Below are 40,754 nucleotides of genomic sequence, written 5' to 3'. Positions count from 1 at the left end.
CTGGCGCGGACGACTGGCGCGGACGACTGGCGCGGACGACTGGCGCGGACGACTGGCGCGGACGACTGGCGCGGACGACTGGCGCGGACGACTGGCGCGGACGACTGGCGCAGACGACTGGCGCGGACGACTGGCGCGGACGACAAAAAGACCTTTCATGCCGCTTAGCGGCCGAAAGGTCTTTTTGCATTCGCGCTCACGCATCCGGCTCAGGACTGGATCTTCTCTTCCCGGCCGATTTTGGCAAAGCCCCGGCTGCGCGAGACGATCCAGATCTGCCCGAGCAGCGCCACCGCAATCAGCGCACCGGCCGCAATCGGCAGCTGGCCGGGCGCCAGACCCGCGAGCAGCACCGCTCCGCCAAGCGCAGAGCCTACCGCGCTGCCGAGATAATTCGCGGAGCTGTTCAGCGCAACGGCCGCCGGCCCGTGTTCGGGCTGAAGGACAAGCAGCACATGCTGCTGCGGAGCCTGGGAAGCCCAGCCGGTCGCCCCCCACACGACAAATGCCACGAAAGCGGCGAGCGTGTAATGAATCCCGACCGGAAGGACGAAAACAGCCAGCGTCATCAGCGCCAGAATCACGGTCATCAGCAGCCCGGGACGTCCCGATCGGTCAATGAGCGTCCCGATGGAAAAGCTGCCGATGACGCCGCCGATCCCCCACGCCCACAAGTACGGAGTGATAGCCTGGATGCCGCCCAGATCTTCCAGGACGGATGCCACGTACGTATACAGCCCGAGACTGGCGACGCTCGTAATAAACGTGATTCCGACAGTCGCTGCAACGCGCCCGTTCGTCATCATGGCAAGACGCTGACGCAGGGACGGCGGAGCCGCAGCCGGAAAGTTCGGAAACCAAGCGGTAATGCCGATTATCGCGATGACGCCGAGAGCCGTAACGGCCCAGAGCGTTCCCCGCCAGCCGATCTGCTCGGCAATGAGCAGCCCTACGGGGACCCCGATGACTGTCCCCATGCTCATTCCGCCCAGCGTCATGCCGAGGGCTCTCCCCCGTTTCTCGCTGGACACGAGGGCCGCCGCCGCTGCCGCCGCCAGCGGCGAATACAGGCCCGCCCCGATTCCGGCAATAGCGCGGGAGATCAGCAGCAGCGTATAGGTCGGCGCAAGAGCCGTGCCCGCATTGGCCAGCGTGAACACGACGAGCGCCAGCAGGAGTATACGCCTTACCGGCTTGCCGGCCAGTATCGTGGCGAATATCGGCGCCGCAAGTGCGTAGCAGAGCGTAAACACGCTCACGGCTTGACCGGACTGCGATGCGCTGATAGTAAAGTCCGATCCGATTGCGGGAAGCAGACCCGCCACCACGTAGGCGTCAAAGCCCAATGCGAACATGCCGATGGTAAGCAGTAAAACCTTTTGCATGGAAATCTCCCTCGCTTATCTTGTTCGATGGTAGACCCGGAAGCTCAGCCGAGGCGTTCCCAGTTCGTTTCATCATTGAAAAACTCCCGTTCGGAGCCGACGACATACTGTACAGGGCCGATGGTCCTCGCGTCCGCGTCGATCGTATTAAGCAGCTTCTGAAGCTTCAGGGAGCTTGGCAAATCCGCGAAAGGCCGGGAAGGCTCCGCGCCTGAAGCGGCAAATCCCGCAGCGTCGCCGACGAGCCGGATTAACTTATGGATCGTGTTCAGCTCTGGACGGCCTTCGTCGATTTCCGTCTTGAGATCCACGATTACGCGTTCTCCGGTATTCGTTTTTTCCCAAATCCGTAAATAATCGATGTCCCAGACCGGCGTGTCAAAAATCATCGTCGCGAAAATCAGCTTGTTCGCCGGCGAGGCGAAGACGAGATCAACCTCCCGCTTGCGGAGAATATTGACGAAGCTGCTGTAACCCGTCACGACGGCTCCCGCCAGATTGGCGGTTATCGCCACACTGTCCAGCACGGCCGTTCCGGAAATGGAGAAATCAGAGCGGATGCCTTGCAGATCCTTCAGCTCCAGCTTCGCATGTTCGCCGCTCACCCACTGCACGAGATCGAGCGGGTGAATAATTTCGCTGATCACCCCGCTTGTCGGCCTGTGGTCGTTGATCCGGTCCTTTCCCCAGTAAAAATTGGCGCGTACGAGACGCAAGTTATGATCCTCCACATACCGCTTCAGCGTGATAGAAGCATCCGAGTACCGCTCCACAAGGTCCAGAGCGAATCCCGACGTATCCTTCAAACTGACCTCCACCTGTTCGAGATCGTCCTGAGGGTGCACCAGAGGTTTCTCGCAAATAACGAACCCGCGGTAGCCCGTGAGCTGTTTAATCACGTCGATATGATATTCGTCGTTTACACTTACGACTACTATGGCAGGCTCGAATTCCTTAAGTGCCGTCTCAATGTCGGAAAAATACCGATAGCCGTTCGATTTCGGGCTGCGGTTCACATAAGCGATCTCAACGGGTTCATTCCCCGTCACCGCCGGTTCCAGATTGGAAAAGGCCTGCGAGAAGCGGGTTCCCGCATAGCCCAGTCCGATAATTAATACGTTCATGCGTGTCCTCCCGGGAATCATCAAAATTCTTTAATCAGAAGATCCTCCCCCGATTCCGTAAAACCCAGACTCTCATACAGCCGTTTGGCGGCGGGAGTCGTCTGGAGCGTAACCTTTCCCACTTCATGGGCACGGAACCAGGATAAAACATAATTCATCATCCCTTCGCCCAGTCCCCGGCGCCGCTTGTCCGGATGAACGACCACGGTCTGAATCCAGCCGACTTTACCGTTCAGGCAGCCTTTCATCGGTGCCCTGTCGTCGATAATGCCGATGGCGCAGGCGCAAATTCCTTCTTCGTCGTCCAGGCTCGCCGCCGCCACGAGTATGCGGTCGTTTCCCTTCAGGTTGGCTGCGAGCCAACCCCGGTACTCTGTCTGCCAGGCAAGGTTTTCTTCGGCGGAGCGGGAAACATAATGCCCCTCGCCCCGGCTGAGCAAAATTTTACGGAGCTCCACAAGCTCTCCTATATCTTCGTACGAAGCCCTTCTTATCCGCAGGGTCAGACTCGTGTTCATGCTGATTCACTCCCGTTCCATCTGTTGGCAGGCTGACGGAACCGACCTTATCAACCGGAAGATCGGGTCAGGCTTGCAAAGCGAGCGTTTTGATATCGAAATATTCGAACACTTCGGTTAACGCGTTAACCAGTTCGTAGATGTGCTCTTCCGTATGATTGGGGGTGACATTCACCCGGAACCGTTCCGTACCGACCGGCACCGTCGGCGAGTTGATCGGCTGCAGATAAACATGATGCTTCTCCAGCAGTCTGCGCGCCGCCAGTTTGCACTTCTTCGCTTCCCCGATCAGAACGGGAAGAATGTGCGTCTCGCTGGATTCCATCACCGGAATGCCGGCCTCGGCCAGCGCTTCGCGCAGCAGGGCCGTCTTGGCGTGAAGTGTGCTGCGCTCCGTATCCGAGCGTTTCAAATGCTCCACACTGGCGTAGCAGGCCGCCACAACGGCCGGAGGCAGGGAAGTTGTGAAAATAAAGCCCGAGGCAAAGGAGCGCACACTGTCGATCAGCGCTGCCGAAGCCGTTATGTAGCCTCCGATAATCCCGATGCCCTTGGCCATCGTTCCCTGGATAAAGTCAATCGAGTCGGCAACACCGAGCTGGGCCGCAATTCCCGCACCGCGCGGTCCGTACATCCCGATGGCATGTACCTCGTCGAGGAACGTAAGCGCCTTGTATTTTTTGGCAAGCCGGGCGATTTCACGGATCGGCGCGATATCCCCGTCCATCGAATACACCGATTCGAACACGATGATTTTGGCCCGGTCGCTCGGCTGGGCGGCCAGCAGCTCTTCCAGGTGCTGCACGTCGTTATGCCGGAAAACGGCTTTTTCCGTTTTGGAGCTGACAATTCCGTTAATGATGGAAGCATGATTCAAGGCGTCCGAGAAAATGATACTGTCCGGAAAAATGCGGGCCAGGCACTGGAGCGTGGCGTCGTTGGAGCCGTATCCCGTCGGGAACACGAGAGCCGCTTCTTTGCCGTGCCATTCCGCCAGCGAAGCTTCCAGTTCCGCGTAATAGTGGTGGGAACCTCCGATATTTCTGGAACCGCCAGAGCCGGCTCCGTACAATTCAATCGCTTTGTGCATCGCTTCGATAACAACGGGATGTTGAGACATACCGAGATAATCATTGCTGCACCATACGACCACCGGGTGATCTCCCTGGTTATCGACTAGGGCCATCGGATATTTCGTCCGCAGCCGGTTGATGGTGACAAACTCGCGGTATTGACCGCTTTCCTTTAATTGGTTCACTTTGCTTTCAGCAATTTCCGTGTACATCTTTCATCCCTCCAGTTACATGAATTTGTATGTTTTTATCTAATGTGGATCTCCTATCCAATTAATAGTATAGGTTAACTCGGATATAACAATCAAGAGGTTTTTTGTAAATTTGTACAATTCTGTCAATTATATTTTTATAGCAAACCGCTTATTCAGAAATAAATACGAAGGCCTTATTTATACAAAGGTCAATTCCTCTGCTTCTTCATTCTTAACAGCCGTCCCGGTCTTCCAGGCTCGTTCACTTTTAAACCCCACGGGTAAACCCGCCGGTGGAATGAGAAAACAAAAAAACACCCCCGGAAGGTGTTTTTTGTTTGAGCGATTTGACGGGGTGAGCGGGAACGGACAGGAGGTCCTCCCTAAGGGCGGGTGAATTCCGTCAGAAGAAAGTCATATAAATTCTTTCCCGCTCGTTTAAGCGGCAAATCAGCCGATCTGCAAATCAGTCCGCACGTCATGCTGACCCCGCTGCCATGCATGGGAAGCGCATGCGTGCCTTCCCCCGGTACGGGATCGAGCACCATCCGGGGGACGAGCGCCGCGCCGAGACCTTCGGCCACATAATATTTCAGCGCAGACATGCTGCCGATCTCCATCGTATCCGGCGGAAAGCACCCCTCTTCTCTGAGCGCGGCCTCCAGCTTCCTGCGGTAAGGACACGTTTGAGCCGTAATAAGCAGCCGGGTTTCGCGAAGCTGGGCCAGTGTTACCGATTCCGCCCGGGCAAGCGTATGACCTTCAGGCACGAGCAGGAGAAACTCTTCCGTAAAGAGAGGCTCGAAATTGAGCTGGGCGGCCGAATCCGGGAATGAGCATAAACCGAAGTCCAGCTCGCCTTTAAGGATTTTGTCCGTCAAAACAGATGTTCCGGCTATCTCAACGGAGACCCTGATGTTCGGGTAGCGGTCGGTAAACCGGCGAATCAGTCCGGGAAACTGGTGACTGGCTGTAGGCTCCGTAACGCCAACCCTCACATGGCCCGCCTCGCCCGCTGCAAGATCACCCAGGTTTTTTTGCAGCTGCTCCATGCTTTTCAGGATCGGAATGCTTTGTTCATAAAAGAGGCGGCCCGCCTCGGTTAACGCAATTTTTTTGCCGCGCTCGAACAGCAGCACCCCAAGATCGCTTTCCAGCTTCTGAATCTGGGTGGTGACGGTAGACGGCGAATAAGCCAGTTCTTCGGCGGCCCGGGCGAAGCTTCCGCGTTCCACGATTTTTTCGAAGGACTTTAGCGTTTTGAAATCCAAATGGTGTTACTCCCCCTTCTCTTGATTCAACTATTTTGAACGATTCATTCAAAACATTCAAGTATATAAAATCATTCTTTTCTTATAAACTGGGTACAGAAAACCTGATTTTATCCCATGAAGGAGTGAGCGTACATGAACGTGCAAAACAAAGTCGCCTGGGTAACGGGCGGGGGTACCGGCATCGGCAGGGCCACCAGTCTTGAACTGGCCAGACGCGGCGCCATCGTAGCCATCAGCTATTCGCAATCCAGAGAGGATGCGGAATCCACCGTGCGGAAGATTACCGAAGAAGGGGGGCGGGCCGCCGCTTTTAAAGCCGATGTGACCCGGGAAAGCGAAGTCACTGAACTTGCGGAACACATTACCGCCAGGTTCGGGAGCATAGACCTGCTTGTCAACAATGCCAGTGTCACCCGGCATATCCCAATGAAGGATCTGGATTCGGCCACGGAGGAAGTTTGGGACGAGCTGTACGCGGTCAATGTCAAAGGCATGTTTACCTGCGCCAAAGCCGCCGCTCCCCGGATGACAAAAAACAAAAGCGGCGCCATCGTCAATGTCGGCAGCATAGCCGGACTTACGGGGCTCGGCTCCTCCATCCCTTACGCCGTATCGAAAGCTGCCGTACACGGGCTGACTAAGTCTTTGGCCCAGGCGCTTGCGCCGGAGATCCGGGTGAACTGCGTCGCGCCCGGCGCGGTAGCCACCCGCTGGTGGAAGGGCCGTGAAGAAACGATGAACGCTCTCATCGGCAAGCTTCCGCTCCAGCGAATTTCGACGCCCGAAGATATCGCCCAGGTTATCTGCTCCCTACTGGAGCAGGAGGCGGTTACCGGGCAGATTTTGACGGCCGATGCCGGGCAGACCTTGTAGCAGCTTTCTAAGAAAGCCGCGAGCCGGCCGCCCGGGGTTCCGTTGTGGCAGCATACGGTGCAGGCCCAGCCTCCCGGTTCACATGGCAATGCCGATGCAGGCCGCCCGCAGCCACTGCTTCAGCCCTCGCGGCTGGGGCTTTCTTAGTGTAAGCAGCGCGCTAGGTGCTTTTATCGAGATGCTTGCGCCTGCGGAGCAGTCGGCTGCGGGTGACTGAGCCTCTGCGGAAATCGGTTAAGAGCGCGAATTGGCATAAAAAAGAGCCGCTTAAAAGCGGCTCCATACTTGCTAGTGCGGCAGGTACCGGTCTAATTTCCGGTCAGACCTCCGCCAAACTTTCTTATCCGATCCTAATCAGCCTTTCGTCCGTTTACTGCCTGATTAGTATCCGATCATTAGCCATTTACTTCCGGATTGCGATCAAGCTTCTGGCAGACTCACATCGGCTTCCGACTGTTCGAATGTGCGCGTAAGACTCCTCACACACTCGCCGGCGTTACACGCCGAACTGCGCTTTGTGCAGGCCGCTGTATATGCCTCCGGCGGCGACAAGCTCCCTGTGAGTGCCTTCCTCGGCTACTCCCTGCTCGGTTACGACGATGATGCGGTCGGCGTTCTTGATCGTGGCGAGCCTGTGAGCGATTACAAGAGTCGTCCGCCCTTTCGACAGCTCGGTCAGCGATTGCTGAATCGCCAGCTCCGTGGCCGTATCCAGCGCCGAAGTCGCTTCGTCGAGGATAAGAATCGGCGGGTTTTTCAGGAAGATCCTCGCGATCGCCAGACGCTGTTTCTGCCCTCCGGACAGCTTGACGCCTCTTTCGCCGATCATCGTTTCCATCCCGTCCGGCTGCTTCAGGATAAATTCCTCCAGCTGGGCCTGCCGGGCCGCTTCCCAAATTTCTTCCTCGCTCGCTCTCAGCTTGCCGTAGGCGATGTTTTGCCGGATGGTGCCCTCGAACAAATACACATCCTGCTGTACAATTCCGATTTGGTTCCGCAGCGATTCCAGCGTCATATCCCTGAGATCTATTCCGTCGATGCGGATAGCGCCGCTTTTGCAGTCGTAGAAACGGGGAAGCAGGCTGCAGATCGTCGTTTTTCCCGCACCGGACGGCCCTACAAAGGCAATTGTTTCCCCGGCGCGAATGGTCAGGCTCAACTTGTCCAGAATGTTCTTCTGATCGTCGTACCCGAACGTAACCGAATCGAAGACAATGTCGCCTTTGAGCTTATCTACGCTCACCGCGTCCTTGCGGTCCGCCACATCGGGTGCCGTATCGATGATCGAAATGTATCTTTTGAACCCGGCAATGCCTTTCGGATAGCTTTCCAGCACGGCGTTGATTTTCTCGATCGGTCGGAAAAACACGTTGGACAGAAGCAGGAACGCGACAAACTGGCCGTACGTCAATTCGCCCTGGATAACGAAATAAGTGCCGCACAGCATAACGAAAAGCGAAACGAAGCGCATCATCATGTAGCTGATCGACATGCTTTTCGCCATCAGCTTATACGCAAGAAGTTTTGTGTGGCGGTACTGCTGATTGGTTCCTTGGAACAAATTCTTTTCATATTCTTCGTTCGCAAACGCCTGGACAACGCGGATTCCGCTAATATTGTTTTCGACCCGGCTGTTAAATTCGGCCACATTGCCGAACAGCCTTTCGTACGTGCGGGTCATTTTTTTGGTAAAATAGATGGCGAACCAGGCAAGCAGAGGAATGACAATAAACGTAAGCAGCGCCAGCTTCGTATGAATCGAAAGCATGAGCAGGAAAGCTCCGACCAATGTCATTATGGCAATGAAAACATCTTCCGGTCCATGGTGGGCAATCTCCCCGATTTCGTTCAAATCGTTTGTAATGCGGGTCATGAGGTGACCGGTCTTATTGTTGTCGAAGAACCGGAACGAGAGCTTCTGGATATGATCGAACAGCTTCTTTCGCATATCCGTTTCGATATTTACCCCTAGCATGTGACCCCAGTAAGTGACGACGTAATTCAGGACCATGTTCAGTAAGTAAATCGCCAGAAGAGCTATGCAAGCCCAGGTGATCAGAGACCAGTCCCCGCTCGGAAGAAGTTTGTCCAGAAACAAGTTCACCGCAAGCGGAAAGCCAAGCTCAAGCAGCCCCGCGATCACGGCACAGCCGAAATCCAGAATAAACAGTCCTCTGTAAGGACGATAATAAGCAAAAAAACGTTTAAGCAATCCTATCCCTCTTTCTTTCTCTATCATTTAACCGCGATGCACACACCTATCTAATATTGTAGTCCAAACCTGCCGAACAACAAAGCTAAAATTCGCGTTTAACCGAACCTTCCTGCGTACCTTGCCGGTTTCTATGAATAAATTTTCTATATCTACAAAAATAAGGGGTTGTCAAAATTTAGCATAGATTGTATGATACGGGTATAATTCTACCGAATTAACAACTATGTCCTCTCTTTCCGGGCAGTTTTGTAAGCGCTTAAACAAAGTTGATTCGCACCTCGATAACTTCCTTGCCAACCTGCTGACCGATCCGGAATGCCGCTCAACTCTGCTTACTCCGCCTTTTTACATCTCGCAAGAATATTTCCCGGTCCGCCACCTACGTATATAAGCTCCCTGGAGTTTATATAAATCCACCTGCTTTAAGGAGGGATAGCCGCAAGCGTTGCCCCGCGAATCTTCCGTTCTGCACATTGCGCAAGCTCAGAAAGGAGATGATCCAGGACTACCGCTGCCAGGATAATGATTTTTTGCCGTTCTCTTAGCATTCCCCATTAAAAGGAGGCCAATGTTATGTCAACTATTCGTATGTCCCGCTCTGTCACGACCCGGATTCTGTTCGCCGCCGGATTGTCTCTGATCCTTGCTTTCTGCATGCTTTTACTCGCTCAAAAAGCGTCCGCCCACGGCTATGTCGAATCACCCGGCAGCCGGGCTTACCTTTGTAAGCAGGGAACCAACAAAGACTGCGGAGCTGTCGTTTATGAGCCTCAAAGCCTCGAGTATGCGAAAGGCTTCCCGGCTGCGGGTCCTGCCGACGGTAAAATCGGGAGCGGGGGCGGAACTTTCCCGAAATTGGACGAGCAGTCCGCAACCCGCTGGAGCAAAGTGAACATCTCCTCCGGCACGAATACGTTCACTTGGAAGCTGACGGCCGCCCATGCGACGACAAGCTGGAAATATTACATTACTAAAGCCAACTGGGATCCGAATTCCGCTCTGACCAGAAACTCTTTCGATCTGACGCCGTTCTGCTCCGTGAACTATGGTGGCAAACAGCCGCCGTTCTCTTACTCCGATACTTGTAACGTTCCGGCCAGAACAGGTTATCAGGTCATCTTGGCTGTCTGGGAAATCGCCGATACAGCGAATGCTTTCTACAACGTGATCGACGTTAATTTCGGCGGCAGCAATCCTACCGATACAGTCGCTCCGACAGCACCGTCCGGCGCAGCCGCGTCTAACGTGACGACTACGGGCGCTACCCTGACTTGGGGTGCTTCGACGGATAACGTCGGAGTAACCGGGTATAAGGTTTATAACGGTTCCACGCTCGTTACGACAACAAGCGGATCCGCTACGACTTACAATGTAACCGGCCTCACTCCGAATACGGCTTACACCTTTACAGTGAAAGCCGTTGATGCGGCCGGCAATACTTCTCCGGCCAGCAATTCGGTGACGTTCACGACGGGATCGGCTCCTGCCGATAACCAGGCGCCAACGGCTCCTGCCGGTCTGACTGCCGGAACGGCTGCATCCTCTTCGGTCGCGCTGAGCTGGAATGCCGCAACCGATAACGTAGGCGTGACAGGATACCGGGTCTACAAGGGTACGGCGCTTGCGGGCACGGTTTCCGGCTCGACGCTTTCGTACACCGTTTCCGGCTTGACGCCAAGCACCGCTTACACGTTTACTGTACGGGCGATTGACGCCGCAGGCAACGAGTCCGCTAACAGCAATGCGGTTTCGGTAACGACAGCTTCCGGCCCGGCGGTTGCCGCCTGGGCGGCCAATACGGCTTACACAACAGGCAATCTCGTGACGTACAACGGCTCGACTTACGAGTGCCGTCAGCCGCACACTTCGATCGCAGGCTGGGAGCCTACCAACGTTCCGGCTCTGTGGCAGCTGAAGTAAGAGGCCCGACAAAAAAACCGATTTCCGGATATTTACCGGAAATCGGTTTTTTGCTTGTCAATTCGCGCGTTCCGGCATCTCAGGCAGACGGCAGTGCCCGCCCTCCGTTTTTTTTCTGCGGCAAATACCTTACCGGGCGGAACTGCCGCCGCATACCTGCCTGACGGCCGTGCGTGAGGATTCACGAACCCGCGAAGCGACTGTCCGTTTAGCTTGCATCTGCTCCCGAGACTGAACTCGCATTAGCTCCCGGTGCCGCATGTACACGCGTATCCTTTTCGCCTGTCCCCTCACTTTGCAAAAAATCCAGAAACCGCTTGAACGCTTCCGTTTTAAACAAATCCTTCCGGTAAATAAACACGACGTTGATTTCCCGGAATTCTTCGGGAATGGGATGCAGATAAACCTCCCGGGCCTGAACGATTCTGCTGATCGACGAACGGGGAAGCAGCGAGACGCCAAGACCGGCCGAGACGCCCCCGATGATGGCTTCCAGGGTACCGAACTCGATCATGTGGCGGGCTTCGACGCCTTCCTTAACCAGCAGCCGTTCGACTCTGTCGCGATGAGAGCAGCCGGATCCGAAAAACAAAAGAGGTTTCTTCAGCAGCTCGGCAAGATCCGTTTCTTTCGGCTCCGAAATCAACACGAGTTCTTCCTCGAAAGCGGGCTGACAGACAAGCTCTTCCTGAGAAACCGGGCCGTACACGAATGCTCCATCCAGCTCGTAATCTTTGATTTTCCGGATAAGCTGGTGTGAATCGGATGTGATCAGCGAAAGCTCGACCTCCGGATACAGACTGTGATAACGGGTCAGAAGCTGCGGCAAGTGGATGGCGGCCGTCGTTTCGAGAGAGCCCAGCCGGAGCGGGCCTTTCGGAATATCCGTCGCTTGGGCGGATTTCACGGCTTCTTCCAGCAGAACCACAATTTTATCGGCATATGCCAGCAAATTTTGTCCGGCGGCCGTCAGCTTCATCCCTTTGCTAGACCGGTAGAACAGCTGCGTTCCAAGTTCCGTTTCCAGCAGTTGAATCCGGTTGGTCACATTGGATTGGACATAATTCAGGCTATGCGCCGCCTTGGTGATGCTTCCCTCCCGGGCCACCGTACGGAATATTTTCAAATCACCGCTCTCCATCTGGACCTCCCTGACACTCCATTAGTGAAATTGATACCTTTGTTCATTTCTAATGATTTTACTTGATACCTCGCCCTGTGTAAAATTCAACGTGTCAGAACGTCGTTGTTCCAACAAGATTTTATACCGGAGGGATTTGTTATGAAAGCTGTTCTGCATAGAGAAAAAAGCGGGATCGACGGATTGGTCTATTCCGCAGCGATAGACAGGCGTCCCGGATACGGGGAAGTTAAAGTTAAGCTGATCGCAGCGGGTCTGAATCACCGCGATCTGTTCGTGATAAATGACCGGAATGCCGGAGATAAGCCGTTAATACCCGGCTCGGACGGAGCCGGAATGGTGACGGAAATCGGAGAAGGCGTTTCCTCTGACCTTCTGAACCGGGAAGTCATCCTGAATCCGACTTTAAACTGGGAAAAAGCGGATTCCCTGCCGGACGATCTTCAAATTCTCGGAAGTCCCTCCGACGGGACTTTTGCCGATTTCATCATCGTGCCTGCAGAAAATGCCGTCGCTAAACCCGCCCACCTCACATGGGAGGAAGCCGCTGTTCTCGGATTGTCCGCGCTGACCGCTTACCGGGCGTTATTCACCCGCGGAGGTCTTAAGGCAGGGCAGCACGTCGTCATTCCCGGTGTCGGCGGAGGTGTCGCCACGATCGCCCTCCAGATGGCCAAGGCGGCCGGGGCCCGGGTCAGTGTCTCGTCCCGAAGCGAACACAAGCTGGAGCTGGCCCGTCGGCTCGGAGCCGATTGCTGCTTTGAAAGCGGTGGAAGCTGGAAAGACCGCTTCGAAGGAGCGAAGGCGGATTTGGTGCTGGACAGTATTGGTCCCGCTACCTTCCCCAACTATTTCGACCTCCTCAAACCCGACGGGCGCATCGTCAGTTTCGGAGCCAGCTCGGGGGACACCGTCGAACTTCCGCTGCGCGCCCTCTTTTTTCCCCAGCTTAGCGTGATCGGAACGTCCATGGGCAGCTCGGAAGAATTCCATGCGATGCTCGAATTTGTGGCGAAGCACAACCTGAAACCTGTCGTCCATAAAGTGTTTCCGATGCGCGATGCGGTACAGGCTTTTGCCTACATGAAGGAGGGCAAACAGTTCGGCAATCTGACCCTGATGAACGACGTGGAAGCGTGAGTAAATTCAAATTGTGCAGAAAAGATCCGCTGAAAAAGCGGTTCTTTTTTTTGTGCTTTTCTCCTCTATCATTGGTTCTGCGAACTTGATATTTTCGCATGAAAACTATATTGTTAACCTGTTATTATAAATTTAGGTTAACAATTAAAACGGAAGGATGCGGTTTGATTGCTTACAAACTACGAACAATTGGCCGAACTGAACAAAGCCCACCTCTGGCACCCTTTTACACAGATGAAAGATTACAACGCTGCCGCCCCCGTCATCATCGAACGCGGAGATGGCGTCCGGCTTTTTGACACGGAGGGAAAAGCTTATTATGACGGTTTTTCATCCGTCTGGCTCAACGTACACGGCCACTGTGTTCCGGAACTGAATCAAGCGATTGTCCGGCAGCTTGAACTCGTTGCACACTCCACACTGCTCGGACTAAGCAATATTCCCGCCATCGAGCTGGCCGCCAAATTGTCGGAAATCGCCCCTGCCGGGCTCCGGAAAGTCTTTTTCTCGGATTCGGGCGCGACCGGGGTGGAGATTGCCCTGAAAATGGCTTATCAATACGCGCGCAACAAAGGCTTGGACAGCAAACGAACGTTTATCACGATGAAAGAAGCTTATCACGGAGATACGATCGGCGCGATTAGTGTAGGGGCCATTCCGCTTTATCACGAAGTTTTCCGGCCGCTGCTTTTTCAGGCTCATACGGTACCTTACCCGGATTCTTACCGGCACCCGGGCGGCGCATCGGGCGCGATGTCCGAAACGCTGGAAACACTGCGGCTTCTGCTCGAATCACGCGCCGACGAAATAGCCGGGCTCATAGTCGAGCCGGTCGTGCAGGGCGCAAGCGGCATTATCGTCATGCCCGAGGGATGCCTTCGCGAAATCGCCCGGCTGTGCCGCAAGCATGGCGTACTGCTGATCGCCGATGAGGTGGCGACCGGATTCGGGCGCACAGGCGCCATGTTTGCCTGCGATCTCGAAGACGTGGCACCGGATCTCCTGGTGGTGGGCAAAGGCTTGACGGGAGGCTATCTTCCGGTAGCGGCTACGCTTGCGACCGACGAAGTGTACGAAGCCTTTTACGCGGATTACGAGGAGCAGAAAACGTTTTTCCACGGTCACTCCTATACGGGAAATCCGCTGGGCTGCGCAGTTGCCCTGGAAAATCTCCGCTTGATGGAAGAGCGCCGTGTGGTGGAGGGCGTTGCCGCCAAGGCCGAATTTGTGTCCGCCAAGTTCTCCCCCCTGAAAGCATGCCCCCACGTGGGCGATATCCGGCAGCAGGGTCTTCTCGTCGGAATTGAACTGGTCCGCGACAAAAAGACCAAGGAGCCATACGCCTGGGAAGAACGGATCGGCGTTCACGTATGTGCGCGAGCCCGGGAACTGGGTCTGCTGACACGGCCGCTCGGCAATGTGATCGTCTTCATCCCTCCTCTGGCGAGCACGCGTGACGAACTTGGGGCCATGACGGACATTATCGCCGCTTCTATCCGTGACGTTACGGAACAGGGGTGGCGGCCATGAGCGGAATCCGGGGGATTTTCGTGACCGGGACGGATACCGGAACCGGCAAGACGGTCGTCACGGCCGCCCTGGCCGCCGCTCTGCGCTCGGAAGGCTGGAACGTCGGCGTCTGGAAGCCGGTACAGTCCGGCGAACCCATCGGCAGCGGACTAAGCGACGCCGAAAAACTTGCGGCGGGAAGCGGCGTTCCCGATCCGCCGGAAGAAGTGGCCTCCTTTACGTTCCGTGCCCCGCTTACGCCTTTACTCGCCGCCAAGGCGGAAGGCGTTCATCTGACGATGGACATGCTTTATGAGGCCGGGCAGTCCTTGTGTTCACGCTACGATGCCATGCTCGTCGAAGGAGCGGGCGGTGCCGCCGTCCCCTTGACGGAAGACGCCCTGCTGGCGGAATGGATCGCTTGCCTCCGCATGCCGGTGCTGATCGTAGCCCGCGCGGGACTCGGCACGATCAATCACACCCTCCTTACGGTCTCGTTCCTGAGGCAGCACGGGATTGACATTCTGGGTGTCGTGCTCAATGAAGGCACCTGCGCTACGGAAGTCCCCGACGCAACGAACGTACAAAACACGCCTGTCGGACAAGATCCGAGCATCGCCGGCAATGCCGCTTTAATCGAATCATTCGGCGGCGTAAAGGTTCTAGGCCATTTTCCGAGCATCGGGGATGCGCCGGGGCCGCTTCTTCTTGCGGAAACCGTACATACGACACTGGATCTGGCTCCCCTCCGGTCCTTCTTATCGGAGCGGCTGCAGCATCCTCCGGAACTCTCCGTAAAAACTCCCGAGGTACAGATATGACCGTAAGGAACTGGATGGAAAATGAACTGCAGATGTTGGCGGACGCGTCACTGGAGCGGACGCTGAAGGACACCGAAGTAGCCAGCTCGCTTCCCGGTCATTTGATACGCGGAGGGCAGACCCTTCTTGATCTGACTTCCAATGACTATCTGGGCCTGAGCCGTCATCCCGCCATCACGGAAGCGATGCAAAATGCACTGCAAGCGGATTGCGGATCGGGATCGGCGGCTTCGCGCCTTCTTTCAGGCAACCGGCCTCCATACCGCGAACTGGAAGCCGGGCTTGCCGCCTGGCAGCAGAAGGAAGCCTCCCTCGTATTCGCTAACGGCTATATGGCCAATGTCGGTGCGATCCGTGCCCTGGTTGGCCGGGGGGATACCGTGTTTTCCGACCGGCTCAATCACGCCAGCATAACGGACGGCATTGTTCTTAGCCGGGCCGATCATCTCCGCTATCGGCACAACGATATGGAGCATCTGGAACACTTGCTCAAAAAATCCGGTAAAGCAAGGCGCAGGCTGATTGTAACGGATTCCATTTTCTCCATGGATGGAGATACGGCGCCCCTGCACGAGCTGGTTGAGCTGAAACATCGTTACGACGCGAAGCTAATGGTCGACGAGGCTCACGCCGAAGGCGTATACGGGCCAAATGGCGAAGGACTTTGCCACGCCATGAACGTTCACCGGGAAACCGACGTCATCATGGGAACGTTCAGCAAAGCATTCGGCGTGTACGGAGCGCATATTACCGGCAGCCGGGCACTGATCCGCTGGCTGGTCAATAAGGCGCGTCCCCTCGTCTATTCGACCGCTCTGCCGCCGTCCGTTGTAGCCGGGATATACCGGGCACTCGGAATCGTACAGACCGCACACGTCCGGCGGAATCATCTCCGTGAAGTGTCCGCCCGGTTCCGCCAAAGGCTTGCGCAAGCCGGTCTGAGAGTCCTGCCGGGAGATTCGCCGATCGTTCCCGTGATTGCCGGAAGCAGCGAGCACACGCTTCGTTTGTCCGAGGCGCTTGAACGGCACGGTATCGCCGCCCCCGCCATACGCCCTCCGACCGTTCCGGCCGGCAGCGCCCGGATCCGTTTCTCACTCTCTGCGGCGCATACCGATGCCCTGTTAACCAAGGCAGCCGAATGTATCGCAAGTGCGGCAGCGGAAGCGGGGATTCTCACATGAAGCGTGAGCCTTATCAAGCGCCAAGCCGAGGCATTCCCCCGTCGATGGAGCAAAGCTCGGAGCCCGGCGATGAACTTAGCGATGAGCTTAGCGATGATAACGCGGGTCACTTCGTTGAGCATGGCACAGAGTATGACGGTGGGCATTTTACAGCGTATAGCGAAAAACATGCTGCGGAGCATGGAGCAGATCCCGGCGTTGAGCATTTGGAAATTCATCATAGAACAAAGCACTTCGTAGAGCTTGGCGCAGAACAGCACGAAAAACACTTCCCAGAATTCGACATAGAGCATGGCGTAAAACAGGGCAAAGATTATGAACGTTCCCACGTTTATTCGAGAAAACTCGGTTCGATCCTGTGGCTGAGCGGCTGGAGTATGCCCGCCGCCGTCTTCCATGATGTTCAGCGAGAGCTTCCGGGATTCCGGCATTTCTGTGCGGATTACGGCTCGGTTGAATCCCCCCGGGCTATCGCGGATTCGGTCCGTCGCCTCGCTCTGTCTCTCCGGGCTTGCGAATCGCATGGCGAACCGCATGAGAGAGCGTTTCCGGCTCCTCTGCTGATCGCGGGCTGGTCACTGGGCGGACTGCTCGCCCTGCGGCTTGCTTCCGAAGGATTAGCAGACGGGGTGGTCTTGTTAGGGGCTACCGCCTGCTTTGTGCGTCAGCCCGCCGAGCATCAGTTGGGCTGGCCTTCCGCTTCCGTGCAGGCCATGATTCCGGCGCTCCGTCAAGATGCGGGCCGGGTACTTCGGCAGTTCCGCAGGCTGATGTTCACGAAAGAGGAACGGCGGGACGGAATTGACGATAGTCTTCCCGAAGCGAGCGGTTGGAGCATGCCCGGGCTTATCGCAGGCCTTGAGCTCCTCGCTGCCGAGGATGCGCGGAGCGTACTGCCGGACATTCACTGCCCGGTCCTGCTGGTTCACGGCACGCACGATAAGGTATGCCCTTACGGCGCGGCATTGGAAATACAAGCGGGCATTCCGCAGGCCGTGCTCGTGGAAGCCGCCGGATGCGGCCATGTTCCCTTTCTGCAAAAAGAACGGCAAACCGCCGAAACGATAAGGAGCTGGTGGAATGACTCATCTCAGCGGCAAAATCCGGCGCCAGTTTGACCGCAGCGCAGCCGGGCTCTACGACCAAAATGCCGCGGTTCAGCGCTTTATGGCCGCGCAGCTTGCCCGGTTGATCCGGAACGAGCCGAAGGACACGCCGGACAGCCGGTTTGCCCGTATTCCCGCCGGCAATCTGCCGGTGCTGGAAATCGGCTGCGGCACCGGCCTGCTCACGGAGCGTCTGGCGGCTTTGCTTCCGCAAGACGGCGAACTGACCGCGGCCGATCTCTCGCCCGCCATGCTGGAAGCGGCGAAAAGCCGACTGTATGCCCGCAGCGGGCGGGATCGCCGGGCCGACGCTACCCCGGATGCCGCGGCGCCTGAGCCACCTTCGCCCGGCTTCGCGGAATACGCGCCGGACACGGTCCGGTTCCTTCAGGCCGATATCGAAGAGTGGGCCGCCGGTGCCCCCTCTTCTTCTTACGGGCTGATCGCTTCCAGCGCCTGCTTCCAGTGGTTCACCCGGCCCGCGCAGACGCTTTTTCATCTCCGCAGGCTCTTGAAGACTGACGGCAAGCTGATGTTTGCCACCTTCGGCCCGGCTACGTTTACCGAGCTGCACCTCTCTTTCGATAAAGCATACCGGGCTATGGATGTCCTGCCGCAGCGGCACGGTTTATCTTTTCATGGCACGGACGAGTGGACGGAAATGCTGCGTCAGGCAGGCTTCGCCGATATTCGGACGATGCGCTTCGTGCGGACCGAGTATTTTCCCTCCGTCAAACTCTTCTTAAATAGTGTGAAATCTCTCGGCGCAAGCACGACAAACGCCTCGCAGCTCCCGGGTCTGAGCCCCAGACGCCTTTTCAGCGGCATGTTTAACCATTACGAAAAAGATTACGGTACCCGGGGACGTATTCCGGTCACTTACGAGCTGCTGCTGATCCGCGCGATTTAAACCGGTTTAAGCCTTCGTTGTTCATTTTCTTTTTCTCTCGATAATTTAGAAATAAATGATTGAGACATGATGGTAAATGATGTATATTTTAGATAGAAAATGCTAGTTCGTTTCCCTATGGAGCTTACTTTAGTAAGTCTCCTCCTTCGTTAATGTAAGCGTTTTAAATCCCCGGCATTCGAATCCGGTATAAGCTCTCACGAGTTTATATAACTACACTCCCGAAAGGAGGCCGATTGGCAGCCTTGCTCCACAGCCGTCCGCAATTCAGGCTTCAACCGAAAGGAGGTTATTGACGAATTTATTCGTGATCGTGCGCCGTGCCCCTTCGTTCCGGATCGTGTTTTAGTCGATGAACATGAGTTCTAACCCATACCCATTCAAGGAGGCTCTTTTATGACCACTATCTCGCTGCGCAGTCCTGTACTCGCCAAATGTCTGATCGCAAGCGGATTAGCTCTGGTTTTGGCGTTCTGCCTGCTGCTTTTTACCGAAAAAGCGTCGGCCCACGGATACATCGAATCACCGGGAAGCCGTGGTTATCTGTGCGCGACCGGCAAGAATAAAAACTGCGGTGCCATCATATACGAGCCGCAAAGTCTCGAAGCCTACAAGGGATTTCCCGCAGCCGGGCCGGCGGACGGCAAAATCGCCAGCGCCAGCGGCCTGTTTCCGGAACTGGATCAGCAATCGGCCACACGCTGGACCAAAGTGAACATGTCTTCGGGTACGAACACGTTCAAATGGACCATCGAAGCGAACCATGCGACAACCAGCTGGAAATACTACATCACCAAGCAGAACTGGGACCCGAACGCGCCGCTGAGCCGCGCTTCCTTCGATCTGCAGCCTTTCTGCTCCGTCAACTTTAAAGGAAAACAACCGGGATTCACGTACACGGACACCTGTAACGTGCCAAGCAGAACGGGTTACCAGGTCATTCTGGCCGTTTGGGAAATCGCGGATACGGAGAATGCCTTCTACAACGTAATCGATGCCAATTTCGGCGGCAGTGGCCCGGCCGATACAACGGCACCGACTGCACCGTCGAACGCATCGGCTTCGAACATAACGGCAACCGGCGCTGCGATCAGCTGGAGCGCGGCATCGGATAACGTCGGTGTGACCGCCTACAAGATCTATAACGGCTCCACGCTCGTCGGCACGACTGCGAACGGAACGACTCTAAGCTACAACGCAGCCGGATTGACGGTGAATACGTCCTATACGTTTACGGTCCGCGCCACGGACGCGGCGGGCAATGACTCGGCTCCCAGCAATGCCGTGACATTCAAAACAACGGCCGCCGCAGCCGACACGACAGCGCCTTCCGCTCCGTCCGGTCTGCAAGTCGTCGGCTCTCCGACCTCTTCGTCGGTTTCGCTTAAATGGAACGCCTCCACCGATAATGTCGGTGTAACCGGCTACCGTGTTTACCAAGGATCGGCACTGGCAAAATCCGTCTCCGGCACAACACTGGATACCGTGGTGAGCGGATTAAGCGCAAGCACCGCTTACACATACACGGTTCGCGCCATCGATGCCGCCGGCAACGAATCGGAGAGCAGCAATGCCGTCAGCGCAACGACCGCCGCTCCTTCGGCAGCCGCTCCATGGGCGCCGAATACCGCCTATACGGCGGGCACGCTCGTGACGTATAACGGAAGCACATACGAGTGCCGCCAATCGCACACTTCCCTGGTCGGCTGGGAGCCTGCCAACGTCCCGACCCTGTGGTTAAAAAAATAAGTTCCGGCACGCGTGCCCCTGCTCGCCTCCCCTTTTGACCGAAAAAGAGCGGCCCTCCCGTTTTCCGACGGAAGGCAGCCGCTCTTTTTCTATGACGTAAACCGATTCAGGTCTATGTACGTTACGTCTCGGATGAAGCGCAGAGCGGCAGTGTCAATCGGGGTTGCACAGGGGATTCGAACAGAGAATTATCCCCCCCAAAAAAGTACGGCCATTCCCGTCAATCTCGTCAATCCCACCACGCCTGTCAAGTAAAATTTTGCGTCAGTTTGTTCCAATACGTGGATGGATGAAGAGCAGGATATTTAAAAAAGCTTTCCGGCCCGGAAATTTTCTCCGATACGCTTAGATCATAGTCGATCATTTTTTTCACTTTATCCGCAAACGCTTTGCCTTTGACCAGCACCCCCAGCTCGAAATCATGGCAGGCGCTCCGTTCATTGATATTGTATGAGCCGTGAAACACGCAGTCGGACCGCTTGTCGTAGGTGATTTTCCAATGAGAAAATCTCTCCGTATGACTGTAGTCATAGAACGCGACGCCTTTGAGAAAAGGCTCGTACATGTTGCTGCGCACCGCCGAGCCGTTGGTCGGATGGTCGTTCACACGCAGGGGGTTGCATATAGCGATGCATCTCGACCTCTGCTCATCCAGGCTTTTCAGCTCGTCCCAGAAGGCCTGGTCGATCAAATACGGATTCACGATCACCGTCTCGTCCCCGGCATACGTGAGCAGGGACAAATAATACTGCTGGATCACATTCACCGGATTCCCGGGAAAGCTCGCGTAAAGCGTGCATTCTTCATCACCGAAGCGCATATCCGTCTCCGGCTTGTAAAAGGGTTCTTCGGGATCGAAAACATCGCCGCCAAGCACCGTCCATTGAAAGGAAAAGATCCGGTTCAGCGTTACCGCCGCGGCTCCCCGTATTCGAAAACATCCGTCGTGCCACTCTTCTTCCCGGGCAGGTACGCCGAGCCTCGGACCCGCGTTCCCTTCCGCATGAGTTTGTCCGGGATCGGACAATACCGGCGTATGGAATAAATATTGATCCCCTACATTCACGGAGCCTACGATGGAGCTGACCCCGTCGACTATCATAAACTTGCGGTGATTCACTACGTTGACGCCCATCGTCATCTGCTCCTGGACATAATCCTGGAGAAAAAGGCAGCTTTCGGGCACCCCTTGGGAAGCCAGCTCCGCTCTCTTGGCGGGCCATTCTTCTTTGCCATAGCACGTTTTGAACGTATTGATAACCTGCCCTCCGGCGTCTCTGAGCTTTTCGATTACTTCATCCAGATCCCCGACGGCGAGATTCTTGTTATAGCCCAGGGCGGTAACCCCAAAGTCGGCCATCAGGCGGACTTTGACGCCCCGCTTCAGCGCGTCCAGCAGCGCCCCGGCGATTTTTTTCCCCGATACGTCGTTAAAAAACAGCATGACGGAAAAGTGGATATACCGCTCCGCTTTCCCGATTTCATCCAACAGGACCTCCAGGCAGTCCGGACCGTTCACGTATGCGTCGACCCGGTTCCCGGACGTGGTCTGCGGCAGCAGGGCGTTCAGCTTGGTCAGGTCCATAGGCTGCACATAAGAAGCCAGTTTTTCGATTACGTCCTGCCCGACGCCGGGGATGGACAGAAGCTGCTCGTATGTCGTGAAAATGCCCCCGATTTCCTGCCGGTAACGGGCAGCGGCCTCGAAAGGGATGTTCGCGGAAGCGAAGTCCATCACCTGCTGAGCCCCGTCGATCACCTTATTCACCGGCCCCCGGGAAAGCAGGTAGTTCATAAAATTTTTAACCCCCTCTTGCACCGCTGTCGCGTCCTCGCAGGAAGTTTGTTGCGATTCTTTATTCGGCATTTCCATAGTCAACCCTTCTCTCCGTTAGATGCGGCCATTTCTACTATACTTTTAAACAAAAAAAAGAGCGGTCACCCGCTCTTTTTCATCCAAAATAAGGAGAAAGCTCTCCACGTAATGATTCGATACCGTTTCTCAGCGCGTTTCCCTGTGAAGCGTATAGCGCTTAAGGCGGGGACAGTATTTGCGCAGTTCCAGCCGGTCCGGCCGGTTTTTCTTGTTTTTCGTCGTTATGTAGTTACGGTCGCCCGTTTCCGTGCACGCCAGCGTAACGGTCACTCTCATGCCCATTCACCTCCTCGTTTTCATTGACTTTATTTCGTTTAAAAGGAGGCTTCGTCCAGCTCTCCGACCACATTCGGCAGCTCATCCGTAAACCGGTTCCAGTCATTCCGCATTTCTTCTTCGGTCAGCAGGCAGGCGTCCAGGGAACGGACGATTCCCGGTTGATCCAAATCAAGTCCGATAAACACTACTTTGTTCATGCGGTCGCCGTAAACCGGGTCCCAGTGCGGAATGGAATCCTCTTCTTCCGCAAGGATCGCCTGCTGTTCCGCCTCGGGAAGCGCGGCAACCCAGTAGCCCGCCGGTCCGAACCGGATCGAAGGCCCCGCCTGGCTGAGATTCTGGGCAAACTTGTCCCGGGTAGCAAGCCATACGATTCCTTTGGCCCTCACGATTTCCGCCGGCCAATCCTCCATCCAGCTTTTCAGCCTCCGGGGCTCGAAAGGCAGGTTGCGCTCGTACACGAAAGAAGAAATTCCGTACTCGTCGGTTTCGGGGGTATGCTCCTCCTTCTCCATTTCCCGTATCCACCCGGCGGAAGTGCTGGCCTCCTCGAAATTGAACAGATTTGTGTTCAAAATTTCGGCGGGGGCCACTTCACCCATAACTGCTCGGATGAATTTCGCCCTCGGCTGAAGAGAGCGGAGAACGCGTTCCAGCTCCTGAAGTTCCTCCGGACTGATCCTGTCGCACTTGTTAAGCACAAGCACATCGCAAAATTCGATCTGGTCGATCAGCAGATCGACCACGTCCCGATTGTCCTCTTCGCTGACCGCCTGGTTACGGTCCAGCAGCGTTTCTCCGGATGCGTAGTCATGCCAGAACCGGAAGGCGTCCACCACCGTAACCATGCAGTCCAGGCGGCAGTACCGGGTCAGGTCGATGCCCTGATGCTCGTCGATATAGGTAAAAGTCTGGGCCACCGGCAGCGGTTCTCCTACCCCCGTCGATTCGATCAGAATGTAATCAAACCGGTTTTCTTGCGCCAGCCGCTCCACTTCTTTCAGCAGATCGTCGCGCAGAGTGCAGCAGATGCAACCGTTGGACATCTCGACCAGACTTTCATTCGTCCGGGATATCCCCCCGCCATCGCGGATCAGATCCGCATCGAAGTTCACTTCGCTCAAATCGTTCACGATAACGGCTACCTTTAAGCCGTCACGGTTGTTCAGCACATGATTCAGCAAAGTCGTTTTCCCGGCACCCAGATAGCCGCTTAATACCGTCACGGGTATTTTGTTATCCATTCCATCGCACTCCTTTATTCGTAATTATTACGATTTTTTTAAAAAAAGCCTCTCAGCGCTGTTAAAAGCGGAAATTGGCTGGGAAACATAGCCGACCCGCAGCTTTCTTCCTCCTTCGTTCACGGGAGTGAGATAACGGCTTCCTGTCCAGGGCTTGAGAAGACCGAGCAAAAGCTTCAGCAGCGTCGATTTCTCAGCGCCGTTCGGTCCGGTCACAGCGACAAATTCGCCGGACCTGATCTCAAGGGTTGCTCCTTCCAGACAAGGCGCGTCGTGATAACCGAACTCCGCCTCGTTTAATGCGGCGATTAGCATGTCCGCCTCCTTTCCGCCCCGTTATACAAGGGCAAACTGCATTTATATCACCTTAATAGTAATCGTTACGATTACATATAACGAAAAATATATCGCCTTTCGATTCATCTGTCAACGTCTAATTTTGAAAATCAATGAAAACTGCCCCTGCCTCAACCGAAACTCGAACACGCCCGGAAACGCACTTTTGCGGCCGCATATAGACTTGCAAGACCGGTTCCGCACAAAAAAAGCCAAACCTTCTGCAAAGGTTTGGCTCGTTTGCCCGGTCCGCCGTGTATCCGGACAGGCTTATCTAGGAACGGCTGAAGGATAAAAAGCTTCCGGCAGCCGGCCAGTCTTTTTTACCTAAGAATATGTATGTTCCTGCAATTGCTTGTACGTCTCGGGCGAGCACACGACAAATAGTTTCGCGTCCGCCGGAATCGGGTCGTTCAGCCGTGTATTGATGCTCAAATCCTGACGGTCGGCGAGCAGCGTCGCCCCTTTCTTAAGCAGGTCCTGAAAGGCGTCGTGATAGGTCTCCCAGGCGGGATTGACCGGCACTTCGTAAATTTCTCCCCCGTACTGCCTGCTGATCAGCTGCATGTACAGCTCCACGCTGCCTTCGTTGAGCGCCGAGCGGACGGCCAGCATGGAAACCGCATCATGTGAAAGAATGAAATCGTTTACTTTTACATGCCGGAAGTTCTGGATATGCTTCTCCGACATAATTTCCGCGGTCGTATAGACATCCGGGGCGAGTCTTTCGATGCTGGCCGCGATAAGCAGCGTTTTGCCGTCCACCAGGGACGAATCGCTGCTCGTTTCATCCGCGAAAACAATGGCCGATCTGGCTTTATCCAGCCCCGCCCGGATTAACGTCTTGTCCAGAGTGGGATCGCCGCTTACGTAATGGACCTTTTTGTGGTCGTACGGAATTTTCTCGTTTTCGTCGATAATGACGATTTCCAGTTCGGGGTCTGTTGCGATAAGTTCTTCTACGGCGGAATAAGCCTTCTTGTTCCAGGTGATCACGACGATGTGACCGCGGCCATGATAGTTCACTTTTCCGGTTTCCCTCCTTATTTTCAAGGTCGCAAAGGCATCAATGATTTTTCCGATTACGAGACTCAGAAGTCCGATTCCGAACAGATACAGAAAGATCGTGAACAGCTTGCCCACAGCCGTTTTCATAAAATAATCGCCGTACCCGACAGTCGCCATCGTCGTCATGACCCAGTACAGGCTGTTGAACCAGGTCTCGAACGTGTCCGGCTCCAGCCAGTAAGCGAGCACCGAGGCGAGCAGTACAAACATCAGGGCAAAAACAGCCAGCAGCCCATTGCTCAAACGTAACATCCGATGGGCATAACGCAGAAAAAAATGCAAACCTCGACACCTCCATGTGTTTATTTTACGGAAAATAACGGAAATTGTCTTCATTTGCCGAGAAGAAAAAGCTGGCTGCCAAAGGATAGGACTCCGCACAACAGAAAACCGGGATACCCGGATTTCCGCCCATTCAGGCGGGTGGGGGTTGAAACCGGCGCTGACCTGGTATATACTAAGCAAATCATTGATATCGGAATCACGCCCGTGAAGAGAATCCAACTCGGAGGCGTTATCGCCAAGGAGAAGCCCCGTGCTTTCCCTAAGTTAACCGGGTCCGCCCGTTACCGCGGAACTAAAGTGGATTGGACGGTACAAACGTCCGGTCAATTTGGGTGGCACCGCGAGAACATAAAAGCGCTCCTCGTCCCATGAAGACGACGGGCGCTTTTTGTATACCCAAAAAAAGGAGAGCGGTGCCATGTTAGACGTAAAATGGATACGGGCCCATCAAGCGGAAGTCGAGTACGCAGCCCGGCAGAAAGGAATCGAAGTATCCATCCCGGAACTTCTGAAACTGGACGAGGAGCGGCGGAGCCGACTGGCCGAGATCGAGGGGCTGCGGCAGTCGCGCAATGCGCTTACCGAAGAAATCGGCATCCTTCTTAAGCAGGGCGATCAGCCCGAGGCCGCCCGCAAGAAACAAGCGGTGAAGGACATTCATCTGCGTCTGAACGATCTGGAGGCGGCGTACCGGTTAACCGATCAGGCGTACACGGCGGCGATGCTGCGCGTGCCGAATCCCGTGTCGCCCGATACGCCGGCCGGACAATCCGACAAAGACAATATCGAGCTGTACCGGGCAGGCACTCTCCCCGACTTCGCATTCGAGCCGAAGGATCACGTAGCGCTGGGGAACCTTCATCGCATGATCGACATCCCGCGCGGCGTGAAAACAGCCGGCCCCCGCCAGTATTATTTGACGGGCGCGGGAGTCCTGCTGCACCGGGCGGTTCAGCAGCTTGCTCTGGACCTGCTCATGGAGAAAGGCTTTATGCCCGTGGATGTGCCGCTGATGGCGCGCGGGGAAGCTCTACTGAACACGGGCTACTTTCCGCTCGGGGAGGACCAGACTTTCAAGCTGGCCGAAGAAGAGAAATGGCTGGTCGGCACCTCGGAGGTCCCTCTTGTCTCCTACTACAGCAATGAAATCGTGGATCTTGCCGAGCCCGTAAAAATGGCGGCCATTTCCCTCTGTTTCAGGAGTGAGGTCGGCTCGGCCGGCAAAGACGTCCACGGGCTGTACCGTGTCCATCAGTTCGCCAAGGTCGAGCAAGTCATTATTTGCGAAAACGACCTGGAGAAATCGGATGAGCTTCTGCGGGAAATCACTAGAAACGCGGAAGAATTGATGGGGCTGCTGGAGCTGCCCTACCGGGTAGTCGCGGTTTGCGGCGGGGATATGGGGCAAAAAACGTATAAGCAGGTCGACATTGAAACCTGGATGCCGAGCAGGCAGGCCTTCGGGGAAACGCATTCGTCGTCGAATCTGCTTGACTTCCAGGCCCGGCGCTCCAACATCCGCTACCGGAATGCGGAAGGAAGGCTGACCTACGCGTATACGCTGAACAACACGGCGGTCGCTTCGCCGCGCATTCTGATCCCGCTGCTCGAAAATCATCAGCAGGAGGACGGTTCGATCCGTATACCCGAGGCGCTGAGAAAGTACATGAACGGCATCAGTGAAATCCGGGCCGTGCGCGAATAAAAAACGCCGGAAATTCACCGGCAGCCGAGGGTCCCTTCCGCCAGGAAGGGACTTTTTCAACGGTACGCAAGGTGGCCGCGGAAAAAAGACATAAAAAAAGCGCCTTCCGGCACCGTTTCGAAACAAACAGACACGTAAATAGGGACCCCGGTTATCCGTGATAATCGGCAGGCCCCTATGCTTGATTGAACGTATTCAATTGTTTGTTTACACTCCATTCTTCTTCAAACGATTCCTGGGTTCCCGCACGCCTCGACTTCGATTATTAAGGGCATGCTTCGCTAACTGGGTACAATGGATTCATCTCCCTTCCTGTAGTCTGGACTTCGGATGGTTATGGTCCTATAGGGATCACCCCTGGCTGTCAAGTTGAAGTGTTAATCTCCTTATACCCATTTAAAATTTGTGTTCCTCCTTGGTTTTATCTTACATCAAATATTAAACTATTGTAAATATTCAGAAAATATCGAAAATAGGCGAAATAACCGTTTTACCGGTTTCATTCACCTGTTTTCTCGTATTTTCTAAAATTCTCTACGATTTTGTAAGCGTTTCAATGTTTTTTGTTTTACCCGGAGTCAGACGCTCGAAAAACGAATTGCGCAAAGGATTATGGGCGATTTGAATACCCAGTACATTCTCCAGATCTTTGAAATGAATATACGTTTTGCGGGATTTTAACAGAAGGGGATGTTTCAGCGGAATTTGTTTCCCTTCTGTCTCAATGGTGCCCGAATCGGGATTTAACTGATACGGTTTGCCATGGAGATAGAATGTGACGGTCCGGTTTTTGTTCCGGATCATCGTGCCGCCCAAATCTTTCAGCGTGTCGCGCAGGGGCACGTAATGATAATCCCGGTTGAAGTCCAACACGTTACGCTGGATAGTCCGGTTCAAAACCTGGGGCGTAATATCCGGGCTTCCGGCCGTAATGCGTGAAATTTGCATAGGATCGTCGGCTCTTGTCGTTATTTCGCTGAGAACGGTAAAACCGTATTTATAGCCGACACTCTGAAGGAGCGAGGTAGCCCGGTTATCGTAATAGCCGAACGGATACGCGAAGGAATCGACTTCCTCTTCTCCCGCTTTTTTCAGTTGTTTCTTGCAGTCGAGGGCGTCGTTGACCACCCGCTTCTTGTACTGTTCCTCCGTCTCCTGCTTGCCGTCCACTACAATGTTCGTCGTCAGCAGCGGTTTCCCGTTCTGCTTGTCGTGCATGCTGTCGGAATGACACTGGCAGGAAATGTTGGCATCGCGATCCGTTGCGATCGTCCGCAGCTGCCCTTCGTCGAGAAAATGAAGCTTACGCGCACGAGGGTCCGCCAGCGTTCCCGTGATTTCGAAATTAACGGCCGGAACCTGAAGCTCCTTCAGCACCGGATAAGCCTGATCGTAAAGACTCTCGTACCCGTCGTCGAACGTAACCAGGACGGCATTCTCCGGCACTTCCCCACCCGCCATAAAGCTTTTGAACTGCTGAAGCGTGATGAAATGATAATTTTCTTTCTTCAGAAAAGCCAGTTGACTGCGGAACAACGCCGGTGTAATCGTGACGTTGCTCGTATCGGTATCGCTGATGTGGTGATACAGTAGGACGGCAACCTGATCTTTGTAGGTAAAACGCGGAGCGCTCTGGCGCACCAGGTAAATCGATCCTGCAACGAGGAGAAGAGATAGAAAAATTTTGAGTGCTTTCTTCATACTGCCTATTACCCCTTTTTCAAAATAAAGAAGACTTTATAAGGTTCCATCTGTATCCGTCCGCTTCCTTCCGCATCCGGCTTCATAAATTATTAATTTTTTGTAATTTATTATCCATATTTTTACATTTTATACTTTCACTTCTTCTATCACCCTCTTTCATCCGGGCGCTCTCCCTTACGGGTCATACGCACAGTCGCTTCCCCTCTTCTTGTCATATGCTGTACGGTAAAGTCAATTAAACAAAGAGGAGTTGGATCGATATGGGTTACGTTGGAGGAGTTGGAGCAGGAGTAGGTTGCGGCGGTGGCTACGGTGGAGGTTTCACTAGCACGGCGGCTATTCTGGTTCTCTTCATTCTGCTGGTTATTATCAGCCGCACTTTCCTGTACTAAGTTAAAGAATGCGCTTCAAACCAGCCAGAATACGCAGTCGACCGTTCGATCAGGCGCCTTTTGCGGGCGCCTTTTTGTTTTTTTTGCGCTCCCCCGGCCGCACATCTATCCGGTTTTTTTACATACACGGATAAGAACGATTGGAAATTAAAAAAGTTACCGGTTTCCGCCGTTTATTCGATGTCATCCGATTTTGTGAAAAAGGGGCCACTGCCGAAACAAATAGGGAGAAGTCCAACTCCGTTCAACCCGATTAACCCGCCTGGCAAGCAGGCGGGTGTTTTTCTGTCCTTTAAGATTTTTCTTCGGACGAATCCGGGCCTTTTTCCTCCAGCCGATGCGTATACCGGTCGTACCGGCCGTCAAGCTCCTCGGCCATTTCCCGGTACTTCCGGGTTTCCTCGACCACGGGATCCATTAGAGCCTGTATGCGGATTTCCGTCTTGGCGGGAAGACGTCTTCTCGCGGATTCCTCTCTGTCTTCTTCCTTCATCTCGCCTTCCGTCAGTTTGCGGATCAGCTGTTCTTCCATTTCTTTGGCATCCATTCCCGTTACACTCCTTTCATAAACCGGCCCTGTTCGGACCGAACATCTTCTTCTATATTACCCGCTTAAAAGAACCCTACACCCGCCGCACTCCAACCGCGCAGCAGACGCAGGCAAAAAGCTCTTCTTGCGCAAAGAGAGCCTTTTGCCTGCTATTTAATTCATCCCGTTCGCATACTGCTGGAAGACAGCTTTTACTCTGGAGGTGATATAGCCGCTTCCTCCCCTTCCTTTTACATCCTCGATCATCATCGACACGAGAAGCTGCGGATCGGCCGCATCGAAACCGACAAACCAGCCGTTCTCCTGTCCTTCTTCCCCTTTGCTCTTTTTAAGCTCGGCCGTGCCCGTTTTGCCTGCGATAAGCTTGCCCGGTACAGCCGCTCCGTGGCCCACACCGCGCGGATCCTTAACCGCTTCGACAAGATCCTTCTTCAAAAGTTCGGCCGTTTCGGGCTTCATCGCCGAAGGCTTCCAGTATTTCTCCTTGCCTTTGTCTTCCTTCAAAAGCGACGGGTAAATGATGTTGCCCTGATTCACAAGCGCCGAATAAGTCAAGGCGATATGCAGGGAAGTCATCGTCACTTCACCTTGTCCGTAACCGGAGTCGGCCAGTTGGATATCGTTTGCGATCTGTTTGTTGTAGAGCTGCGAGGTATCGAACGCATACGGCAGCGGAAGCTTCTCACTGATGCCGAATTTGGCGGAAGCCCGGGTAAACTTGTCTTTCCCCAGCTCCAAAGCGGCCTGGGCGAAATAAATGTTGTCCGAGTTCGTCAGCGCGCTCTGCAGATTGACCGGACTCGAATCGTGCACCCGGGTCACGTAGTAACTGCCCCAGGATGCGTCTTTCGTCCAGCGCAGCCCTTTGATAGTCTTTTGCTCGTCGGGATTCAGCACCCCCTCGTCGATCGAAACCGCAGCCGTGAGCATTTTGAAAGCCGAACCGGGCGAGAAGGTTTTCGTGAAGCGGTTCAGGAACGGCTTCTTGGGATCCTCGCTCAACTGCTTGTACTGCGTGCCGGATATTCCCTTCACAAAAGCGTTTGGATTGTACGACGGACTGCTCACGAGAGCGAGTAATTCTCCGGTAAGCGGCTGGATTGCGGCGGCCGATCCGGCATCTTTTTTCATCTGCTCGTAGACCAGCTTCTGAAGATTGGCGTCGATGCTGAGCGTAACGGTCTGACCCGGAACCATCTCTTTCTCGGCCAGTGTTTCTCTCTCGGTGCCGTCGGCCCCCGTAACGAAGATTTTATAACCGGGCCGGCCCTTGAGCTGCTTCTCGTAGATCTGCTCCAGCCCCGCCTTGCCGATTACGTCGCCCGTACGGTAGCCTTCGCTCTCAAGCTTTTTCAGCTCCTCCGCACTGATCTGTCCGATATATCCGGTCAAGTGCGCCGCCGCTTCGTTAAACGGATAGGTACGGATTTCTTTGCTGCTGAACGTGACGCCGGGAAGCTTCGTGTAAGCCTCCGTTTCACCGTCTTGAATGTACGCGAGCGGAACGAACGATTCCGGCTTCACCCAGGATGCCGACAGCTTCTGATTGATCTCCTCCACCTTCATCTGGAGTTTTTCCGCCAGCTTCGCTTTGGTCTGCTGCGCCGCATCGCCCAGCTTGCCCGGTACGACGCCGATCTGTTTGCCCGGACCGTTATAGGCGAGCTTGTTGCCGCGCCTGTCCACGATTTCTCCCCGTACCGCCTCGGTGCTCTGGACTCTTACCTTATCCCCGTCCTTCAATTGAGGGAACAGGTAGGAAGGCGCCCAATCGACCTGCCAGACGGTATCTTTCTCTTTCTTGTCCTTCACCAGACGGGCCGTCTGGTCGAATTTAACCGGACCGGCGAGCGTGTTCAGCTCCACATGAAACGGGACGGAAACCTCGTCCTTATTCTTGACCGGTTTCTGCAGCTCTTCCGGAAAAGTCGGTTTTACGGTCAAATCCGTCATTTCAATTCCTTTATAGACGCTTTCGTATTTTTTGACGAAATCGTCTTTGGTGATTTTAGTCTGCGACGCCGGGGAAAGTTTGTCGTACATCGCTGCGTAGTTGTGTTCTTTCCAGCCGCTCACGTAGGCCTCGAAAGCGTGCTGCGGCGTTTCTTCCTGACTGCAGGCCGACAAAAGCAGAAGAAGGAGAATACCTCCGATTCCCGCCAGCGTCTTTCCGTTTGTTTTCATAATATCGCCCCCTGAATGTTCGAATGTTCCGGTTGCTCCGGTTCTCTTCCCGTTTTCTTCTTGATTCGCGCTTGCGTATTGGCGCCGGTCAATTCCAGAGCTGCATGCCTCGAAGGACTTCTCCCGCACTCGGGATACCGGTAAGGATGACCGTCCCACGGAACGACCGTTTTCTCGTCCACGGTTCCCGTCTCCAGTCCGATCAGAGAACCGGCAATCTTGAATGTAGAGGCCGGTGAAAGTCTTTTTTCGCACTGCGGCGGATTATACACGTAATAGGTGTGATCCTGCAACCCGTAAAGCAGAAAGCAGCCCTCCTATCCGGCGAACTCCCCGGCCAGATCCAGCGTCTGCATACGGTCGTCGCTGAGAAGGTCAACCGGTTTGGTCTCGGCCAAAGGAGCTGTTTTCGCGGGCGGACCGGATTCCGTTAGATCCGTCTTTAACCTCTCTCCCTAGGCACAAGCATAACGGATGATTGTATCGAAACGGTCTCACCCGGCGAAAAAAATTCGCTTTTGTGTCTACGTAACCTTCATTATATTTCAAAACAGCGCACATTTTGTTTCAAAAATGTAAACATCGCGGAAGAAAAAGGAATCCCTTGAGAACCGTATCATTGAATAAGCGCTGAAAACTCAGATTTTCTCATGTAGTTGACCGTTCATTTCATCGAAGTACACGCTATTTTCCTATTGCGATTCCATCTGTATCAGATAGCCGAAAATAGCCAATCAAATAGGCTGCCTATTCGATTTTATCTCCAGCTCTTTCTTTATGGGTCTATTCCGTGAAAATACCAGCAGAGTCGCGACGAAAGTCTGACCCGCCGTAAAGTAAAAAAACTCACGGCAAAAGCCGTGAGTTTTGCAAAGCAATCACCCGTTTACGGGAGGTCACGCGAGATTTATTCCACTCGCATCCGCAGGGTGGCCTCGCCGAGGACGATTTCCTCCATGTCATCCGCGTTCTCGTAACGGATCGTACTTACCAGCACGTTATCGCGGAGAACCTCTTCATAACGATGCAAAGCCTCTTTAAGCTGCGGATCCGCATCCAGCACAAGATTAATGCGCCGGTCAATCGGCAAATCCAGCTTTTTGCGGTAGTCCTGCACGGCCCGGACGACCTCACGGACGGCCCCTTCCTGCTTGAGCGCTTCCGTTACTTCCGTATTCAGGGCGACGGTAAGTCCGTAGCCGGATGCGGAAGCGAACCCTGGCTTTGCCGTTTTTTCGACGAGCAGCTCATCCAGGGTCAGGTGCACGCTTTCCCCTTGAACCTCCGTATCCAGAACTCCCAGGCCGACCGCTGCGGCAACTTCTTCAGGAGAAAGATTCTTCAGGTACGTTTGCAGGGGACCGACCAATTTGCCGTATTTTTTGCCGGCCGCTTTCAGGTTCAGCTTCAAAGCAAACTGGACAAAACCGGCATCGCTTTGTTCAAGACGGACCTGCTTCACATTGATCTCCTCCTGGATGATCGCTTCAAAACGGTCCAGCGCGAACTCCCGGTCAAGCGAAATCAAAAGCTCCGACAGCGGCTGGCGGGTCTTGATCGCCGTTTCGTTGCGGATGCTGCGGGCCAGTTCGACGATCTGCCGCGCCGTCTCCATCTCGCTTTCCAGCGCGGTGTCGATGGCGGCTTCGTCCGCTTTCGGATAGTCGGTCAGATGCACACTGCCTTTGCCGCCGAGATTGCCGTATACGTCTTCCGCGATCAGCGGAGCGTAAGGTGCGATCATCCGAGCAAGCGTGAGCAGAACTTCGTGCAGTGTCTGATACGCCTCCACTTTGTCTTCGGACATGCCGCTTCCCCAGAAACGGTCACGCGAACGCCGGATGTACCAGTTGCTCAGCTCATCCACGAACACCTCGATCTGCTTGGCCGGGTTGAGGAAGTCGTTCGCATCCAGTCCTTTGACGACACTTGCGAGCGTGCTGTTCAGCCGCGACAAAATCCAGCGGTCCAGCTCATTGCGTTTCGGCTTCCGTTCGAACGAACCCGGATCAAACCCGTCGATATCGGCATACAGGGCAAAAAACGCATGCGTGTTATGAATCGTATCGACGATCTTCGATTTCGCTTCCGCCACGATTTGTTTGGAGAAGCGTTTGCTGTTCCACGGTGCGCTGTCCGACAGAAGCGCCCAGCGGAACGCATCCGTTCCGAATTCTTCGACGATGTTCCACGGATCGAGGACATTGCCCTTGCTCTTGGACATTTTGAGCCCGTTCTCATCCAGCACGTGGCCCGTTGAAATGACCGCCTTGTACGGCGCCCGGCCGTTGTACAGCGTCGAAACCGCCAGCAGGCTGAAAAACCATCCGCGCGTCTGGTCGATGCCTTCGCAGATCATATCCGCGGGGTACTGCTCGCCGAACGTTTTCTCGTCTCCGAACGGATGATGATACTGGGCGAACGGCATCGAGCCGCTGTCGAACCAGACGTCGATCACTTCCGGCGTTCTCTCCATCACCCCGCCGCACGAACAGCGGAGCTTGACGTCATCCACGTACGGCTTGTGAAGCTCCAAGTTCTCGTCCACGGGATCGACGGCACGCTCACGCAGTTCACGGTGGCTTCCCGGAGCAAATTCCTCTCCGCAATCCCCGCATACCCATACGTTAAGGGGCGTTCCCCAGTACCGGTTGCGGCTGATATTCCAATCCACCAGCTCTTCCAGGAATTTTCCGAAACGGCCTTCGCGGAGATGGCCGGGATACCAGTTCACTTCGTTGTTGTTCGCGATAAGCTGATCCTTGACCGCCGTCGTGCGGATAAACCAGCTTTCCATGGCGTAATAGAGCAGCGGTGACTTGCAGCGCCAGCAGAACGGATAGCTGTGCTCATAACGTTCTTTGGCGAAAAGCAGACCGCGTTCCGACAGCTTTTTCACGATATCCACGTCGCAGTCTTTCACAAACCGGCCCGCAAAATCGGTGATTTCCGAAGAATAGGTGCCGTCCTGCTTCACGACATGGACGAAATCGATCCCATGCTGGCGTGTGGTGCGGTAGTCGTCTTCCCCGTGCGCGGGCGCGATATGCACAATCCCGGTTCCGCTCGCATCGCTGACATACTCGGCATCTACGACCAGATGGCCTTTGTTCAGGTTCAAATAACCGAAAGGCGGCTCGTAAGGAGTTCCGACGAACTCGGCTCCTTTGTGGACGGAAAGAATTTCCGCTTTGCCTTCGAAAACTTTCTCGGCGAGATTTTGCGCCGTCACGTACACTTCTCCGTTATGCTTCACTTTGACATAGTCAAGATCCTTGTTTACCGCCAGCGCCACGTTGGCCGGAAGCGTCCAGGGGGTCGTCGTCCATGCGAGGAAATATTCGTCCGCCGCTTTGCTCTTGAACTTGACCGTGGCACTCAGGTCTTTCACATCCTCGTAGCCCTGCGCCACTTCGTGCGAGCTCAGCGTCGTCTGGCAATCCGGGCAGTACGGGCTGACACGGTGGCCCTTGTACAGAAGCCCTTTCTTGTGAATGGTTGACAGGATATGCCAGACGCTCTCGATGTAATCGTTCGTCAGCGTCACATACGGATGCTCCATATCGGTCCAATAAGCGATGGCCTCGGTGAGCTCGCGCCACTGCTTTTCATATTCGAACACGCTGTTCTTGCACGTTTCCACAAACTTGGCCACGCCGTATTCCTCGATCTCCTGCTTGCCCGAAATGCCCAGCTGCTTCTCTACGCCCAGCTCGACCGGAAGCCCGTGCGTATCCCAGCCCGCCTTGCGGACGACACGGTAGCCCGACATCGTTTTGTAGCGCCCGATAAAATCCTTCATGACCCGGCCGAGCACATGCCCGATATGCGGCTTGCCGTTCGCGGTAGGCGGACCTTCATAGAAGACGAAGTTCGGCTTTCCTTCCCGGTTCTCGATCGAACGGCGGAACGTATCGTCCTCCCTCCACTGGTTAAGAACGCGCAGCTCGCGGGTTCTCGCTTTTTCTTTGACATCCACTTTATTCATGTTCCGTCATCCTTTCGGCTTCGTTCTGAAGACAACAAAAAAATCCCGCCCCGTAAGGGACGAGATTGGTTCTCGCGCTACCACCCTTTTTCCGCCAAAGCCTTGTTGATAAAAGCTCAGCGGCACCTCATCTGCGTACGATCATACGCGTCCCTTGTAACGGCGGGATCCCGGGTCAGCTTACTTGCCTGCTTCAGCTTTCCTTCTCGGAGAGGATTTTCTGCTCATTCTTGTACATTGGCTTTCAGCGCGCGGCCAACTCTCTGGGGAACAAGGGATCAGCGTACTCGTTCTCGTCAATGAATTTCTCGGGTTCATTTTCAGATATTCCATTTTTACAGCATTTTCGGCAAAATGTCAACCCGTGTTTGTCCGTATGCGCTGCGGCGGGCGGTGATTTCGTTACCCGCTCCTTTTTTACCTAGTTTTTTCCAGTGGTACTTGTGTGGCTTTCAATAAGGAGGTAGTCTTGAAGAGAACAATCAGTCGGACTCTTGCCTTTGGAGGAGGTGCTTGTATGAATGTCGAGGTTTATTTGAAAAGAATTCACATCGGCCGTCCGGCCAAGCTGGATCTGGCTGCCCTTAAGGAGCTTCAGCGTCAGCATATGCTGCACGTGCCTTTTGAAAATCTGGACGTAATCCGTCAAGTACCGATCACGCTGGATATCGCTTCCTTTTATGAAAAGGTGATCGGGCGCCGCCGCGGAGGCTTCTGCTACGAGCTCAACGGACTTTTCAGCACACTCCTCAAGGAGCTTGGTTTCACGGTGCGCCTCATTGCGGCTACCGTCGGCAAGCCGGACGGAACGTGGGGGATGCGGGAAAGCCATGCGACCATACTGGTCGAGCTGGACCAATCGTACCTGGTCGATGTCGGATTCGGCGACTCCGCCCGCTCTCCCGTTCCGCTGGACGGGACGCCCGTGCAGGATGTAAGCGGCGTCTACCGGGCCGCGAAAGTACCGGAAGCCGAAGGCTTGTACGATCTCCAGCGGGAAGGTGAGGACAGCGTCTGGAACACGCTGTACCGCTTCTCGACGGCGCCCCGCTCGCTGGAAAGCTTTGCGGAAGCGTGCACGTTCAACCAGACGTCGCCCGAGTCTCATTTTACGCAGAAGCTGCTGGCGACAAAAGCGACTGCGGCGGGTCGGTTAACGATTTCGGGCGACCAGCTGATCGAAACGGCCGGAGACGTCAAAAGCAAGCGGCCGCTGGCCCCGGAGGAGCTGGAGAAGACGCTGAACAGCCGGTTGGGCCTGTTCGTCTGAAAGGCGGAAAGCCTGTGCGCTCGCTTAGAGCTGACCGGCTTTCCGGCGTTTGCCGCCGCGAGGCGAAACTTCGGTCTTTTGAGCTTGCTGCGGCGCTTCAAGACGAGTGGTGCCGGGCGGCCGCATAAAGCCGACATGCTTTCCGGCGTTTGCCGTCGTGGCGATACTTCGGCTTTCCGGCGTTTGCGGAGGCGCTTCAATGTGTGATACCGGGGCATCCGCTTAAACCGACATGCTTTGTGGCGTTTTCCGCCGGGGCGATTTCGGCTTGCCGCAAACGCCCGGAACGCGAATAACCGGTCATTTCGCATAGAACGGACCGGCTATCGATGCGTATTCGGCTGTATCCCTCTTCAGACCGTCTTGTCTTCCTCCGATGCTCCCGCCTGCGCCATACTACGTGCCTTTCTTATTGCAGCGCCGCCAGCTTGTTTCGAAGCCGCTCCGCCGCAAACATTCCTTCCGCGTCCTGAAGGACATCGCCCGGTTTATTTCCTTTGCCGAGGATATAACCTTCGAAGCGGATGCCCATAAAGTCGAAAATATACTGAAACTGCTGAATCATCGGCAGTCCTTTGATTTCCGGCAGGTCTCCTCCGACGGCAATGACGTAGGCTTTTTTGGCGGCCATCGTTTTTTTGAAATCGGGATAGTCCCCGTCCCTCATCATCTGCGACCAGCGGTCCACGAAGTTTTTCATGATTCCCGACATGCTGTACCAGTACACCGGGGTCGCAAAAATCAGAACATCGGCGGCGAGCACCCGGTCGATCACTTCCTTGTAATCGTCGTTCATCTCCGGAAACCCCTCTTCCGCATGACGCCCGTCTATGATCGGCCGGATCGTATAACCGTTAAGCTGAATCCGGTCGGCTGTCAGGCCTTTCACGGCTTCCTCCGTCAGCTGCTCCGTATTTCCGTCGGGGCGGGTTCCCCCGTAAATTACTGCGATTGACATGGCTGCGTTCACTCCTCGGTTCGATATGTCGGCAGGCTCGTGCCCGTCCGCAGTGCGAGCGGGGGGGATGCCTCGTTCGCTTCATTTAGCGAATTGTTCCGGTGCCTTCAGGCCTTGCCGGACACTGCCCTCTCATTTTACAATAAAGAGAACGATCAACAAAGCCGATTATTTTGATTATATCAATCAATAATTTCGATGAAAGAGAGATGCAGCGATGGAAACCAAACAGCTTCTGACGTTTAAAACGGCCGCCGAAAACCTGAACTTTACCCAGACGGCCCGGATGCTTAACTTCGCCCAATCCAGTGTGACCGCGCAAATTAAAGCTCTGGAATCCGAGCTTGGAGTTCCCTTGTTCGAACGGCTCGGCAAACGGCTCGTTCTAACGGAAGCGGGACGCCAGTTTAAATCGTATGCCGATAAAATCATTACCCTGACGGAAGAAGCCAAACAGGCCGTCCGCGGGGACGAAGAGCAGGCCGGAACGCTTGTAATCGGCGCCCAGGAAAGCCAGTGCACGTATCGTCTTCCCGCTTTGCTCAAAGAATTCAAAGCCCGGTTCCCGAACGTGAAGCTGGTGTTCCGGCCTTCGAATTCGGATGCTCATGCCAGGGAGCAGCTGCTGGAGGGCGTACTGGATATCGCGTTTATTATGGACAGCTGCAAGCCGAGGGAAGCGCTGCATATCGAAACGCTGATCCGCGAGGAACTCAAGATCGTGGCCTCGCCCGATCATCCGCTTGCGGATGTGCGGAACATAACGCCCAAGCAACTGGAGCACGAAACGTTCCTGCTGACGGAAGCCGGCTGTTCCTACCGGACTATTCTGGAGAGGTCCTTCAGCTCCGTATCTGTCTATCCGCTGAACAAATTCGAGTTTGCGAGCATCGAAGCCATCAAGCAGTGCGTGATGTCGGGCCTCGGAATCGCCATTCTGCCCGGCATGGTTGTAGCGGCCGACCTGCGTGAAGGGAAGCTGGCCGAGCTGGCCTGGAAAGCGCCCGAGGACGCGCTATTCACCCAGATCGCCTGGCACAAGGACAAATGGATGACGCCGCCTCTGCTGGCCTTTATCGAGCTGACACGGAAAGTATTCCATGCCGGCGAGAAAGCTCCGCGGCACAATCCGGAAGCGGCGCCGGAAGCATCGCTTACTTCCTGAAGGCGAAAACGCGCATGACCTGCGCGGCCGTCTGTTCCAGCAGCTCCGGAGTGCGGCGCATGGCCTCACCGAGGGACATCGGCCCGTTTACGAGGCTGAACACGGCCGTGACTCCCTGCCCGTAAAGCTCCTCGATTCCTTCGCCGACAGACCCGGCCAGCACTACAGCGGGCACGCCGTGCTTCGCGGCCAGCCCGGCGACTCCGGCCGGCGTCTTGCCTCCGGCCGTCTGGGCATCTATCCGGCCTTCTCCGGTCAGGACCAGATCCGCCCCCTTGACGGCCTCCTCCAGTCCCGTCACCGCGGAGACGATCGAGAAGCCCGATTCGAGCCTGGCATTCAAGAAGGCGAGAATGCCCCCGGCCAAACCGCCCGCCGCTCCCGTTCCGGGCATCCCGTGCAGGGCCGTGCCGGTTGCATCCCGAATCACATCCGCGAAGCGGGCGAGGTTGTGCTCCAGCCGGTCGACCATGTCCGGCGAAGCCCCCTTCTGGGGCCCGAAAACGGCCGAGGCGCCGGAAGGACCCGTGAAGGGATTGGATACGTCGCACGCCAGCGTAAACGTGCAGTCGGCCAGCCGCTTGTCGAGGTTCCCCGCGGAAATTCCGGCAGCCTCGCCCAGCGCTCCTCCCCCGGCACCGGCCGCGAGAACCTTGCCTTCGCTGTCCAGCAGGTCCACTCCCAGGGCCTGAAGCATCCCCGCTCCTCCGTCGTTCGTGGCGCTCCCGCCCAGGCCGAGTATAAAATGGCGGCAGCCCTGATCCAGCGCCGCCAGAATCAACTGCCCGAATCCGTAAGTGGACGTCAGCAGCGGGTTCCGTTTGGATTCTTCCAGCAGATAGAGCCCCGACGACTGCGCCATCTCGATGACCCCGGTCCTGCCGTCACTTAGAATTCCGAAGACGGAGGAAATTTCCCGGCCCAGCGGGTCTCTCACGACCGTTTGGATCATCTGTCCGTTTGCCGCTTCGACAAGACATTCCAGGGTCCCTTCCCCGCCGTCCGCCATCGGAATAACGGAGGTGGCGACGTTCCCAATACCTGCCAGTCGAACGCCCCTTTCCATGGCAAGCCCCGCTTCCTTGGCGGACAGGCTGCCTTTATAGGAATCCGGCGCAATGACGATTTTCAAGGGAATCCGCTCCTTTTTCTTCTAGTCGCTGTTACTTTATCTTGCAGGTGCCCGCAAAAGACAAGCAGGCTTTGGGGATCAGCCCGTTATTCGTTCCGGGCGGACCCACGGTTTCCCGCTGCTCTTGATTCCTTCCGGTTTTAGTCGGGTAATAGGAGCGCTTGCCGGCCGCGGCGCTGTTTGCCGCTTCCAGTCCGATTACCTTATTTTTCCAGACGCGTGATAGGTTCTTCCGGCAGCTTGACCCGCCGGTTTCAAAGGTTTCTCCACACCCATCTCGGAACCCGCAGAAGCTCATCCTTCCGGACGTACACATAAGCCGAGCAGCCTTGCGTCCCCTCGTAAAATACGGCGGCGGAATCTTCTACCGAAAATTGTTGCACGTCCGGTCCGGCTTCGTCAATCACCCGACCGCATCGTATCCCGGAGTAAAAGGAGTTGGCGGGGAGGACGGATAGACGCCTTCCCTTCTCATGAGATCC

At 55.2% G+C, this 40,754-nt stretch carries 31 protein-coding genes, 1 pseudogene and 1 other annotated feature; of the genes and pseudogenes, 13 read left to right on the top strand and 19 right to left on the bottom strand.

Going from position 1 to position 40,754, the window contains the following annotated elements; all coding sequences use genetic code 11:
* Nucleotides 1–209: 209 nt before the first annotated feature.
* The 5 genes and pseudogenes from AC58P5_RS18625 to AC58P5_RS18605 all read right to left on the bottom strand — a co-directional run bounded on the left by AC58P5_RS18625 (nt 210) and on the right by AC58P5_RS18605 (nt 5,565).
* A complete protein-coding gene (locus AC58P5_RS18625) occupies nt 210–1,385 on the bottom strand; it encodes an MFS transporter (protein WP_497389081.1) in 1,176 nt (391 codons plus the stop codon).
* 827 nt (nt 1,386–2,212) lie between these two features.
* A pseudogene (locus tag AC58P5_RS18620) lies at nt 2,213–2,509 on the bottom strand (Gfo/Idh/MocA family oxidoreductase); the annotation flags it as partial.
* A gap of 20 nt (nt 2,510–2,529) precedes the next feature.
* The gene (locus AC58P5_RS18615; protein ID WP_497389079.1) at nt 2,530–3,027 is read right to left on the bottom strand and encodes a GNAT family N-acetyltransferase; all 498 of its coding nucleotides are present in this window, start codon (nt 3,025–3,027) and stop codon (nt 2,530–2,532) included.
* 67 nt (nt 3,028–3,094) lie between these two features.
* Nucleotides 3,095–4,312, bottom strand: coding sequence for a 5-aminolevulinate synthase (gene hemA / locus AC58P5_RS18610; protein WP_497389077.1), 1,218 nt, complete (start codon nt 4,310–4,312; stop codon nt 3,095–3,097).
* 365 nt (nt 4,313–4,677) lie between these two features.
* Nucleotides 4,678–5,565 (bottom strand): LysR family transcriptional regulator, encoded by an 888-nt coding sequence (locus AC58P5_RS18605; protein ID WP_497389076.1) that lies wholly within the window; start codon nt 5,563–5,565, stop codon nt 4,678–4,680.
* A gap of 135 nt (nt 5,566–5,700) precedes the next feature.
* Here AC58P5_RS18605 and AC58P5_RS18600 point away from each other — a divergent pair, with 135 nt between their 5' ends.
* Nucleotides 5,701–6,441, top strand: coding sequence for an SDR family NAD(P)-dependent oxidoreductase (locus AC58P5_RS18600; protein WP_497389074.1), 741 nt, complete (start codon nt 5,701–5,703; stop codon nt 6,439–6,441).
* A gap of 496 nt (nt 6,442–6,937) precedes the next feature.
* On the opposite strand, the gene AC58P5_RS18595 is transcribed toward AC58P5_RS18600, so the two are convergent.
* The gene (locus AC58P5_RS18595) at nt 6,938–8,653 is read right to left on the bottom strand and encodes an ABC transporter ATP-binding protein (protein ID WP_497389072.1); all 1,716 of its coding nucleotides are present in this window, start codon (nt 8,651–8,653) and stop codon (nt 6,938–6,940) included.
* A gap of 576 nt (nt 8,654–9,229) precedes the next feature.
* Here AC58P5_RS18595 and AC58P5_RS18590 point away from each other — a divergent pair.
* Complete coding sequence (locus tag AC58P5_RS18590; RefSeq protein WP_497389070.1) at nt 9,230–10,576, top strand: lytic polysaccharide monooxygenase; 1,347 nt, start codon at nt 9,230–9,232, stop codon at nt 10,574–10,576.
* 208 nt (nt 10,577–10,784) lie between these two features.
* Here the strand turns inward: AC58P5_RS18590 and AC58P5_RS18585 are convergent, their stop codons facing one another.
* Nucleotides 10,785–11,717: a LysR family transcriptional regulator gene (locus AC58P5_RS18585; RefSeq protein ID WP_497389068.1), complete on the bottom strand. Its 933-nt coding sequence runs from the start codon at nt 11,715–11,717 to the stop codon at nt 10,785–10,787.
* Between the two features lie 141 nt (nt 11,718–11,858).
* Between AC58P5_RS18585 and AC58P5_RS18580 the strand changes: the two genes are divergently transcribed.
* From AC58P5_RS18580 to AC58P5_RS18550, 7 genes are all read left to right on the top strand, one after another.
* Entirely contained in the window at nt 11,859–12,857 is a 999-nt protein-coding gene (locus AC58P5_RS18580; RefSeq protein WP_497389066.1) for a quinone oxidoreductase family protein, read from the top strand.
* A gap of 168 nt (nt 12,858–13,025) precedes the next feature.
* Nucleotides 13,026–14,387: an adenosylmethionine--8-amino-7-oxononanoate transaminase gene (gene bioA / locus AC58P5_RS18575; RefSeq protein ID WP_497389064.1), complete on the top strand. Its 1,362-nt coding sequence runs from the start codon at nt 13,026–13,028 to the stop codon at nt 14,385–14,387.
* Nucleotides 14,384–15,187, top strand: coding sequence for a dethiobiotin synthase (gene bioD, locus AC58P5_RS18570; RefSeq protein ID WP_497389062.1), 804 nt, complete (start codon nt 14,384–14,386; stop codon nt 15,185–15,187). The genes bioA and bioD overlap by 4 nt, the downstream gene beginning before the upstream one ends.
* The gene (gene bioF, locus AC58P5_RS18565; protein ID WP_497389060.1) at nt 15,184–16,371 is read left to right on the top strand and encodes an 8-amino-7-oxononanoate synthase; all 1,188 of its coding nucleotides are present in this window, start codon (nt 15,184–15,186) and stop codon (nt 16,369–16,371) included. Before bioD ends, bioF begins: the two co-directional genes overlap by 4 nt.
* The gene (locus tag AC58P5_RS18560) at nt 16,368–17,489 is read left to right on the top strand and encodes an alpha/beta hydrolase (protein WP_497389058.1); all 1,122 of its coding nucleotides are present in this window, start codon (nt 16,368–16,370) and stop codon (nt 17,487–17,489) included. The genes bioF and AC58P5_RS18560 overlap by 4 nt, the downstream gene beginning before the upstream one ends.
* Nucleotides 17,452–18,387: a methyltransferase domain-containing protein gene (locus AC58P5_RS18555; protein WP_497389056.1), complete on the top strand. Its 936-nt coding sequence runs from the start codon at nt 17,452–17,454 to the stop codon at nt 18,385–18,387. Before AC58P5_RS18560 ends, AC58P5_RS18555 begins: the two co-directional genes overlap by 38 nt.
* 396 nt (nt 18,388–18,783) lie before the next feature.
* Nucleotides 18,784–20,136 (top strand): lytic polysaccharide monooxygenase, encoded by a 1,353-nt coding sequence (locus AC58P5_RS18550; RefSeq protein ID WP_497389054.1) that lies wholly within the window; start codon nt 18,784–18,786, stop codon nt 20,134–20,136.
* A 247-nt stretch (nt 20,137–20,383) separates the two neighbouring features.
* Here the strand turns inward: AC58P5_RS18550 and AC58P5_RS18545 are convergent, their stop codons facing one another.
* The 5 genes from AC58P5_RS18545 to AC58P5_RS18525 form a co-directional block, all read right to left on the bottom strand.
* Entirely contained in the window at nt 20,384–21,931 is a 1,548-nt protein-coding gene (locus AC58P5_RS18545) for a phospholipase D-like domain-containing protein (RefSeq protein WP_497389052.1), read from the bottom strand.
* 207 nt (nt 21,932–22,138) lie between these two features.
* Nucleotides 22,139–22,288, bottom strand: a complete 150-nt coding sequence (gene rpmG / locus AC58P5_RS18540) for a 50S ribosomal protein L33 (protein ID WP_497389050.1) — start codon at nt 22,286–22,288, stop codon at nt 22,139–22,141.
* Nucleotides 22,289–22,326: 38 nt separating this feature from the next.
* The gene (locus AC58P5_RS18535; protein ID WP_497389048.1) at nt 22,327–23,535 is read right to left on the bottom strand and encodes a GTP-binding protein; all 1,209 of its coding nucleotides are present in this window, start codon (nt 23,533–23,535) and stop codon (nt 22,327–22,329) included.
* A gap of 27 nt (nt 23,536–23,562) precedes the next feature.
* Nucleotides 23,563–23,850 carry an ATP-binding cassette domain-containing protein gene (locus AC58P5_RS18530; RefSeq protein ID WP_497389046.1) on the bottom strand — a complete coding sequence of 96 codons (288 nt, stop codon included), beginning with the start codon at nt 23,848–23,850 and terminating at the stop codon, nt 23,563–23,565.
* A 348-nt stretch (nt 23,851–24,198) separates the two neighbouring features.
* The gene (locus AC58P5_RS18525) at nt 24,199–25,221 is read right to left on the bottom strand and encodes a potassium channel family protein (protein ID WP_497389044.1); all 1,023 of its coding nucleotides are present in this window, start codon (nt 25,219–25,221) and stop codon (nt 24,199–24,201) included.
* A gap of 421 nt (nt 25,222–25,642) precedes the next feature.
* On the opposite strand from AC58P5_RS18525, the gene serS reads away from it, so the two are divergent.
* Nucleotides 25,643–26,929, top strand: a complete 1,287-nt coding sequence (serS, locus tag AC58P5_RS18520; RefSeq protein WP_497389042.1) for a serine--tRNA ligase — start codon at nt 25,643–25,645, stop codon at nt 26,927–26,929.
* A 534-nt stretch (nt 26,930–27,463) separates the two neighbouring features.
* On the opposite strand, the gene AC58P5_RS18515 is transcribed toward serS, so the two are convergent.
* The gene (locus tag AC58P5_RS18515) at nt 27,464–28,630 is read right to left on the bottom strand and encodes a polysaccharide deacetylase family protein (protein WP_497389040.1); all 1,167 of its coding nucleotides are present in this window, start codon (nt 28,628–28,630) and stop codon (nt 27,464–27,466) included.
* A gap of 263 nt (nt 28,631–28,893) precedes the next feature.
* On the opposite strand from AC58P5_RS18515, the gene AC58P5_RS18510 reads away from it, so the two are divergent.
* Nucleotides 28,894–29,025 (top strand): YjcZ family sporulation protein, encoded by a 132-nt coding sequence (locus tag AC58P5_RS18510; protein ID WP_497389038.1) that lies wholly within the window; start codon nt 28,894–28,896, stop codon nt 29,023–29,025.
* A 292-nt stretch (nt 29,026–29,317) separates the two neighbouring features.
* On the opposite strand, the gene AC58P5_RS18505 is transcribed toward AC58P5_RS18510, so the two are convergent.
* The 4 genes from AC58P5_RS18505 to ileS form a co-directional block, all read right to left on the bottom strand.
* The gene (locus AC58P5_RS18505) at nt 29,318–29,572 is read right to left on the bottom strand and encodes a hypothetical protein (RefSeq protein WP_497389036.1); all 255 of its coding nucleotides are present in this window, start codon (nt 29,570–29,572) and stop codon (nt 29,318–29,320) included.
* Nucleotides 29,573–29,728: 156 nt separating this feature from the next.
* Nucleotides 29,729–31,759, bottom strand: a complete 2,031-nt coding sequence (locus AC58P5_RS18500) for a penicillin-binding transpeptidase domain-containing protein (protein WP_497389034.1) — start codon at nt 31,757–31,759, stop codon at nt 29,729–29,731.
* Nucleotides 31,756–32,031, bottom strand: a complete 276-nt coding sequence (locus AC58P5_RS18495; protein ID WP_497389032.1) for a penicillin-binding transpeptidase domain-containing protein — start codon at nt 32,029–32,031, stop codon at nt 31,756–31,758. Before AC58P5_RS18495 ends, AC58P5_RS18500 begins: the two co-directional genes overlap by 4 nt.
* A gap of 635 nt (nt 32,032–32,666) precedes the next feature.
* A complete protein-coding gene (gene ileS, locus AC58P5_RS18490) occupies nt 32,667–35,747 on the bottom strand; it encodes an isoleucine--tRNA ligase (protein ID WP_497389031.1) in 3,081 nt (1,026 codons plus the stop codon).
* 52 nt (nt 35,748–35,799) lie between these two features.
* Nucleotides 35,800–36,056, bottom strand: a binding site (T-box leader).
* A gap of 208 nt (nt 36,057–36,264) precedes the next feature.
* Here ileS and AC58P5_RS18485 point away from each other — a divergent pair.
* Nucleotides 36,265–37,017 carry an arylamine N-acetyltransferase family protein gene (locus tag AC58P5_RS18485; RefSeq protein ID WP_497389029.1) on the top strand — a complete coding sequence of 251 codons (753 nt, stop codon included), beginning with the start codon at nt 36,265–36,267 and terminating at the stop codon, nt 37,015–37,017.
* A 409-nt stretch (nt 37,018–37,426) separates the two neighbouring features.
* On the opposite strand, the gene AC58P5_RS18480 is transcribed toward AC58P5_RS18485, so the two are convergent.
* Complete coding sequence (locus AC58P5_RS18480; protein WP_497389027.1) at nt 37,427–37,975, bottom strand: flavodoxin family protein; 549 nt, start codon at nt 37,973–37,975, stop codon at nt 37,427–37,429.
* 217 nt (nt 37,976–38,192) lie between these two features.
* Between AC58P5_RS18480 and AC58P5_RS18475 the strand changes: the two genes are divergently transcribed.
* Entirely contained in the window at nt 38,193–39,140 is a 948-nt protein-coding gene (locus AC58P5_RS18475) for a LysR family transcriptional regulator (protein WP_497389025.1), read from the top strand.
* On the opposite strand, the gene AC58P5_RS18470 is transcribed toward AC58P5_RS18475, so the two are convergent.
* Nucleotides 39,130–40,272: a glycerate kinase gene (locus tag AC58P5_RS18470; RefSeq protein WP_497389023.1), complete on the bottom strand. Its 1,143-nt coding sequence runs from the start codon at nt 40,270–40,272 to the stop codon at nt 39,130–39,132. The two genes, AC58P5_RS18475 and AC58P5_RS18470, sit on opposite strands and share 11 nt — an antisense overlap.
* Nucleotides 40,273–40,754 lie beyond the last annotated feature (482 nt).

This window comes from Paenibacillus sp. JT31N7 (assembly GCF_059692095.1).
Note: the sequence above shows the minus strand (reverse complement) of the source record. Positions and strands in the feature narration are given on the sequence as shown.

Coding starts and splice junctions, on each gene's coding strand:
- AC58P5_RS18625 (WP_497389081.1), bottom strand. CDS start 1,385: ATGCAAAAGGTTTTACTGCTTACCATCGGCATGTTCGCATTGGGCTTT.
- AC58P5_RS18615 (WP_497389079.1), bottom strand. CDS start 3,027: ATGAACACGAGTCTGACCCTGCGGATAAGAAGGGCTTCGTACGAAGAT.
- hemA (WP_497389077.1), bottom strand. CDS start 4,312: ATGTACACGGAAATTGCTGAAAGCAAAGTGAACCAATTAAAGGAAAGC.
- AC58P5_RS18600 (WP_497389074.1), top strand. CDS start 5,701: ATGAACGTGCAAAACAAAGTCGCCTGGGTAACGGGCGGGGGTACCGGC.
- AC58P5_RS18590 (WP_497389070.1), top strand. CDS start 9,230: ATGTCAACTATTCGTATGTCCCGCTCTGTCACGACCCGGATTCTGTTC.
- AC58P5_RS18585 (WP_497389068.1), bottom strand. CDS start 11,717: ATGGAGAGCGGTGATTTGAAAATATTCCGTACGGTGGCCCGGGAGGGA.
- AC58P5_RS18580 (WP_497389066.1), top strand. CDS start 11,859: ATGAAAGCTGTTCTGCATAGAGAAAAAAGCGGGATCGACGGATTGGTC.
- bioD (WP_497389062.1), top strand. CDS start 14,384: ATGAGCGGAATCCGGGGGATTTTCGTGACCGGGACGGATACCGGAACC.
- bioF (WP_497389060.1), top strand. CDS start 15,184: ATGACCGTAAGGAACTGGATGGAAAATGAACTGCAGATGTTGGCGGAC.
- AC58P5_RS18560 (WP_497389058.1), top strand. CDS start 16,368: ATGAAGCGTGAGCCTTATCAAGCGCCAAGCCGAGGCATTCCCCCGTCG.
- AC58P5_RS18555 (WP_497389056.1), top strand. CDS start 17,452: ATGACTCATCTCAGCGGCAAAATCCGGCGCCAGTTTGACCGCAGCGCA.
- AC58P5_RS18550 (WP_497389054.1), top strand. CDS start 18,784: ATGACCACTATCTCGCTGCGCAGTCCTGTACTCGCCAAATGTCTGATC.
- AC58P5_RS18545 (WP_497389052.1), bottom strand. CDS start 21,931: ATGAACTACCTGCTTTCCCGGGGGCCGGTGAATAAGGTGATCGACGGG.
- rpmG (WP_497389050.1), bottom strand. CDS start 22,288: ATGAGAGTGACCGTTACGCTGGCGTGCACGGAAACGGGCGACCGTAAC.
- AC58P5_RS18535 (WP_497389048.1), bottom strand. CDS start 23,535: ATGGATAACAAAATACCCGTGACGGTATTAAGCGGCTATCTGGGTGCC.
- AC58P5_RS18530 (WP_497389046.1), bottom strand. CDS start 23,850: ATGCTAATCGCCGCATTAAACGAGGCGGAGTTCGGTTATCACGACGCG.
- serS (WP_497389042.1), top strand. CDS start 25,643: ATGTTAGACGTAAAATGGATACGGGCCCATCAAGCGGAAGTCGAGTAC.
- AC58P5_RS18515 (WP_497389040.1), bottom strand. CDS start 28,630: ATGAAGAAAGCACTCAAAATTTTTCTATCTCTTCTCCTCGTTGCAGGA.
- AC58P5_RS18510 (WP_497389038.1), top strand. CDS start 28,894: ATGGGTTACGTTGGAGGAGTTGGAGCAGGAGTAGGTTGCGGCGGTGGC.
- AC58P5_RS18505 (WP_497389036.1), bottom strand. CDS start 29,572: ATGGATGCCAAAGAAATGGAAGAACAGCTGATCCGCAAACTGACGGAA.
- AC58P5_RS18500 (WP_497389034.1), bottom strand. CDS start 31,759: ATGAAAACAAACGGAAAGACGCTGGCGGGAATCGGAGGTATTCTCCTT.
- ileS (WP_497389031.1), bottom strand. CDS start 35,747: ATGAATAAAGTGGATGTCAAAGAAAAAGCGAGAACCCGCGAGCTGCGC.
- AC58P5_RS18485 (WP_497389029.1), top strand. CDS start 36,265: ATGAATGTCGAGGTTTATTTGAAAAGAATTCACATCGGCCGTCCGGCC.
- AC58P5_RS18480 (WP_497389027.1), bottom strand. CDS start 37,975: ATGTCAATCGCAGTAATTTACGGGGGAACCCGCCCCGACGGAAATACG.
- AC58P5_RS18475 (WP_497389025.1), top strand. CDS start 38,193: ATGGAAACCAAACAGCTTCTGACGTTTAAAACGGCCGCCGAAAACCTG.